Source organism: Gordonia bronchialis DSM 43247 (genome assembly GCF_000024785.1).
Taxonomy (GTDB): Bacteria; Actinomycetota; Actinomycetes; order Mycobacteriales; family Mycobacteriaceae; genus Gordonia; species Gordonia bronchialis.
Window position 1 is genome coordinate 2,457,214 of sequence record NC_013441.1, and the last position, 57,671, is coordinate 2,514,884.

Genomic DNA, 57,671 nt, shown 5'->3' on the forward strand with positions numbered 1-57,671 from the left:
ATCGCGCGGTGCTATCGCGACGAGGACTTCCGCGCCGACCGGCAACCCGAGTTCACCCAGCTCGACATCGAGATGAGCTTCGTCGACCAGGACGACGTGATCGCGCTCGCCGAAGAGGTGGTCGCCGCCCTGTGGAAGCTGATCGGCGTGGAGATCACCACCCCGATCCCGCGGATGACCTACGCCGACGCGATGCGTCGATTCGGTTCGGACAAGCCGGATCTGCGGTTCGGCATCGAACTGGTGGAATGCACCGAATTCTTCGCCGACACCCCGTTCCGCGTGTTCCAGGCGCCCTACGTGGGTGCCGTCGTCATGCCGGGTGGTGCGTCGCAGCCGCGTCGCCAGCTCGACGCCTGGCAGGAATGGGCCAAGCAGCGCGGCGCCAAGGGACTCGCATACGTGCTCGTCGGCGAGGACGGCACGCTGGGTGGACCGGTCGCCAAGAACCTCTCCGACGCCGAACGCGACGGGCTCGTGGCGCATGTCGGTGCGCAGCCCGGTGACTGCGTCTTCTTCGCGGCCGGGCCGGTCAAGGCCCAGCGCGCCCTGCTGGGCGCGGCGCGCGGTGAGATCGCGTCCCGGCTGGGCCTGATAAAGGATGATGAGTGGGCGTTCACCTGGGTGGTGGACGCGCCGCTGTTCGAACCGGCCGACGACGCCACCGCATCCGGTGACGTGGCGCTCGGAACCGGTGCCTGGACGGCGGTGCATCACGCGTTCACCGCACCCAAACCCGAGTCGGTGGACACCCTCGAGAGTGATCCGGGTGCCGCGCTGGCCTACGCCTACGACATCGTGTGCAACGGCAACGAGATCGGCGGCGGGTCGATCCGTATCCATCGCCGGGAGATCCAGGAACGCGTCTTCGAGATCATGGGCATCGGCCACGACGAGGCCCAGGAGAAGTTCGGGTTCCTCCTCGACGCCTTCGCCTTCGGGGCACCGCCGCACGGCGGCATCGCCTTCGGCTGGGATCGCATCGTCTCGCTGCTGGCCGGTGAACCGTCGATCCGTGAGGTGATCGCGTTCCCGAAGTCCGGTGGTGGTGTCGACCCGCTGACCGACGCGCCGGCGCCGATCACCCCCGAGCAGCGCAAGGAATCGGGCATCGACGCCAAGCCGGTGGTGCGCGAGAAGAAGAGTGAGCCGACGCCGGAACCGGCGGGCTAGGTCTTACGGGTAGGCCGGATCGCGCGGTGAGCGCGCCAGGGCGGGACGGGTGACGAACGTCGCCCGCCCGGCTCGCCGCCCATCCGGCACTGCCGGGCCATCTGTGATGAGATTTCTGACCATGGGTGCACGGTTGCGTGCCGGACTTCGGGAGGACGTCTCGTGACGATCAAGGTTGCACTGGAACACCGCACGAGCTACGCCTTCGACCGCCCGACGAAGATCTATCCGCACGTCGTCCGGCTGCGTCCGGCGCCGCACTCGCGGACGCCCATCGAGGCGTACTCGCTGCGCGTGGAGCCGGGCGAACACTTCCTGAACTGGCAGCAGGACGCCTTCAGCAACTATCTTGCGCGACTGGTGTTCCCGGAGCCCTCGACGTCGTTGTCGATCACGGTGAGCCTGGTGGCCGATCTCACCTCGATCAACCCGTTCGACTTCTTCATCGAGGAGTGGGCCGAACACTACGGCTTCACCTACCCCGACGAATTGCGCGGGGATCTCGAGATCTTCCTCCGGCCGGTGGGCGTGGCCGAGGGCGAGTTCGCCGGGGCGCCGGTGCATCCGTCGATCGCGGCGTTCGCGGCCGAGCACCGCCCGGTCGGCAAGGTGCGCATCATCGACTTCCTGGTCGCGCTCAACCAGGCGGTCCGTGATGCCGTCGGATACACCGTGCGCCTCGAATCCGGGGTCCAGACACCGGAATTCACGTTGTCGAGTGCGATCGGGTCCTGCCGGGACTCGGCGTGGCTGCTGGTGGCGCTGCTGCGCGAACTCGGCCTGGCCGCGAGATTCGTCTCCGGCTACCTGGTGCAGCTGGCCTCGGACGTGAAATCGCTCGACGGCCCGTCCGGGCCGGACGCCGACTTCACCGATCTGCACGCCTGGACCGAGGTGTACCTGCCCGGCGCCGGCTGGGTCGGCATGGATCCCACCTCCGGGCTGTTCGCCGGCGAGGGGCACATCCCGCTCGCCGCCACCCCGAATCCCGTTGGCGCAGCACCGATCACCGGTTCGACCGGACCGTGCCACGCCACCCTGGACTTCGCCAACACGGTCACCCGGTTCCACGAGGACCCCCGCGTCACACTGCCGTACACGCCGGATCAATGGGATCGCGTGGTCGCGCTCGGCGCCAAGGTGGACGGGCTGATGGAACGCCGGGACGTGCGTCTGACCATGGGTGGCGAACCCACTTTCGTGTCCATCGACAACCAGACCGACGCCGAATGGACCACCGCCGCCGACGGCCCGCACAAACGTCTGCTCGCCTCGCGGCTCGCCGAACGCCTGCGCCGGTCATATGCGCCCACCGGTCTGGTGCAGCGCAGCCAGGGCAAGTGGTATCCGGGGGAACCATTGCCGCGCTGGCAGATTGCGCTGTTCTGGCGTGCCGACGGGGAGCCGATCTGGCGTCGGCCCGAGTTGCTGGCCGATCCGTGGGAGAGTGCCGAGGACTGCGAAGCAGGTATCGAGCTTGAGACCTCGGGCCCGGACCCCGCCGAGACCGGTGACCCCGCGCCCGCGCAGAAACTGCTCACGTCCTTCGCCGAATCCCTCGGGTTGCCCGTCGGCCAGGTGATGGCGGCCTATGAGGATCCGCTGGTGCGGATGGGGGAGCTGGCCGCATTGCCGCCGGGCGGGCCGTCGGCGGACCCGACGGTGCAGACCGCCCGCGCCGCGGCGCTGGCGGCCGTGGCCGCCGAGGCCGGTGACGACGAGGATCTCGACCTGCCCGCCGATTCGAGCGCGGCACGTGAGGCATTGCTGGCCCGACTGGACGCAGCGGTCACCGAACCCACCGCCTACGTTCTGCCCCTGAGCCGCTCCGAAGACGGCACCGCCTGGCAGAGCGCCCGATGGACGATGCGGCGCGGACGGCTGGTGCTGACGCCGGGGACTTCGCCGGCCGGTCTGCGGCTGCCGCTGAACTCGCTGTCGTGGGGGCCGGCGCCGACGTTCTTCGAGGCGGATCCCTCGGCCCGCCCGGACGACCTGCCGGCCGACCCGGCGCTTGCCCTCGGGCATCGCGTGGTGCCGGCCGACGCGGAGGAGTTCCTGCCGCGCACGGCGCTGGTCGCCGAGGTGCGTGGCGGCCGGTTGCACGTGTTCATGCCGCCCACCTCCGAACTCGAGGAGTTCCTGGCGATGGTCGGTCTCGTGGAGGACGCCGCGGCTGCCATCGACACGCCGGTCGTCGTGGAGGGCTACGGACCACCCGCCGATGGTCGCATCACCAGCCTCACGGTGACCCCGGACCCGGGCGTCATCGAGGTGAACATCCAGCCGACGAGCAGCTTCGCCGAGCAGTCGGAACTCCTCGAATCCCTCTACGACCACGCCCGGCACGTCCGGTTGGGGACCGAGAGCTTCGACCTCGACGGCAGTCATGGCGGAACCGGCGGCGGCAACCACATCACGCTGGGCGGGACCACACCCGCCGACTCGCCGATGCTGCGCCGTCCGGACCTGCTGGTGTCGATGCTCACCTACTGGCAGCGGCATCCGTCGCTGTCGTACCTGTTCTCCGGGAAGTTCGTCGGCACCACCTCACAGGCGCCGCGGGCCGACGAGGGTCGCGAGTCGGCCCTCTACGAGATGGAGATCGCCTTCGCCGAGATCGACCGGCTCTCGGCGAAGGGCGAGTTCGGCGGGACGGCGGAGGCACCCCCGAACCCGTGGGTCACCGACCGCGCACTGCGTCATCTGCTGACCGACATCACCGGCAACACCCACCGCGCCGAATTCTGCATCGACAAGCTCTACAGCCCGGAATCCGCGCGCGGCCGGCTCGGTCTGCTGGAACTGCGCGCCTTCGAGATGCCGCCGCACCACCGGATGGCCATGGTGCAGTCGCTGCTGGTGCGTTGCCTGGTGTCGTGGTTCTGGGAGAACCCGTACCGGGCCAGGCTGATCCGCCACGGTGCCGACCTGCACGGCAAGCATCTGTTGCCGCACTACGTGATCGCCGACATCGCCGCCGTCGCCGAGGAACTGCGTGAGGCGGGGTATCCCTTCGACACCGCTTGGCTCGATCCGTTCACCGAGTTCCGGTTCCCGCGACTGGGCACGGTGCAGATCCGCGACCAGGAGGTGGAACTGCGCGGCGCCATCGAGCCGTGGAACACCCTCGGTGAGGAGTCCACCGGCACCGGCACAGCGCGCTACGTCGACTCGTCGATCGAACGTGTGCAGGTGCGGGTGCTCGGTGGTGAGGACGACCGGTACCTGCTCACCTGCAACGGGCACCCCATCCCGTTGCGCGCCACCGGGCGGACCGGGGAGCGGGTCGCCGGAATCCGGTTCCGCGCGTGGCAGCCGCCGAGTGCGCTGCATCCGACGATCTCCATCGACACCCCACTCACCTTCGACCTGGTGGACACCGTCAACAGCCGGTCCGTGGGCGGCGCCACCTATCACGTGGTGCACCCGGGTGGCCGCGCCTATGACCGGCCGCCGGTGAACGCCGTGGAGGCCGAGTCCCGCCGCAACGGACGGTTCGAGTCGACCGGTCACACGTCGGGCTTCGTCGACGTCGGCCTGCTCCGCGAACGGCAGGCGCGGCTGGCCACCGACTACGGGGTCCCCGGCATCCTGGATCTGCGACGGGCACGTACAGTTCTCCGGTGACTGTTTCGTCGGGTGAGACTCCCGGGGTGTTCGATCGGTACCGCGCCGACGGCTACACCCTCTTCGACGTCGAACAGTTCGCCGGTGGCGGCGCGGCGCGTACGAATCCCGGTGTTACAGCGCTCAATCCCGGTGGGCACTACGACGAGATGCTCGACGCGCACGGTTCGGTACGACCCGCCTGGGAGGAACTGGCCGCCGGATACCGGCTGCGTGGTGACGCCCGGCTGCGGGTGGCCGCCGACCGTCTCGCGACCGCCGTCAGCGACGACGGGGTCATCTACAACCACTTCGACGGCACCCGGACGGTGGCCCGCGACTGGCAGATCGACGCCGTCCCGCTGATCGTCGACGGGGTGCAGTGGGCGGCCCTGGAGAAGGCGCTGGCCCAGCGGTCGATGCTCCTCGACCTGCTGCTGCGCGATCTCTACCGTGATCAGCGCACCATCAGTGCCGGGCTGATCGCGCCGGAGATGGTGTTCGGCCATCCCGGATACATCCGTAAGGCCGCGCGCCTCGAGGTGTCCGGCCCGCACGCCCTGTTCCTGCACGCCGCCGACATCGCCCGGACCCCGGACGGACGCTTCGTCGTCTACGCCGACCGCACCCAGGCTCCCTCGGGCATCGGTTTCGCCATCGCGGATCGCCGTCTTCTGTCACGTACCTATCCGCAGTTGCTCCGGTCATGTGCGCCGCGTCCGATGGCCACCTTCGCCCAGACACTGCGCCTGGCGCTGTTCGACTACGCGCCGGCCGGCGTCGACGATCCGACGGTCGCCGTGCTGAGTCCCGGCAGCATGTCGGAGACCGCGTTCGACCAGGCCTACCTCGCATCGGTCCTCGGCTTTCCGCTGGTGGAGGGCGCCGACCTGACGGTCCGCGACGGTGCGGTCTACATGCGGTCGCTGGGCCGGTTCAAGCGTGTGGACGTGCTGCTGCGCCGGGTCGACGCCGCCTACGCGGACCCGCTGGACCTGCGCACCGACTCCCGGCTGGGCGTGGCGGGCCTCGTGGAGGCCATCTCGCGCGGCAATGTCACCGTGGTCAACACCCTGGGCAGCGGCGTGCTGGAGAACCCGGCGCTGCACACGGTGCTCGAGCGGGTGGCCCCCGCCCTGCTCGACGAGGAACTCGCACTCGGTTCGGTCGCCACCTACTGGGCCGGTGACGATCTGCAGCGCTCGCACATGGTCGCGGATCTGACCGGCCTGGTGCTCACCAACATACGCACCGGTGAGGAACACATCGGCGGTCTCGCCGACGCCGCCACCCGCGACACGCTGGTGCGTCGCCTGCACGCCGAGACGTGGCAGTGGGTGGGCCGCTCGCTGGAGAAGTTCTCGGTGGCGCCGACGATGACCCCCGGCGTGCTGCCCGCGCGGCCGGGGTCGGCGGTCCGCGCGGCGCCGGTCTCGTTGCGTGCGTTCAGCGTCGCGCAGGGGCCGACCTACGCGGTGATGCCCGGCGGACTCGGATCGGTGCTGGCCGACGGACTCGAAGGCGCGGCGCTGCACGCCGTCGCCGCCAAGGACGTGTGGGTGACCAGCGCCGAGGGCGGCCACGTCTCGCGTCGGTCGGAGACCAGGACCGAGCCGGCGCAGGAGGTCGCCGTCATCCGGACCGGACGGCCGGCGGGTCGCGGCTACTCCGATGTGGCGGCCGCAGCGAGTCCGCGCGTACTCGCCGACCTGTTCTGGTTCGGCCGGTACGGCGAGCGCACCGAGTTGGTGACCCGGATGGCCAAGGTGGCCCGGGAGCGCTACCAGGATTTCCAGTACCGCCCGTGGATGAGCGGGACGGCGGCGGTGCCGTTGCTGCTGCACGCCGTGGCCACCGTCACCGGGACCGCACGCTATCTGGCGACGGCCGATCTGCTCGACGGTCTGCAGTCCGCCGGCCAGGTCGACGAGGGCATCGTGAAGATCACCGACCTCACCGTCGCCCGAACCGTGCCCGGCACCGTGGCGCATTCGGTGGACCGGCTGGTCACCACGGTGCGCGCGGTGCGTGACCAGATGTCGACGAGCACCTGGATGGTGCTGACCCCGGTGGAGCGCGCGGTGGAGTCGTTGACGCGCCAGGTGAGCCGGGCGCGAGCCGGATCCGCGCAGCCGGGGTCCGGGGACATCCTGGGCGACCCCGCCCTGGACCTCGGACCCGATCTCGGGCGCACCCACGAGGAGATCCTGCACGGTGTGCTGGCCCTGTCCGGTCTGCAATCGGAATCGATGGTGCACGATGCGGGCTGGATGTTCATGGACGTGGGCCGGCGCATCGAGCGGGTGATCACGCTGGCCGACCTGACCGTCGCGATGTTCGGGCAGTCGCGCGACATCGACGTCGAGCAGTCCCTGCTGGAGTCGTATCTGACGGCCAACGAGTCGTCGGTCATCTATCGGCGCCGCAACCGCGGTCTGTATCAGCTGGCCTCGGTTGCCGAACTACTGCTGTTCGACGAGACCAATCCCCGGTCGATGATCTTCCAGCTCGACCGGATCAGGTACGACCTGCAGTCCGTGCCGGAGACCCTGCGGTCGGCGGGATGCGAACGGGCCGTGGAGGAGATGATCGCCGAGTTGCGGCGCAGTGATCCCGCCGATCTGGTGCACGTCGACGCCCAGCACAACCGCTCCGATCTGCGCGAGCTGATGACCACGCTGCGCGACGCCGCGCGTGACCTGTCCGACCTGTTGACCCGCACCCGGTTCGCGCCGCCGCATCAGGCCCAGCCGATCTGGGGTGGAGGGGAGTCATGACCGCAGTCGCCGACGTACCGGCCGGTGGGTCCGTGCGCCGCTACCGGGTGGTGCACCGCACCTGTTACATCTACGACGACGAGGTGTCGTCGTCCTATGGCCGCTGCTATTTGACTCCTCGCGACCTGCCGCAGCAGCGGGTGCACAGCTCGGAGGTGAGGATCGACCCGGAACCCGATGACCGTTCCACCGGGGTCGACGTGTACGGCAACAACGACACGTACTTCCACGTCCGGACCCCGCATCGGGCGCTCGAGGTGACCGCCGTGTCGGTGGTAGAGGTGGATCCCGTCGATACGCAGCTGCTGTTGAGTCCGGAGGCGCGGGCGCCGTGGGAACGGGCCCGCCCCGCGGAGTCGGGTGCGCTGGCGGCCGAGTTCGTCCTCGACCTCGACCCGCCGGAGATCACCGACGCGGTCGTCGACTACGCCGCGACCGTGTTCACGCCGGGCCGGCCGCTGATCGAGGCGGTGACCGACCTGACGACGCGAATCCACCACGACTTCACCTACCGCTCCGGGTCCACCGCGATCAGCACCCGGGTGGACACCGTGATGGAGCGCCGGGTGGGTGTGTGTCAGGATTTCGCGCGGGTCGCGATCGCCTGTCTGCGTTCGGTCGGCCTGGCCGCCCGCTACGAATCGGGGTACCTCGCCACCGACCCGCCGCCCGGCCGGGAACGGATCTTCGGCGCCGATGCCAGTCACGCGTGGGCGGCGGTGTGGATGCCGGGGGACCGCTGGCTGGCCTTCGACCCGACCAACGACAAGCTGGTCGACGAGCGTCACGTCACCGTGGCGTGGGGCCGGGACTACGACGACGTGCCGCCCCTGCGCGGGGTCATCTACACCGAGTCCAAGAAGAGCCGCATCGACGTGTCGGTGGATGTCAGCCCCCTCGGACCAGACGGTCCCGACGCGGGCGGCGAGGTGGCCGCGCGTTCTTGAGCGTCGTCGCGCAACTGCGCGGGTCGTCTGTTTGACGGACGCGATCGTCCTTGTGCGCCTACGGGTTTCCGCAGGAACGGGTCTTTGCCACCGAAAACCATACTGCAGTTGGGACAAGAGCGGTGACGTTCGTCAGAGCGATTGGGTAGGTTGGTTGACAACATGACGGTACTAACAGAAAGCCGCATCATGAGCGTGGTGCGGGCGGCAGAGGCCCTGCTGTCACATCGCGCCGGATCTGCGGTCGTGCTCGATGATCCCGAGGATCTCGGCGGGAGCGGACGTACCACGGTGGTGCGGGTCCGTGTCGCCGCGAACCCGCTCTCCCTCGACCGGTCGCTGGTGATCAAGGCACTCCCCGAACACGAGGATCCGCACGCCTTCCACCGCGAGATCGCGTCGTACAAGTACGCGACCGCGCTGCCGAGCGAATCACGGCCGGGCCCACAGCTGATTGCGTCGGACCCCGACATCCGGCTCATGGTGCTCTCCGACCTCGGGCACGGCCGATCGATGACCGATCTGCTGTCCGGGGTGGATCCGGTCGAGACGTCGCGGGCGGTGAGTGCGTGGGGTCAGGCACTGGGCCGGATGCATGCGGCGACCGTCGGAGGCGAGGGCGACTTCCTGGCTCTGGTGCGGCGCGGACCGTCGGGCACCGAGGGTGGCGACAGCATGCGCGACGCGGCCCGCCGTGCCGTGGACTCCCTGGCCCGCGACGCCGAGTTGCTCGAGGTGACGGTGCCGGAGTCGGTGGCCGACGCCCTGGAGACGGCGTCGACCCTGTTCGACGACGGCGATCACCGCGCGTTCAGTCCGTCTGACGTCGGCCCGGAGAACATCCTCCTCAACGAGGACGGCGTCCAGTTCATGGACTACGAGTGGGGCGGTTTCCGCGACGCCACGCTCGACATCGCGTATGCGCTGGTCACCTTCACCAGCCAGCTCGCCCCGAGCGGCGTCGCCCGGGCGACCGACCTCGAGGTCTCGATGGTAGATGCCTGGCGTTCGGAGGTCATGGGCATCTGGCCCGCGCTGGGCCACGAGCGCGAGATGCAGCACAAGGTGCTCATCGCGCGGCTGCTCTGGGTCTGGCTGTCGACGGTGTGGATGCTGCCCGGCGAGGTGCCGGTGAGCCCCGATGACGTGTCCGACGGTGACGGATACGCCCACGACTGGGCGTTGCACACCAACGACCCGCGAGTGATCGTGGCGCGATGGACCGATCTCGCCGCGGCCGCCGGCCGGGGCGGGCACCGCGACATCGAGACGTTCTCGGCCGCTGTCGGGCTGGCCCTGCAGCGGGCGTGGCTGGCCTGATCCGAGCATGGATGGATTGTTCGACCCGCCCGGTACGCCGGCGGTGAGTGGCCTCGGCGCGGGTCCACATGGCACGCGACCGGATGCCCCGCTGGCGGTCCGGATGCGGCCGCAGTCGTTGGACGAGATCGTCGGCCAGCAGCATCTGCTCGGCGCCGGGTCGCCACTGCGCCGCCTGATCAGCGGTTCCGGTGCGGCGTCGGTGCTGCTCTACGGTCCGCCCGGGACGGGCAAGACGACGATGGCCTCGCTCATCTCGCGGGCCACCGGTGGGCGTTTCGAGGCGCTGTCGGCGTTGTCGGCGGGGGTCAAAGAGGTCCGCGCCGTCATCGACATCGCCCGGCGACGACTCGTCGAGGGTCAGCAGACGGTGTTGTTCATCGACGAGGTCCACCGGTTCTCCAAGACGCAGCAGGACGCCCTGCTCGACGCGGTGGAGAACCGGATCGTGCTGCTGGTGGCGGCGACCACGGAGAATCCGTCGTTCTCGGTGGTGGCACCGCTGCTGTCCCGGTCGCTGGTGTTACAGCTGCGGTCCCTGTCTGATGACGACATCCTCGAGGTGCTCGGGCGTGCGGTCGCCGACCCGCGCGGGCTCGACGGCCGCGTCGAGATCACCGACGCCGCCCTCGATCACCTCGTCGCGGTGTCCGGGGGTGATGCCCGCCGGGCGCTGACCGCGCTGGAGGCGAGTGCCGACGCCGCGCTGCGCGAGTCGGCCGACGACGCCGGCGAACCGGGGGGGTCGGTCATCGACCTGCCCGACGTGGAGGCGGCGATCGACCGGGCGGCCGTGCGCTATGACCGCGACGGTGACCAGCACTACGACGTGACGAGCGCCTTCATCAAATCCATCCGCGGTTCCGACGTCGACGCCGCACTGCACTACCTGGCGCGGATGATCGCCGCGGGTGAGGACCCGCGGTTCATCTCGCGCCGACTGATGATCCACGCCAGCGAGGACATCGGGATGGCCGATCCCACCGCGCTGCAGACCGCCGTGGCAGCCGCGCAGGTGGTGGCGCTCGTCGGCATGCCGGAGGCGAAGCTCGCCCTCGCGCAGGCCACGATCCACCTGGCGACCGCACCGAAATCCGGTGGTGTCGTCGCCGCGATCGGGGCGGCGATCGCCGATGTGGAGGCGGGTAAGGCGGGCGCGGTGCCCGCGCACCTGCGGGACGCCCATTACGCGGGTGCCAAGAAGATGGGTAGCGGCAAGGGGTACCGGTACCCGCACGACGACCCCGACGGTGTGCTGGCCCAGCAGTACCCGCCCGACGATCTCGTCGGCGTCGACTACTACACGCCCACCGACCACGGTTTCGAGCGCGAACTCGGTCCCAGGCTGGCGAAGTTGCGCTCGATCGTGCGCCGCGTGTCGCGACGCTGAGGATGCCGTTGAGCCCGACGCGACGGGCGTGTCGTGGGTCGGATGTGGCGATGACGGTAGGCTGGTGAGTCGCGGTTCCCGGCCACCTGGATGTTCCACATCAGGAATTCAAGCTGGTGAACCGGCCGCGACACGAGACCACACGCACCAGACCGATCGAGGATGACACCCCAGTGCAGACGCATGACATCCGGAAGCGATTCCTGGATCACTTCATCAAGGCCGGGCACACCGAGGTGCCCAGCGCATCGCTGCTCCTCGACGATCCGAACCTGCTGTTCGTCAACGCGGGCATGGTGCCGTTCAAGCCGTACTTCCTCGGCGAGCAGACCCCGCCGTTCGATCGCGCGACGAGTGTGCAGAAATGTGTCCGCACCCTCGACATCGACGAGGTCGGCATCACCACCCGGCACAACACGTTCTTCCAGATGGCCGGGAACTTCTCCTTCGGCGACTACTTCAAGCGTGAGGCCATCACCTTCGCCTGGACCCTGCTGACCGGGAGCGTCGAGAACGGTGGGTACGGGATCAGCCCGGACAAGCTGTGGCCGACGGTCTACCTCGACGACGACGAGGCCGAGGCGATCTGGCGTGACGAGATCGGTGTCCCCGCGCAGCGCATCCAGCGTCGCGGGATGAAGGACAACTACTGGTCGATGGGCGTGCCCGGACCGTGCGGCCCGTGTTCGGAGATCTTCTACGATCGCGGACCCGAGTACGGCGTCGAAGGTGGCCCCGAAGCCGACGAGGACCGCTACATCGAGATCTGGAACCTCGTGTTCATGCAGAACGAACGCGGGGCCGGTGGTGCCAAGGACGATTACGAGATCCTCGGCCCGCTGCCGAAAAAGAACATCGACACCGGGATGGGGATCGAGCGTGTCGCCTGCCTGCTGCAGGGCGTCGACAACGTCTACGAGACCGATCTGCTCAAACCGATCATCGACCTCGCCGCCGAGGTGACCGGTCGTGCCTACGGCGCCGGAAACCACGATGATCGCGGCTCTGCCGCCCACGAGGACGACGTGAAGTTCCGGGTGATCGCCGATCACACCCGCACCTCGGCAATGCTCATCGGCGACGGTGTGCTGCCCGGCAACGACGGGCGCGGTTACGTCCTGCGGCGGCTGCTGCGGCGCGTCGTGCGCTCGGCCCGGCTGCTCGGCGCCGAGGAACCCACGATGGGGGCGTTCATCGGCAGGGCCATCGACCTGATGTCGCCGTCCTATCCAGAACTCGCCGAGCAGCGCGACCACATCGTGTCGGTCGCGGTGGGGGAGGAGACCTCCTTCAGCAAGACGCTCGCCGCCGGTTCCAAACTGTTCGCCGACGCCGCTGCGGCCACCAAGGCCGCCCACCGGTCGACGATCAGCGGCAGCGACGCCTTCACCCTGCACGACACCTACGGATTCCCGATCGACCTGACCCTCGAGATGGCCGCCGAGGCCGGACTCGAGGTGGATCAGGCCGGTTTCACCGGGCTGATGGCCGAGCAGAAGCAGCGCGCGAAAGCCGACGCCACCGCCCGCAAGACCGGTCATGCCGACGTCGCCGTGTACCGCGAGTTCCTCGACCGAGGGCCCACCGAGTTCACCGGCTTCGACGAACTCGTCTCGGAGGCAAAGGTTCTCGGGCTCGTCGCCGACGGCGCACGGGTGCCGGCCGCGACCCCGGGTACCGAACTGACCGTCATCCTCGACCGCACCCCGCTCTACGCCGAGTCCGGTGGACAGATCGCCGACGTCGGGACCATCACCACCGGCTCCGGGGTTCGGCTGCGTGTCACCGACGTCCAGAAGCTCGGCAAGTCGGTGTGGCTGCACAAGGTCGTCGTCGACGAGGGGGAGATCGCCGAGGGCGACGAGGTGCTCGCCGCCGTCGACGCCGGATGGCGTCACGGTGCCACCCAGGGACATTCGGGTACGCACATGGTGCACGCGGCACTGCGCGAGGTGCTCGGGCCCGGTGCCACACAGGCGGGTTCGCTCAACCGGCCCGGTTACCTGCGCTTCGATTTCCATCAGGGCTCACCGCTCACCGACAGCCAGAAGCGGCAGATCGAGGAGATCTCCAACTCCGCCGTCGAGGCCAACTATCCCGTGCACACGTTCGAAACGGGTCTCGCCGAGGCGAAGTCGATGGGTGCGCTGGCCCTCTTCGGGGAGAACTACGGTGACGTGGTGCGGGTCGTCGAGATCGGCGGACCGTTCTCGATGGAGCTGTGCGGCGGCACGCATGTGGCCGCCTCCTCCCAGATCGGCCCGGTGACCCTGATCGGCGAATCATCGGTCGGATCGGGCGTCCGGCGCGTCGAGGCCTACGTCGGCATGGACTCCTTCCGGTTCCTGTCCAAGGAACGCGCACTGCTCGCCGGTCTCGCGTCGTCACTCAAGGTTCCCTCCGAAGAAGTCCCCGGCCGCGTCGAGCAACTCGTCACCCGGCTGCGGGATGCGGAGAAGCAACTCGAGAAGGTACGCGCCGACGCGGCACGCTCGGCGGCCGCCGGTCTGGTGGAGACCGCCGAACCCGTCGGCTCGACCCTCCTGGTGGGCGGTCGGCTGCCGGATGGCCTCGACGCCAACGGTTTACGGACGATCGCCACCGATCTGCGCGGGCGGGTCGCCGACCGCGCCGCGGTCATCGTGCTCTTCTCGGTGACCGATGCGGGGGACGGCACCACCAAGGTGCCCTTCGCCGTCGCCACCACCGCGGCCGCCCGCGATGCGGGAATCAAGGCCGGCGATCTGGTCCGGGAAACCGCCCCGCTCCTCGGCGGGCGCGGCGGCGGAAAACCCGATCTGGCGCAGGGTTCGGGCACCGACGCGACCGGTATCGAGACCGCGATCGCCCGCGTGCGGGAGCTCATCGCCCGATGAGCCTCACCCGGGGACGCCGGCTGGGCGTCGATGTGGGCAGCGTCCGCATCGGCGTCGCGGTCTGTGATCCCGACGGCATCCTGGCGACCCCGGTGGAGACGGTGGCCCGTACCCCACACAACGACGACGACATCGAGCGGATCGCGACGCTCGTCGACGAGTACGACGCCGCCGAGGTCATCGTCGGGCTGCCGAAGACGCTCCGCAACGAGGCCGGTGCGGCCGCCGAGGCGGCACGCGACTTCGGCGACCGACTGGCGGCGCGTATCGCGCCCGTCGGGGTGAGCTATCACGACGAGCGGCTCACCACGGTGACCGCGCACCAGGCGATGCGCGCGAGCGGACGCAACGCGAAGTCCTCTCGCGCGGTCATTGATCAGGCGGCGGCGGTCGCTATTCTGCAGGGGTGGTTGGATGCGCGACGGTGAAAATCGCGACGGGGAAAATCGCGACGGGGAGAATCGCGGTGGCAATTATCGCGACGACAGCAATCAGGGGAGGGACCGATCGGTGACTGAGGAGCGGCGTCGGAGCCGGCACCGCGAGCATGCCGACCACGAGGGCGTCGACCTCGAACGGTTGCGCTACTTCACCCAACCCGCCGACGGCGCATCGCACACCCGTCACCGTCGGCGCCGAAACCCGGCGACCGGTCCCATCCCTGCGCAGCGGTCCGCCGAACGCGCGATGCCGCAGCGGATCCCGCCCCGCCCGGCGCCGTCGGCACCCCGCCCGCCCGAACCGGAGCCCGCCGCCGCTGACGTCACCGCGCGCGTACCGCAGGCGCCCGCCGAGCCCCCCGTCTCCGCGCCGGCGCCCGCCCGCGACGACAGGTGGGTGACCGACGACCACGCCTGGGATGACGATCAGTGGTCCGGACACCATCGGACCGAAACGCACTGGGACGACGCACAGTACGACGACGCGACAGGCTCGGCACCGGTCACCGCGCCCGCCCCGGCAGGTGGTTTCGCCGACATCCTCGACCATGAGACCGCTCCGGTCGATCACGATCTGTCCCGCCACCGTCCCGCCGACCACCGCGCCGACGACGAGTACCGCGACCTCGACCACGGCGACTTCGACCATCCCGACCTCGACCATCCCGACCTAGACCATCCCGACCTCGACCATCCCGACCTAGACCATCCCGACCTAGACCATGCCGACACCGTGGCGGCCGCACCCCCACGTCGCCGACGGGGAACGCGCAAACGGCGGCGGCTGGTCCTGGCACTCGTGCTGGTGTGTCTGCTCGCCCTGATCGGTGGCGTCGGATACGTCGGTCTGCGCGCGTTCGGCGTGCTCGACTCGCGCAAGGACTACACCAACGCGGCCGGCACCGGCGACGTGCTGGTGGACATCCCGGACAATTCGACCCTGCAGGACTTCGGTCGCATCCTGGTGGACGCCGACGTCGTGGGCAGCGTCAAGGCGTTCACGAATGCTGCTGACGGACAAGCCATCTCGGGTGGTATCTACCAGATGCGCACCGAGATCCCGGCGTCGACGGCGGTGGCGATGCTGACCGATGGCACAAGCCACCGGGTCGGACGGGTCGTGGTGCCGGCCGGACGTCAGCTCGACACCAAGAAACGCGCCGACGGTGTCGTCACCCCCGGCATCTTCCAGATGATCGCGACCGCAACGGGTGTGACCATCAACGGGCAGCGCAAGGGAGTGACCGTCGAGCAACTCGAGCAGACGGCCGCCACCGCCACCCCCGAACAACTCGGAGTGCCGGACTGGGCCCGCACCGAGGTCAACGCCCTCACCGGCGACCACCGACGGATCGAGGGGCTCATCGTCCCGATCACCTGGGAGCGCATCGACCCGTCGCATTCGGCGCTGCAGATCCTGCACGACTTGATCACCCAGAGCACCCGGCAACTCGCCCAATGGGGCCTGCCGTCGAACAACCGGTCTGGACTCGAGCCGTACCAGACGCTGGTGGCCGCGTCGCTGGTGCAGGGTGAGGTCAATCTGGCCGACGACTACCCCAAGGTCGCCCGGGTCATCCTCAACCGGCTCGACAAGGGGCAGCGTCTGCAGTTCGACTCCACCGCCAACTACGCCGCCGACGTCACCGACCTCAACGTGCACAGCGATGTGCTGCGCGGTGACACCCCGTGGAACACCTACGTGCACAAGGGTCTTCCGCCGACACCGATCGGCGCCGTCGACGAGCAGGCGCTCGAGGCGATGGAGAGTCCCGCCGCCGGTGACTGGCTCTACTTCGTCACCATCGATTCCAGCGGCACGACCCTGTTCACCGCCGATTTCAACCAGCACCGACGCAACATCGGACGTGCCTGCGCGAACGGTTTCATCACGTGCAACTGAGCACGGAAACACCCCGATGAGTGGCGAGAACGCGCTCGAGCTCGGGCCACCCGAGGTGGTTGCGCCCATAGGCGGACGCGCCGCGCGCAGGGCGGCGGTCCTCGGGTCGCCGGTGTCGCATTCGCGCTCACCCGACCTGCATCTGGCCGCCTACCGCGCGCTCGGACTCGACGACTGGACCTACGAGCGGATCGAGTGCACGGCCGATCAGCTGCCGTCGCTCGTCGACGGACTCGGCCCCGAGTTCATCGGATTGTCGGTGACGATGCCCGGCAAACTCGCCGCACTCGGCCACGCCGACCTGAGCACCGAGCGGGCTCGCCTGGTCGGGTCGGCCAACACCCTGGTGCGCACCGCCGACGGATGGCGCGCCGACTGCACCGACATCGACGGCATGCTCGGCGCACTGGCCGACCTCGGGGTGCGACCGCAGGCGGACGCGGGCGGCCGCGCCGTGCTGATCGGGGCCGGTGGCACTGCGCTGCCCACCGTCGCGGCGCTGGCGCAGCGGGGATTCCGGGAGGTCGCGGTGGTCGCCCGCGATGCCGGGCGGGCGCGCTCGGTCATCGCGCTCTGTGAGCGGCTCGGGATCGACACCACGATCGTCGCCTTCGAACCGGGCGCCGACCTCGCCGACCGCTGCCGGGACGCGCACGTGGTCGTGTCCACCGTGCCGGCCGCCGGCGCGGCCACCCTGGCAGAGTCGGTGGCCGGTGCTGCGCGCGTCGTCGACGTCATCTACGACCCGTGGCCGACGCCGCTGGCCGCCGCCGTCACCGCCGCCGGTGGCAGCGTCGTCGGCGGCCTGGTCATGCTGCTCAATCAGGCGTTCTCACAGGTCGAGCAGTTCACCGGATTACCCGCGCCCCGCGCGGCGATGGCGGCGGCGCTGTCCGCCCCCGCCCAGCACTGAAGTGCCGCATCCGGCTGGGGATCATCCGCGCCGGAAGGCCGCGGCTGTGGACAACTGCCGCCGGTGAGCGGCCGGCCGACGTCGGGTCGTCCACGGTTACCCGATGGCGACCCTCGCGATCCTGCTCTGGCTGGCGGCTATCGCGCACTCCGACCTGCGCAGCCTGCGAATCCCGAATGTCCTTGTCTGGCCGGGTGTCTGCGCCGTCGTCGTCCTCGGCGGTGCGCATCCGCCGGTTCTGCTCGCGGCGCTGGTGGCCGCGGTGCCCTACGCACTGTGCCGGATGGCGCGATGGTGCGGTGGTGGCGACGTCAAGCTCGCCCTGGTGTGCGGCGGTCTGCTGGCAGGCTGGGATGCGGCGCTGATGCTGGTGCTGTGTGCGGCGGTGGGAAACGCGGCGCTGTTCGCGCTGCTGCGCGGCCGATCGGCCCTGCCGCACGGGCCGGTACTCGTCGTGGTGACCGTCGTCCTCGGTGGTCTGCTGCACGCGTGACACCCGACGCGACAGCGATGACGGCGGATTTGGGTGTCCATGGAACAATTGACGACTGTGTTGCGCTGGATAACCGCCGGAGAGTCCCATGGACCGGCCCTTGTCGCCCTTGTCGAGGGGATGGTGGCCGGAGTCGAGGTCACCTCCTCCGAGATCGCCGAACAACTCGCCCGCCGTCGGCTGGGGTACGGCCGTGGTGCGCGGATGAAGTTCGAGGCCGACAAGGTGACCCTGATCGGCGGGTTGCGGCACGGCCGCACGATGGGCGGGCCGGTTGCCATCGAGATCGGCAACACCGAATGGCCCAAGTGGGAGACCGTGATGTCACCCGACCCGGTGGACCCCGGTGAACTCGAGGGCAGCGCCCGCAACGCGCCGCTGACCCGTCCCCGTCCCGGCCACGCCGACTACTCGGGGATGCTCAAATATGGCTTCGACGATGCCCGGCCCGTCCTCGAACGGGCCAGTGCGCGCGAGACCGCGGCCCGGGTGGCCGCCGGTACCGTGGCCCGCAACTTCCTGCGGCAGGTCCTCGGCATCGAGGTCCTCTCGCATGTGATCTCCATCGGCGACAGCGCTCCCTACGTGGGACCGCCACCGCGCTATGCCGACCTGACCGCCATCGACGCGAGCCCGGTGCGTGCCTTCGACGCCGACGCCGAGCGAGCGATGATCGACGAGATCGAGGCCGCCAAGAAAGACGGTGACACCCTCGGCGGCGTCGTCGAGATCGTCGCGACCGGCGTCCCGGTGGGATTGGGGTCGCATGTGAGCGGCGAGACCCGCCTCGACGCGCGGCTGGCCGCGGCCCTGATGGGGATTCAGGCCATCAAGGGCGTCGAGGTCGGTGACGGTTTCACCACCGCCCGCCGCCGGGGCAGCCAGGCGCACGACGAGATGGTGCCCGGACCCGACGGCGTGCTGCGTTCCACCAACCGGGCCGGCGGCCTCGAAGGCGGGATGACCAACGGCGAGGACGTGCGGGTCCGCATCGCGATGAAGCCCATCTCGACGGTGCCGCGCGCCCTGTCCACCGTGGACATGTCCACCGGCGAGACGGCCAGCGCCATCCACCAGCGGTCGGATGTGTGCGCCGTGCCGGCCGCCGGAGTGGTCGCCGAGTCGATGGTGGCGCTGGTGATCGCACAGGCCGCGCTGGAGAAGTTCGGCGGCGACTCGGCGACCGAGACCGCCGAGAACGCGGCCGGCTACCTCAAGCACATCCACTCCCGGCCACCGCGGGCATGAGGCCTCCGATGAGCATACCGAGTCCCGCGCGACCGGCCGGGAAGCGTCCGGCGGCCATCCTGGTCGGCTTCATGGGAGCCGGAAAGACCACGGTCGGAAGGATTCTCGCGGATCGTCTGGATGTCGACTTCATCGACACCGACGTGGAGATCGTGCGTCGGACCGGCCGTAGCATCCCGGACATCTTCACCGAGGACGGTCCCGACCGCTTTCGGCTGATCGAGCGCAACGTCGTCGCCGACGTTCTCGCCACCCACGCCGGTGTGGTCGCTCTCGGCGGTGGTGCGGTCACCACCCCGGCCGTTCGTGAGGCGCTCGCGGGCCACCGCGTGGTGCACCTGCGGATCGGTCCCGAAGCCGGCTACGCACGGGTGTCGGGCACCGACCGTCCGTTGCTCGCCTCCGAGGACCCCGCCGCACGCTACCGCGAGTTGCTGGCGGAGCGAGCCGATGTCTACGGGTCGGTGGCGACGATCGAGATCGATGCGCACGGCGACCCCGAAGTGGTGACCGACGCGCTCGTCGACGCACTCGCGAAAGAACTGATCCCGGAGAGGACCCGATGACCGACCCGATCTCGATCCGTGTGAACGCCGGGGCGCCCTACGACGTCATCATCGGCCGTGGCCTGCTCGGCGAACTCGCCGACGCGGCCGCCGGCGCCGACCGGGTGGCCATTCTCTATCAGCCGCCGCTGGCAAAGACGGCCGAGCAGATCCGGGAGTTCCTCGCGGACAGGGGATTCGACGCCCACCGCGTCGAGATCCCGGACGCCGAGGCCGGCAAGGATCTCTCGGTGGCCGCCTTCTGCTGGGAGGTTTTCGGACGGATCGGCCTCAAACGCAACGACAAGGTCGTCAGCCTGGGCGGGGGCGCCGCCACCGATCTCACCGGCTTCGTGGCGGCCACCTGGATGCGCGGCATCGGCGTGATCCACGTCCCGACGACCCTGCTGGCGATGGTCGACGCCGCGGTCGGCGGCAAGACCGGCATCAACACCGACGCCGGCAAGAACCTGGTGGGCTCGTTCCACGAACCCGACGCCGTGCTCATCGACACCGGAACCCTGGAGACGGTGCCGCGCAACGAGGTCGTCGCCGGGATGGCCGAGGTCATCAAGACGGGGTTCATCGCCGACCCGAGCATCCTCGACATCATCGAGGCCGACCCGCAGGCCGCGCTCGACCCGGCCGGCACGGTGCTCCCGGACCTGATCCGACGGTCGGTGCAGGTGAAGGCCGACGTGGTCTCAGCCGACCTGAAGGAATCCTCGCTGCGCGAGATCCTCAACTACGGCCACACTCTCGGTCACGCCATCGAGCGGCGCGAACGCTACCGCTGGCGGCACGGCGCCGCCGTGTCGGTGGGACTCGTCTTCGCCGCCGAACTGGCCCGTCTGGCCGGACGCCTCGACGACGCCACTGCCGACCGGCACCGCACGGTACTCGAGCTCGTCGGGCTGCCCACCACCTACGATCCCGATGCCCTCGGTGATCTCCTGGAGGGGATGGCCGGCGACAAGAAGAATCGGTCCGGCGTCCTGCGCTTCGTGGTGCTCGACGGCCTGGCCAAGCCGGGGCGCCTCGAAGGTCCCGACCCTGCTCTGATCGCCGCGGCCTACTCGGCGGTGGCGGGGGAGAGCGTGTCCAACGGAGCGACCCTGCTCTGAGCCGAGGCGCGCGAATCGTCGGCCGCCACAAGTGTTGTGCCAGCGAGCCCTTCGAGGCCCTCCGCTAACGCTGCGGGCACCGCCGGGAGCTCGGTGGGGCGTCGTTGCCGACACGCATCCATGGATTCGGGCTCAGGGAGCGTCGAGTCCGCAGGCCGATCTCAGCGCGTCGAGACCTCGACGGTGTCGGCGTCCTCGGCGCGGTCGGGGTGCACCGACCAGTCGTCGTCATCGTGGTTGGACCGGCGATTCTGTCGCCGCACCAGGAAACGGCCGACCGCAGCGCCGACGAAGGCGGGGACGAAGACCAGCAGGGCGGTGAACGATCCGCCGGCGATGAGTTCGATGAGGAAGCCGGACTGTCCGATCCCGGCCATCCAGAGCGTGCCGATCAGCCAGCAGACCGGGCCGGAGATGACGCCGGCGACGAGACCGGCCTGCAGCCAGCGGACGGTGAGGTCCTCGTAATCGTCGGGGTCCGGATTGGCGCGGGCGTCACGGATGCCGTCGAAACCGCCCCAGATCAGCGCGATCAGCACCACCGCGGCCACCGCGATCGTCTTCCACGTGGTGGAGTGCAACGGTGCGTGCACCACCGCGATACCGAGCAGGATGCGCGCGATGATGTGTACAGCGGCCATCACCAGGCCACGGGGCAACCACGAAGACATAGCGGACAGGGTACCGAGCGAGAACGTGTTCCGGTACCGCACCCACCCGATCGGTGGGATGACGGGAGACGAAGACGTCAGATACGAACCGACACCACCCCCGGGATCACCGGTGGGTGGTGTCGGTTGCTGCCGATGTCGCCGGCGCGGATGCCGGTTCAGGCGGCCACGGAGGCCGTCGGGTAACCGAGCTTCGGTGCCGGCTCCGAACGGGGGAGTCCGAGTTCGACGGTGGGCACGTCCTTGGTCTCGCGGGCCGTCAGCGCGGCTCCCGCGGCGATGAGGCAGACCACCGCGGTGAACAGGCTGATGACCACCCAGCCGCCCTCGCTGACCCCACCGAGTGCGGTGACGATCGACGGCGCGAAGCCGGCCATCAGGAAGCCGAGCTGGGTGCCGATCGCCATGCCGGAGAACCGGACCCGGGTGGAGAACATCTCGCCGTAGAACGACGGCCACACGGCGTTGGCGGCGGCGTACCCGAAGGAGAAGGTGGCAATCGCCAGCGCGAAGGTCAGCAGGTGATTGTCCTGGCTCATGGAGAGCATGTAGAAGGGCATCAGCACGGCCGAGGCCACGGCGCCGTAGATGAACACCGGCTTGCGGCCGATCCGGTCAGCGAGCTTGCCGAAGAAGGGCTGGGTGAACAACGCGCCGACGTTGGCCGCGACCACCAGCCACAGGGTGAGGTCGGCGTCGAGTCCCACCTCTTTGCCGTAGGCGAGGGCAAGGTTCGCGAAAACCGTTGACACAGCAGCGATGAACGCGCACAGGATGACGCGCACCACGTCACGCCAGTGATCGCGGAGCAGCGGGACCAGCGGCATCTTGGCGATCTCGCCGGCTTCCTTGGCCTCGGTGAACTGCGGCGTCTCGTGCAATTGACGGCGGATGAAGAAGGCGACGACCACGACCACGGCGGAGAACCAGAACGGCACGCGCCAGCCCCAGCTGTACTTGGCTTCGTCGGGCAGCGCCATGAACGGGATGAGGATCAGGGAGGCCAGGATCAATCCGCCCTGGGTACCGGTCAGTGTCCACGAGGTGAAGAAGGCGCGCTGATTGTCGGGGGAGTGTTCGAGGGTCAGCGAGCTGGCTCCGGCCTGCTCGCCGGCCGCCGAGAATCCCTGCATGAGTCGGCACACCACGAGCAGTGCGGGCGCCGCCCAGCCGATGGTCTCGAAGGTCGGCAAGCACCCGATGATGAAGGTCGACATTCCCATCAGGACCAGGGTGAACATCAGCACCCGCTGCCGGCCGATCCGATCGCCGAAGTGTCCCAGGATCACCGCACCGACGGGTCGGGCGATGTAGGCGAAGCCGAAGGTCGCGAACGACATGACCAGCGCGGCCTTGTTGTCCGACGGGAAGAACACGTGCGGGAGGATCAGCGCCGCGGCCGAGCCGAAGAGGAAGAAGTCGTAGTACTCGACGGCGCTGCCCATGAAGCTGGCGAGCGCCGCCCGTCGTGGTGTTCGACCCGAAGCATGCTCCGGGTGGCTGGTCGTGGCGGTCATCGGGACTCCTTGGTGGTGATTGCGCCGGGGATCGGTGGGCGTCAGGACGCGTTTGCGACCAGTTGACGGAAGTGACGGGACATGCGGGCGGCGTCGGGTGCGACGCCGGTGATCAGCTCGAAGGCGTCGACGGCCTGGGCCACGGCCATGTGCTGAACGAAGCGCAGGCACGCGATCAGCGTCCGCACGTGGCCGCCATCGGCCTCAGGTGCCGCAGGCCGCCGCCACGTCGGCCCGCGCTGCCGAACTGATGGGCCCGCCTACCGCCGCACCCTCGGGGACGAACAGGATTTCGGTTCGGCCGTCGCTCCCGACGGCACCGAGCTGTTCTGGGTCGATGACCCGACCGCGAGCGAACCCGCCTGGACCGGCGAGTTCCGCGACGGACGTCCCCGCACCGACAGCCCGGTGACCCGGATCGACCACGTCAACCTCACCCAGCCCTGGCAGACCGCCGAGGATACGGTGTTGTTCCTGCGCAGCGTCTTCGGGTTCGACGCCGACGCCCCCGCCGAGATGCCCGGTCCGCGTGGCCTGGTGCGCAGTCAGGTACTCCGGACCGCCGACGGCGCGGTGCGCATCCCGCTCAACGTCGCGCCCCAGGCACTCGACGACGACGCCCTGCCCCAACACGTCGCCTTCGCATGCTCGGATGTGCTGGCGCTCGCCCGCAGCGCCCGCGCCGCCGGCCTCGAATTCCTGTCCGTGCCCGACAACTACTACGACTATCTGCGCGGCCGGTTCGGACTCGACGGCGACTTCGTCGCCCGGCTCGCCGACCTCGATCTGCTCTACGACCAGGGGCCTTATCCGTCCGGGGGACACTTCGTGCACTTCTACACCCGGACCGTGGGGTCGGTGTTCTTCGAATTCGTCCAGCGCTTCGACGGCTACGACGGCTACGGCGTCGACAACGCCCCGGTGCGCCTTGCCGCGCAGCGGACCGGGCGTCACTGATCAGCGGTCGACACCCGAACGACGTCCTCGACCCCTTCGCCACCTTCGAGGTGGACCTGCCCACGCTGCAGAACCGCACGGGCCTTCGATTCCCGACGCTGGCGACCACCCGTCCCCGAGGCGGCGTTCGGGCCGGCTCTCCTCGAACACGTCACCGACATCGCCTGGTGATCCCGGCCGGGCCGGTGCCGGTCCGGTGCACCGGCGTCGTAGCGTGGTGGGGGTGACGATCCCGCATCCATCCTCCGGTGACACGGCGGCCCGACGACAGCGGCTGCGTGCGCGCCTCGCGACAGCGGCCACCCCGGTCGACGCCTTCGTGGTCTCCGACCTGATCAACGTCCGCTATCTCACCGGCTTCACCGGCTCCAACGCCGCGCTGCTCATCGACGTCGACGACCCGTCTCGCGACCGGATCTGCACCGACGGCCGCTACCGCACGCAGGTGGCCAATCAGGTTCCCGATCTCGAGGCGGTGATCGAGCGCAACTGTCCGCAGGCCCTGATCGAACGGGCACGGGACGGGGGTGCCACCCGCATCGGATTCGAATCCGACGCGATGACCGTCGCCGCGCACCGGTCGCTGACCAGGCGGTTCGACGACGCGGGTCTCGAACTGATCGGGTCCGACGGCCTCGTGCAGGAGTTGCGGATGGTCAAGGACCCGCACGAGATCGCCTTGCTGCGCGCGGCGTGTGCCATCGGCGACGCCGCGCTGGCGCAGATCATCGCCGATGGCGCGATCCGGGCCGGCGCCACCGAACGCGAGGTGGCACGGGCCCTGGAGTGGACGATGTACCGGCTCGGGGCCGACGGCATCGCCTTCGAGACCATCGTCGCGGCCGGGCCGAACTCGGCGGTCCCGCACCATCGGCCGACCGACGCGGTCCTCACCGACGGCGACCTGGTCAAGATCGACTTCGGTGCGGTCTACGCGGGCTATCACTCCGACATGACCCGAACCTTCGTGCTCACCCGGGCCGCGGACTGGCAGCAGGAGCTGTACGCCCTCGTCGCAACCGCCCAGGCAGCAGGCCGGGCGGCACTGACGCCCGGTGCCGAGCTCCGTGCGGTGGACGCCGCCGCCCGCGACGTCATCGACGAGGCCGGCCACGGCGACGACTATGTGCACGGCCTCGGACACGGCGTGGGGCTCGAGATCCACGAAGCACCCGGGATCGGCAAACTCGCGGCGGGTACACTGCCTTGCGGCGCAGCGGTGACCGTGGAGCCCGGTGTGTACCTTCCGGGACGCGGAGGCGTACGGATCGAGGACACCCTCGTCGTCACCGACGGCGAACCGGACCTGCTGACCGCCACCGACAAGACCTTCACCGTCATCTGACGGTCATCGCATTTCGACGTAGAGGAAGAGACAACCTATGGCGACCACCGCCGATTTCAAGAACGGCCTCGTGCTGCGCATGGACGACCAGCTGTGGCAGATCCTGGAGTTCCAGCACGTCAAGCCCGGCAAGGGCCCGGCGTTCGTGCGCACCAAGATCAAGAACGTGCTCAGCGGCAAGACCGTGGACAAGACCTTCAACGCCGGCGTGAAGGTGGAGACCGCGACCGTCGACCGCCGCGACATGCAGTACCTCTACAACGACGGCACCGACTACGTGTTCATGGACCAGCAGGACTACGAGCAGTTCGCCATCCCGCCGGCCATCGTCGGCGACGGCGCGCGGTTCCTGCTGGAGAACATGACCGTGCAGGTGTCGCTGAACGAGGGCAACCCGCTCTTCGTGGAACTGCCCGTCACCGTCGAGCTGGTGGTCGAGCACACCGACCCCGGCCTGCAGGGTGACCGCTCCACCGGCGGCACCAAGCCCGCCAAGCTGGAGACCGGCGCCGAGATCGCCGTGCCGCTGTTCATCAACACCGGCGACAAGCTGAAGGTCGACTCGCGCGACGGCAGCTACCTCGGCCGCGTCAACTCCTGACGAGGATCAGTGAAACAACCCGGAACCCGGCACAAGGCGCGCCGACGCGCGGTGGACATCCTGTTCGAGGCGGAGGCCAAGCAGGTCAGCCCTGCCCAGCTCGTCGCCGAGCGGCGTGAACTCGTCCGCAGCGACGAGAGCGTCGGCGCGATCCACGATTACACCGCGCGTGTCATCGAGGGTCTCGCCGACGACCAGGAGCAAATCGATTCGGTCATCAGCTCGCATCTGCGGGAGTGGACGCTGCCGCGGCTGCCCGCGGTCGACCGTGCGATCCTGCGGCTGGCCACCTGGGAGCTGTTCAACTCCGTCGATGTCGACACGGTCGTGATCGTCGACGAGGCGGTCGAGCTGGCCAAGGAGCTGTCCACCGACGACTCACCGGCCTTCGTCAACGGCGTCCTCGCCAAGATCGCCGACCTGGCCCCGCAGGTGCGGGCCGCCGCGGCCGCGGAGAGTCCCGCGACCGGCAACCCGGTCAACCGGCCGCCGTCGCAGTGACCCGCTACGTGTAGAGTGTCGCGAGGAAAGACATCCTTTAACGATCCGTCCAGCGAGGCGGAGAAGGAGGTCGGCTTTGGCCAGCCCACAGGGCAGGGTCCTGCTCGACGCTGCCGACGTGTCCCGGACGATCGCCCGGGTCGCGCATCAGGTGATCGAGAAGACCGCGCTCGACTCACCCGACGCGCCTCGCGTCGTCCTCATCGGAATCCCCACCCGCGGAACGAGTCTCGCGACCCGTCTGGGTGCGAAGATCAACGAGTTCGCCGGCACCGACATCCCGGTCGGCTACCTCGACATCACCCTCTACCGTGATGATCTGCGGGCCAAACCGCATCGCCCGCTCGAGCGCACCATGGTGCCGCGCGGTGGCGTCGACAACGCCATCGTCATCCTCGTCGACGACGTGCTCTACTCCGGGCGCACCGTCCGGGCGGCCCTCGACGCCCTGCGCGACCTCGGCCGGCCCGCTGCGGTGCAGCTGGCGGTCCTGGTCGACCGCGGCCATCGTGAACTGCCGCTGCGCGCCGACTACGTCGGGAAGAACATCCCCACCGCGCGTGATGAGAACGTCTCGGTGCACCTCGTCGAACACGACGACGTCGACGAGGTGGTGCTGACCCCGGCGGCACCGGCCACCAGCGACGGCACCGACGAGGCGGGTGCATGATGCGACGCCTGCTCTCCACCGCCGATCTGAGCCGCGACGAGGCCACCGAACTGCTCGACGAGGCGCAACGGTTCGAACAGGCACTGATGGGCCGCGAGGTCCGCAAACTGCCCACCCTGCGCGGCCGCACCGTGATGACTGTCTTCTACGAGAACTCCACCCGCACCCGGGTGTCCTTCGAGGTCGCCGGTAAGTGGATGAGCGCCGACGTCATCAACGTCAGCGCGTCGAGTTCGTCTGTGGGCAAAGGGGAATCGCTGCGCGACACCGCCAAGACCCTCCAGGCGGCCGGCGCAGATGCGCTCATCGTGCGCCATCCCGCCTCGGGTGCACCCGCCCAGATCGCCGACTGGACGACCGCCGCCGACGGCACCGGTCCCGCGGTGATCAACGCCGGCGACGGCACCCACGAACATCCCACCCAGGCGCTGCTCGATGCGCTCACGTTGCGGCAGCGACTCGGATCGCTCGACGGTCGTCGCATCGCGATCGTGGGTGACGTGGTGCACTCCCGGGTCGCCCGGTCCAACGCGCATCTGCTGGCCACCCTCGGCGCCGAGGTGGTGCTGGTGGCTCCGCCGACACTGCTGCCGGTGGGCGTCGAACAGTGGCCGGTCGCGGTCTCCGGCAACCTCGACGCCGAACTGGCCGGCGTCGACGCGGTGATGATGCTGCGCGTGCAGGCCGAGCGGATGAATGGGGGATTCTTCCCGAGCGCACGTGAGTACTCGCTGCGCTTCGGACTCAACGAACGCCGCCTCGGCCTGCTCGCCGACGACGCCGTGGTGCTGCATCCCGGACCGATGTTGCGCGGCATGGAGATCGGCTACTCCGTCGCCGACTCACCGCGCGCGGCCGTGCTCGACCAGGTGCGCAACGGCGTCCATGTCCGCATGGCGGTGCTCTTCCGACTGCTCGTCGGAACCGATTCGGCAGGAGCGCAATAGTGTCCACTCAGGCAACCGGAACCCTGCTCGTCACCGGTGTCCGTCCCTACGGCGAGGGTGACCCGGTGGACATCCTCGTCATCGACGGGGTGATCACCGAGATCGGCACCGGCCTCGAGGCGCCCGCGGAGGCCGAACGCGTCGACGGCGGCGGCGGGATCGTGCTGCCCGGCTTCGTTGACCTGCACACCCACCTGCGTGAACCGGGCCGCGAAGACACCGAGACCATCCGAAGTGGTTCGGCCGCAGCAGCTCTCGGTGGATACACGGCCGTCTTCGCGATGGCCAACACCAGCCCGGTGGCCGACAACTCGACGGTCACCGACAACGTCTGGCGAGCCGGCCGTGAGGTCGGACTCGTCGACGTGTACCCGGTGGGTGCGGTCACCGTCGGACTCGAGGGCACCCAGCTCGCCGAGATGGGCATGATGGCCGCGGGTGCCGCCGCGGTCCGGATGTTCAGCGACGACGGCAAGTGCGTGCATGATCCGCTGCTGATGCGGCGCGCACTCGAATACGCCAAGGGGCTCGACGTCCTGATCGCCCAGCATGCCGAGGAACCGCGGCTCACCGTCGGCGCCGTCGCCCACGAGGGGCCGACGGCCGCGCGGCTCGGACTGGCCGGGTGGCCGCGGGCTGCCGAGGAGGCCATCGTGGTGCGCGATGCGCTGCTCGCGCGGGATGCCGGTGCGCGCGTACACATCTGCCACGCCTCGACCGCCGGGACCGTCGAACTGCTGCGGTGGGCCAAGGATCAGGGCATCGCGATCACCGCCGAGGTCACCCCGCATCATCTGCTGCTCGACGACTCGCGATTGACCACCTACGACCCGATCAACAAGGTGAATCCGCCGCTGCGGGAGACGAGCGACAATCTTGCCCTGCGCCAGGCGCTCGCCGACGGGGTGGTGGACTGCGTCGCCACCGACCACGCACCCCATGCCGCGCAGGAGAAGTGCTGCGAGTTCGCCCAGGCCAAGCCCGGCATGCTGGGCCTGCAGACGGCCGTGGCGATCATCGTCGAGACGATGGTGACGCCGGGTCTCCTGGACTGGCGCGGGGTGGCCCGGGTGATGAGTGAACGGCCCGCCGAGATCGTCGGTCTCACCGATCAGGGACGCCCGATCGCGGTCGGCGAACCGGCCAACCTGGCCATCATCGACCCGGACACCTCCTGGGTGGTGCGCGGCCGTGAGCTGGCGAGCCTCTCGGACAACACGCCATACGAGGAGATGACGATGCCGACCACCGTGACCGCGACCGTACTGCGCGGTGTCCTCACCGCCCGTGACGGATCGGTGACCCGGTGAACTCGGCGACCTATGACATCGCGATCGTCGTCATCGTGGTGGTGGTGTGGGCTTCGCTCGTTGCCCTCGCCCTGCGCGGCTGGCGGAACCGGGGGCGTCGCCAGGCCGACTCGATCGGTGAATTACCCACCGCGCCCGACGATCTCGGGCAGCGGCAACTCGGCCCGTACACCGGCCTCTACGTCGGCAGCACGCTGGCGCCGAGTTGGCAGGACCGGGTGGCCGTCGGCGACTTCGGTGACCGCGCCTCGGCGACCATGAGCGCCTACGACGCCGGAATCCTGCTCGAACGCAAAGGGGCGAGCACCATCTGGATTCCGCGTGACTCCATCACCGCGGTGCGTACCGAGCGCGGCCTCGCCGGAAAGGTGATGACCGCCGACGGCCTGCTCGTCATCCGCTGGGTGCTGCCCACCGGCACCGAGATCGACTCCGGGCTGCGCGCCGACGACAAGACCATCTATCCCGACTGGGTACACGCCTTCGCCGAGAGCCCCGGCACATCCGGCGAGAACCCAACGGGCACACAGGAACAGGGGACTCAGGAATGAACACAGCGGTCTTGGTGCTGGAGAACGGGCAGGTCTTCACCGGTCGCCCGTTCGGTGCCGTCGGCGAAACCCTCGGGGAGGCGGTGTTCTGTACCGCGATGACCGGGTACCAGGAGACCCTGACCGATCCCAGCTATCACCGGCAGATCGTGGTGGCCACCGCGCCGCAGATCGGCAACACCGGCTGGAACACCGAGGACGACGAGAGCCACGGCGGCAAGATCTGGGTCGCCGGTTATGCAGTGCGCAATCCCACCCGGCGCGTGTCGAATTGGCGGGCCAGTACCTCGCTGGAGGACGAGCTGGTGCGGCAGGGGATCGTCGGCATCGCCGGCATCGACACGCGGGCCGCGGTCCGTACCCTGCGTGACCACGGTTCGATGCGGGCCGGGGTGTTCTCCGGGGAAGCGTTGTCCGACACCGACGAACTGCTCAGCCGGGTGCGCAGCCAGCCGTCGATGAAGGGGGCCGACCTCGCCGGTGAGGTCACCACCGACACCGGCTACACCGTGGAACCCGAAGGCGAGGTGCGCTTCACCGTCGCCGCCATCGACCTCGGCATCAAGACCAACACACCGCGGATGTTCGCGCAGCGCGGCGTGCGGGTCCACGTGCTGCCGGCCGTCGCCGATCTGGCCACCATCACCGCGCTGAACCCCGACGGGGTGTTCTTGTCCAACGGACCCGGCGATCCGGCCACCGCGGAGGCGCCGGTGAACCTGACGCGCGAGGTCCTCGGCGCCGATCTGCCGCTCTTCGGCATCTGCTTCGGCAATCAGATCCTGGGTCGCGCACTCGGCCGCGGCACCTACAAGATGACCTTCGGGCATCGCGGCATCAACATCCCCGTCATCGACGCGGCGACCGGCACCGTGTCCATCACCGCGCAGAATCACGGCTTCGCCCTCGAAGGTGAGGCCGGCGAGGAATTCGACACCGACTTCGGACGCGCCCGTGTCAGCCATGTGTGCGCCAACGACGGCACCGTCGAAGGCGTCGAATTGCTTTCCGGGCGAGCGTTTTCCGTCCAGTACCACCCGGAGGCGGCGGCCGGCCCGCACGATGCCGCCTACCTCTTCGACAAGTTCATCACCCTGTTGGAGGGTGACCGCGCGCAAGGAAGTAAGGCCTGATGCCACGTCGTACCGACCTCTCCCACGTCCTGGTCATCGGCTCCGGTCCGATCGTGATCGGACAGGCCTGCGAGTTCGACTACTCGGGCACCCAGGCCTGCCGCGTCCTGAAGGCCGAGGGCCTGCGCGTCAGCCTGGTGAATTCCAATCCGGCGACGATCATGACCGACCCGGAGTTCGCCGACGCCACCTACATCGAGCCGATCACCGCCGAATACGTGGAGAAGGTGATCGAGGCCGAACGCGACGCCGGTCACCCGATCGACGCGGTGCTGGCCACCCTGGGTGGCCAGACCGCTCTGAACACCGCTGTCGCCCTGCATGATCGGGGTTCGCTCGAGAAGTACGGCATCGAGCTGATCGGCGCCGACTTCGACGCCATCCAGCGCGGCGAGGACCGGCAGATGTTCAAGGACATCGTCGCGAAGGTCGGCGGCGAAAGCGCCCGCTCGCGGGTGTGCCACACCATGGACGAGGTGCGCGACACCGTCGCCGAACTCGGCTTCCCGGTGGTGGTCCGGCCGTCGTTCACCATGGGTGGCCTCGGCTCCGGAATGGCCTACGACGACGCCGATCTCGAGCGCATCGCCGGCGGGGGCCTGGCCGCGTCGCCGACCGCGAACGTGCTCATCGAGGAGTCGATCCTGGGCTGGAAGGAATACGAGCTCGAGCTGATGCGCGACAACCGCGACAACGTGGTGGTCGTCTGCTCCATCGAGAACGTCGACCCGGTGGGCGTGCACACCGGCGACTCGGTGACCGTCGCCCCGGCGATGACGCTGACCGACCGCGAATACCAGATCATGCGTGATCTCTCGATCGCCATCCTGCGCGAGGTCGGCGTGGACACCGGTGGCTGCAACATCCAGTTCGCACAGGATCCGCGCGACGGCCGGCTCGTCGTCATCGAGATGAATCCGCGCGTGTCGCGGTCGTCGGCATTGGCCTCCAAGGCAACGGGTTTCCCGATCGCCAAGATCGCCGCGAAACTCGCCATCGGCTACAGCCTCGACGAGATCGTCAACGACATCACGAAAGAGACGCCGGCCTGCTTCGAGCCGACGCTGGACTACGTCGTCGTCAAGGCACCGCGGTTCGCCTTCGAGAAGTTCCCCGGCGCCGACGACACGCTGACCACCACCATGAAGTCGGTGGGGGAGGCGATGAGCCTGGGCCGCAGCTTCGCCGAGGCGCTCGGCAAGGTGATGCGGTCACTAGAGACCAAGGCCGCCGGCTTCTGGACCGAACCGGGCCGGCCCGATCCGTCGTCGGTCGACCTGCCCGCGTTGATCGACGAGCTCCGCACGCCGCGCGACGGCCGGCTCTACGGCCTGATGCTCGCCCTCGAGGCCGGTGCCACCATCGAGCAGCTCTACGAGGCCACCGCGATCGACCCGTGGTTCCTCGCCGAGATCGGTGGGGTCGCCGCACTCGGTGCGCAGATCCGCGACGCCGACCGGCTCGACGAGTCGCTGCTGCGTGAAGCGAAGAGCACCGGGTTCTCCGACCGGCAGATCGCCGCGCTGCGAAGTGATTTCGACGACGAGGAGGCCGTCCGCGAGTTCCGGGTGGGCCTCGGGGTGCGCCCGGTCTACAAGACCGTGGACACCTGTGCCGCGGAGTTCGAGGCCCGCACGCCCTACCACTACTCGACCTACGAACTCGATCCCGCCGCGACCACCGAGGTGGCGCCGCAGACCGAACGGGAGAAGGTCCTGATCCTCGGGTCGGGCCCCAACCGCATCGGGCAGGGCATCGAATTCGACTACTCGTGTGTGCATGCCGCCCTGACACTCTCCGACGCCGGTTACGAGACGGTGATGGTCAACTGCAACCCGGAGACCGTCTCCACCGACTACGACACCGCCGACCGGCTGTACTTCGAGCCGCTCACCTTCGAGGACGTGCTCGAGGTGTACTACGCCGAATCGCGGTCGGGCCGGGTCGCCGGCGTGATCGTCCAACTCGGCGGCCAGACGCCGCTCGGCCTGGCGCATCGGCTGCAGTCGGCGGGCGTGCCGATCGTCGGTACCTCGCCCGCGGCCATCGACCTGGCCGAGGACCGCGGCGAGTTCGGCAAGGTGCTCACCGCCGCCGGACTCCCCGCACCGGCCTTCGGCACCGCCACCAGCTTCGACGAGGCGCGCGACACCGCCGCCCGGATCGGCTACCCGGTGCTGGTGCGACCCTCCTACGTCCTCGGCGGACGCGGCATGGAGATCGTCTACGACGAGGACTCGCTGGCCGATTACATCTCGCGCGCAACCGAACTCACCCCGGATCATCCGGTGCTGGTGGACCGGTTCCTCGAGGACGCGGTCGAGATCGACGTGGATGCCCTGTGCGACGGTGACGAGGTCTACATCGGCGGCGTGATGGAACACATCGAGGAGGCCGGTATCCACTCCGGTGACTCCGCGTGCGCACTGCCGCCGGTGACGCTGGGCCGGGCGGATCTGGCGATGGTGCGCGAGTCCACCGAGGCACTGGCCAAGGGGATCGGCGTGCGCGGACTGCTGAACGTGCAGTACGCACTCAAGGACGACATCCTCTACGTCCTCGAGGCCAATCCGCGCGCGAGCCGCACCGTGCCGTTCGTGTCCAAGGCGACCGCGGTGCAGCTGGCGAAGGCGTGTGCCCGGGTGATGCTCGGTGAGTCGATCGCCGACCTGCGGGCCACCGGGTTGTTGCCGGCGCAGGGGGACGGCGGGGAGGCACCGGCGCACGCGCCGATCTCGGTCAAGGAGGCGGTCCTGCCGTTCAACCGGTTCCGCCGTCACGACGGCACCGGCGTTGACTCGTTGCTCTCCCCGGAGATGAAATCGACCGGTGAGGTGATGGGCATAGACGCCGACTTCGGCCGGGCGTTCGCCAAGTCGCAGACCGGCGCCTACGGGTCGCTGCCCACCTCGGGAGCGATCTTCGTCAGCGTCGCCAACAAGGACAAGCGGGCGCTGCTGTTCCCGGTCAAGCATCTCGCCGACCTCGGATTCACCATCCTGGCCACCGAGGGGACCGCGGATGTGTTGCGGCGCAACGGTATCGATGCCACCACGGTGCGCAAACACTTCGAGTCCGGGCCGGGGGAGACCAACATTGTGGACACCATCCGGGCCGGCGAGGTCGGCATGGTGATCAACACGCCCTATGGCAACTCCGGCCCTCGCGTGGACGGATACGAGATCCGCAGCGCCGCAGTGTCGGTGGGCATCCCGTGCATCACCACGGTGCAGGGTGCGAGTGCCGCGGTGCAGGGCATCGAGGCCGCCATCCGCGGCCAGATGGGTGTGTCCTCGCTGCAGGAACGTCACCGGGCCCTGGTCGGCGGATGAGCGCAGGCTTCGCCGAACGCTACCGCCGCGCCGTGGACACCCGGGGCCGGCTGTGCGCGGGTATCGATCCCCACGCCGCCCTGCTGGAGGCGTGGGGACTGCCGGTGTCCGTCGACGGTCTGCGGCGATTCGCCGAGACCTGCACCGAGGCACTGGGTCCGGTGGCTGCGGTGATCAAACCGCAGGTCGCTTTCTTCGAGGCGTTCGGTTCGGCGGGGCTCGCCGTGCTCGAGGACACCATCGCCGGATGTCGGGACGCCGGTGCACTCGTTCTCGCCGACGCGAAACGCGGTGACATCGGTTCCACCATGGCGGCCTACACCCGGGCCTGGCTCGACGACGCGTCGCCGCTGTGCGCGGATGCGGTGACCGCGTCGCCCTATCTCGGCTTCGAGTCGCTGCGGCCCGCCTACGACGTCGCCCACCGCACCGGCCGGGCGGTGTTCGTCCTGGCCCGGACATCGAATCCGGAAGGGGCACAACTCCAGACGGCGACCACCGGTGCGGGTCGCTCGGTGGCGCAGATGATCGTCGACGCGGCCGCGGCCGAGAACGCCGACGGCGCCGCGACCGCGGGTGTGGTGGTGGGCGCCACGCGCGAGCACGGACTCGACCTCGCTGCGCTCAACGGACCGATCCTCGCGCCGGGGCTCGGCGCCCAGGGGGCAACGGCCGACGCGCTGCCGGCCGTCTTCGCCGACGCGGACCCCCGGTGGCTGCTGCCGGCGAGTTCCCGCGGCGTGTTGCGCGCCGGGCCGGACGCGGCGGCGTTGCGCGCGGCCTGCGAACAGACCATCGCCGAGGTCGAGTCGGCACTCCAATCCTGAACGCGCAACGGCCCATCGGTGCCGGGCGCCGGGGATAGACTCGGCGGGTGGCGAACCCCCTGGTGACCGTCGTCGTCGACGACCACCCGTTCTTCCGCGACGGGATCGCGCGCGGACTCACGCTCAGCGGCCGGGTGTCGGTGATCGGGGAGGCCGGCGACGGCCGCGCGGCGCTGGACCTGATCCGCGAGGTCACTCCCGACGTTGCCGTCGTCGACTATCAGATGCCGCAGATGACCGGCGCCGATGTGGCCCACGCCGTCACCCGCGACGGCCTGTCCACGCGGGTGCTGCTGCTGTCGGCCGTCACCGATGCGCCGATCGTCTTCGAAGCCCTGCAACGGGGCGCGAGCGGGTATCTGTCCAAGGACGCCGACCGCGACACCATCGTCGGCGCGGTGCTGCGGGTCGCCAAGGGAGACACGGTGGTGCCGCCCGAACTGGCGGGCGGTCTGGTCGATCAGATCCGGGCACACACCACCACGGGTTCACCGGCGCTGAGTGAACGCGAACACCAGGTTCTGGTCGGTTTCGCGCAGGGACGCTCGATCCCGCAGCTGGCCGCGGAGCTGTTCATCGGGGCATCGACGGTCAAAACCCATACGCAGCGGCTGTACGAGAAGCTCGGCGTCTCGGATCGGGCGGCGGCGGTCGCCGAGGGTATCCGGCGCGGACTGATCGACTGATCGGATGCCTGGCGATGGGCGGTCCGGTCACCTCGGGGCGGACTCGGCGACGGAACTGCGGGAGATCACGGCACCGGGTCCGGTGCGATCGATCCTCGTCGATCACGCCCTGCGCGGGTTGCGCATCCAGGTGTTGCTGCGGGTGATCCTGGCCGCCTTCGTGGCCGCCGTCGTCGCGTTCGACCCGCCCGCGGGCTACCTGACCGCCACCTGGATCGTGACCGGCGCCTATCTCGCCTGGTCGGCGCTCACCGTGGTTCTCGCGGTGCGGGGCGACGAGACCACCGTCCGCCTGCTGTGGCTGGCCGCGTTCGGTGACCTCGTCGCGCTCACCGCCGTTGCGATACTCGCGAGCCGTTCCGACGCGATCAGCTGGACCTCGGACGTGCTGCTCACCGGCTTCGCCGTGATTCCGATGATCGCCGCGACGCAGCTGCGGCCGTGGGTCTGCGCGGTGATCGCGGTACCGACGGTGATCGTCTTCTTCCTGGCGAGTGCCGCGGCCCGCCCGCAAACGGGGAGCCCTGGTCGTCGGTGGTGCTGCACACCGGGGTGATCGCGACACTCGGTCTCGGTAGCGTGCTGCTCTCGCGTCTACAGCGCTCCCGGGTGGCCACCATCGGGTCGCTGGCCGCCGACCGGTCGCGTCTGCTCGCCGAGACGCTGCGGATCGAGGATCGGGAGCGGCGCGACCTCGCCGAATCCCTGCACGACGGCGCGATGCAGTATGTGCTCGCCGCCCGCCACGCGCTTGCCGACGTGCGCCGCGGCGACGATCCGGAGGCTCTCGCGCGTCTCGATGCGGCGCTGACCGAATCCGGCCGGATGCTGCGCTCCACGCTCACCACCCTCAATCCCGCCGTCCTCGATCACCACGGCCTCGGGGTGGCCCTGACAGAACTCGGGGCATCGGCCGTCGGGCAACACGGACCGCGGGTGGCCGTCGACACCGCGGGCTGGGTGGGGGACACACCGACGCCGGTGGACGCGTTGCTGTACGCAACCGCACGCGAACTCCTCGCCAACGTGCTCAAACACGCACACGCCGAGCGAGTGGAGATGACCGCCGAATACACCGGCGGTCAGGCGCGGCTGGTGGTGCTCGACGAAGGCACCGGCTTCACCGAGGACGATGCGCTGCGCATCCCCGAACGGCTGGCACAGGGCCATCTGGGGCTGGCCTCACGACGGGTCCGACTGGAGGCGGCGGGCGGTTCGCTGACCGTCGGAGCCCGGCCGGGCGGCGGCACGGTGGCCGTCGCGACCGTGCCGTTACGGCTCGACGCGGCCGGTTGACCTGCGCACGAGACCGCGCGGCCGGCGAGCCCACCGGCGGTTTGGCGGGCCGCGACACACCGACGCACCGGGATGAGTCTGGGAAAGAATGCCCACAGCTCCTCCGTCACTCGCGTCACACACGTGTCGGGCGCCAGGTGTCGCGCAATGACCAGGAAATACCCCGTGAGCTGCACAGATCGTGGTCCGAGGAGGATCTGCCCCAGACACGGCGAGGTGGCAACGTACAGCATGGGAATCGCGCACCCGAGCAGGGGTCGTACTCGAATTGCCTGCTCACGTTGGGTACGGTCGACCACGCGTCCGCGATTTACCGCGGCCAAGCGGGTCACATGTTCGTGTGGCCCAGCAGACTGATCGAAGAACGAAATACGGAGGAACCGTGGCCCTTCCCCAGTTGACAGACGAGCAGCGCGCCGCCGCCTTGGAGAAGGCTGCTGCCGCTCGGCGGGCCCGCGCCGAGCTCAAGGAGCGCCTCAAGCGCGGTGGCACCGACCTGAAGCAGGTGCTCAAGGATGCCGAGAACGACGAGATCCTGGGCAAGATGAAGGTCTCCGCACTGCTGGAAGCCCTGCCGAAGGTCGGCAAGGTGAAGGCGCAGGAGATCATGACCGAGCTGGAGATCGCCCCGACCCGCCGTCTGCGCGGCCTGGGCGACCGTCAGCGCAAGGCGCTGCTCGAGAAGTTCAGCTCCTGAACGAGCAGCACCAGGCGTCCGCCGCGAGCGGGCGCACCAGCACCGAACGTCCGAGGAGCCGACTGATCGTCTTGGTCGGCCCCTCGGCCGTCGGTAAATCCACCGTGGTGGCCCGGGTACGAGACCGCTTGCCGCAGTTGTACTTCAGTGTCTCGGCCACCACCCGCGCACCGCGGCCCGGCGAGGTCGACGGCCGCGACTACCACTTCGTCGACGCCGCCGAATTCGACCGGATGATCGCCGACGACGAGCTTCTCGAATGGGCCGAGATCCATGGCGGACTGCAGCGGTCGGGGACACCCGCCCGCCCGGTCCTCGACGCCCTCGCCGCCGGTGTGCCTGTCCTCGTCGAGGTCGATCTGGTGGGGGCGCGCAACGTCGTCGCCCGGCTACCGGAGGCGATCACGGTGTTCCTGGCCCCGCCGAGCTGGGACGAGCTCGTCAACCGTCTCACCGGTCGCGGTACCGAGAGTCCCGAGGCAGTGGAGCGGCGACTGGCAACCGCGCGGACCGAGATGGCCGCGCAGAACGAGTTCCACCACGTCGTCGTGAACAGCGAAGTCGACCAGGCGGCCGATGAGTTGGTATCCTTGCTGGTCGGACCTTCTCAGCCCGCCTCGCCCACCCGGCAGGATGCCGCGGGCACCCGCTGAGCCGGCCGTACCGTGGTCCGCACGGGACCATCCACACGCACGTCACACGTCACGCAGCAGGAGATCGAGTGAGCACCCAGACCAACTTCGAGATGACCGAGATCGCTGATGCGCCGGCCTACGACACCCCCCTCGGCATCACCAACCCGCCGATCGACGACCTGCTCGAGCGCGCCTCCTCCAAGTACGCGCTGGTGATCTACGCGGCCAAGCGTGCCCGTCAGATCAACGACTACTACAACCAACTCGGCGACGGCATCCTCGAGTACGTCGGCCCGCTGGTGGAGCCGGGTCTGCAGGAGAAGCCGCTGTCCATCGCGATGCGCGAGATCCACTCGGACCTGCTCGAGCACACCGAAGGCGAGTAGAGCCACCGCGTCGCGATGAGCAATTCGGCCAGACCACGTCGGCGCATCCTCGTCGGAGTCGGCGGCGGTATCGCCGCCTACAAGGTGTGCTCGGTCATCCGGCATTTCACCGAGGCCGGACACGAGGTGCGTGTGGTACCCACCGAGGCCGCGCTGAGATTCGTCGGCGCCGCGACCTTCGAGGCACTGTCCGGTCATCCGGTCAGCACCGACGTCTTCGACGACGTCGACCAGGTCGCGCATGTGAGGCTCGGTCAGGGAGCCGATCTGGTGGTCGTCGCCCCGGCCACCGCCGATCTGATGGCCCGCGCCGCCTCCGGTCGCGCCGACGACCTGCTCACCGCGTCTCTGCTGACCGTGCGATGTCCGGTCCTGTTCGTGCCGGCGATGCACACCGAGATGTGGGATCACCCGGCCACCGCGGCCAACGTCGCGACCCTGCGTGCCCACGGCGCCACCGTGATGACGCCGGCCTCGGGCCGGCTCACCGGAACCGACTCGGGACCGGGCCGGCTACCCGATCCGCAGGAGATCTCGCTGATCGGTGAACTCCTCCTCGAACGCCCCGATGCCCTGCCGTATGACCTCGCGGGTGTGCGTGTCGTCATCAGTGCGGGCGGAACCCGCGAACCACTCGACCCGGTGCGGTTCCTGGGCAATCACAGTTCCGGCAAGCAGGGCTTCGCGCTCGCGCGGGCCGCGGCCCAGCGCGGAGCCACGGTCACGGTGGTGGCCGGTTCCACCGCCGATCCCGGCGATCCCGCCGGTGTGGAGATCGTGCGGGTGGCCACCGCCGAACAGCTCGCGGTGGAGATGACCAAACGCTCCGCGGAATCCGATGTGGTGATCATGGCCGCGGCGGTCGCCGATTTCCGGCCGGTCGCGGTCGCCGACGCCAAGATCAAGAAGGGCCAGGACGGGCCCGCTCCGATCGAGCTCACCACCAACCCGGACATCCTGCGCGGACTGGTCGAGAGCCGGATGGCCGGCCAGATCCCGGCGGAGACGGTGATCGTGGGCTTTGCCGCCGAGACCGGCGACGAGACCGGCGGGGTCCTCGACCACGGACGCGCCAAACTCGCCCGCAAGGGCTGCGACCTGCTGGTGGTGAACGCCGTCGGCGACGGCAAGGCCTTCGGTACCGAAGACAACACGGGTTGGCTGTTGTCCGCCAACGGCGCCGAGACCGCGTTGCCGCTGGGTTCCAAAACCCTCATGTCGAGCCGAATACTTGACGAAGTGCGTGCCCTGGTGCCTGATGGTCGGGGTGCGTGACCCGCACCGCACGCCCCGTCGTCGGGTGTGTGTAGTTTGGAACGCACTCACGTCGGCATCCCCGGGGGACGAGCGGTCACTGCCGGACACAGACGTGTCCAGCTGACCCTCCCGCCGACCGACACCGTCACGACTTGTCTTGAGAGGACCAGATGACCACCTCCGCGTCACGTCTGTTCACCAGCGAATCCGTCACCGAGGGACACCCCGACAAGATCTGTGACGCGATCAGCGACTCGGTGCTCGATGCGATCCTGACCGAGGACCCCAAGGCACGCGTCGCGGTGGAGACTCTCGTCACCACCGGCCAGGTACACGTCGCCGGTGAGGTGACCACGACGGCCTATGTCGACATCCCGGGCATCGTCCGGCAGAAGATCCTCGAGATCGGCTACGACTCGTCGACCAAGGGATTCGACGGCGCGTCCTGCGGCGTGAACGTCGCGATCGGCGCGCAGTCGCCCGACATCGCCGGGGGCGTGTTCAACTCGCACGAGAGCCGCAGTGGGATCTCCGAGGACGAGATCGACAGCCAGGGTGCCGGTGACCAGGGCCTGATGTTCGGTTTCGCGACCAACGAGACCCCGGAACTGATGCCACTGCCGATCGCGCTCGCACATCGCCTGTCGCGCAAGCTGACCGAGGTCCGCAAGTCCGGCGTCCTGCCGTACCTGCGGCCGGACGGCAAGACCCAGGTGACCATCGAATACGACGGTGACAAGCCGGTGCGCCTGGACACCGTGGTCCTCTCGACGCAGCATGCCGCCGACATCGACCTGGAGAACATGCTGACCCCGGACATCCGCACCGAGGTCGTCGAGGCGGTGCTCGCCGATCTCGAGGTGGCGACCCTGGACACCTCCGGCTACCGGCTGCTGGTGAACCCGACCGGCAAGTTCGTGCTGGGCGGACCGATGGGCGATGCCGGGCTGACCGGTCGCAAGATCATCGTCGACACCTACGGCGGCATGGCCCGCCACGGTGGCGGCGCCTTCTCCGGCAAGGATCCGTCGAAGGTGGACCGGTCGGCGGCGTATGCGATGCGCTGGGTGGCCAAGAACGCCGTCGCCGCAGGTCTCGCCGACCGCATCGAGGTGCAGGTGGCCTACGCGATCGGTAAGGCCGCCCCGGTCGGCCTGTTCGTCGAGACCTTCGGCACCGAGAAGGTCGACCCGGCTGTTATCGAACGCGTCATCTCGGAGAACTTCGATCTGCGTCCGCTCGCGATCATCCGCGATCTGGACCTGCTGCGCCCGATCTACGCACCGACTGCCGCCTACGGTCACTTCGGCCGCACCGACATCGATCTGCCGTGGGAGCGTACGGACCGCGCCGAGAAGTTGCGCGCCGCAGCGGGCCTCTGACCGACACCACGCCGTCGCCGGCGGGGTCCACCTCGCGGGCCCCGAAGACGGTCGGCCGCAAGGGTTCCCGTGTTCCGGCCACCTCGCGGCCGGTGGCGCAGGTGCTGCCGCTGCTCGGACTGACCCACCTCGATCGACCCTTCGACTACCTCGTCGACACCGAGCAGGATGCGACGGCACTGCCGGGTGTGCGGGTGCGCGTCCGCTTCGCCGGACGCCTCGTCGACGGAATCCTGCTCGACCGCATCGACGAGAGTGAGCATCCGGGCAAACTCGGCTGGCTCGATCGCGTGGTCTCCGCCGAACCCGTCCTCGGTCCCGAACTGGCCGCGTTGTGCCGGGCGGTCGCCGACCGGTATGCGGGCACCATGGGCGACGTCATCCGCCTCGCGGTCCCGCCTCGCCACGCCCGCACCGAGAAAGAGGAGACCCCGGCGCCGACGAGCGTCGTCGTCGCGCCCGACCGGGCCGGCTGGCGCACGTATCGGTCGGCCGACGGTTTCCTGGACTCCCTGAGCGCCGCCCATCCCCGCGCCGCCTGGCAGGCGGTACCCGGTGAGGACTGGCCGCGCCGCCTTGCCGAGCTGGCTGCGACGGTGGTGGCCGCGGGCCGGGGCGCGATCATCGTCGTACCCGATCAACGGGACCTCGATCGGGTGTCGGCGGCGTGTGAACCGCTCCTCGGTGACCGGTGTGTGACGCTGTCCGCCGGGCTGGGTCCCACGGCGCGCTACCGGCGGTGGCTCGCCGTGCGTCGGGGCGCCGCGACGGTGGTCCTGGGCACCCGCAGTGCGATCTTTGCCCCCGTCGCCGAGTTGGGGCTGGTCGTGGTCTGGGACGACGGTGACGACAGTCTCGCCGAACCCCGTGCGCCCTACCCGCATCCCCGTGAGGTCGGCGTGCTGCGCGCACATCAGGAGCAGTGCGCCCTGGTGATCGGTGGTTTCGCCCGCACGGCGGAGGCGCAGGCACTGGTGGCCGCGGGCTGGGCGCACGATCTCGTCGCCGACCGGCAGGTGGTCCGGACGCGCAGCCCTCACGTGCAGGCCATCACCGACGACGACGCTCAGGTCGCCCGGGATCCGCAGGCCCGCTCGGCACGGATCCCCGCCGTCGCGTTCGACGCCGCCCGGGCCGCGCTCGCCGCGGACACACCGGTGATCTTCAGCGTGCCCCGGCGCGGCTACATCCCGTCGCTGGCCTGCACCCGCTGCCGTGAGCATGTGCGGTGCCGGGCCTGCCATGGCCCGCTCCAGCTCGACGGCAGCCACCTGAGCTGCCGGTGGTGTGGCCGCGCCGAACCCTCGTTCCGCTGTCCGGCTTGCGGCGGGACCGCGGTCCGGGCGCTGGTGACCGGTGCGCGGCGCACCGCGGAAGAACTCGGCCGCGCTTTCGCCGGGGTGCCGGTGGTGACCAGCGGCGGGTCGACCATCATCGACGACATCCCGGCCGGTGCACGGGTGGTGGTCGCGACGCCGGGTGCCGAGCCGGTGGCCCCCGACGGATACGGGGCTGCGGTCATCCTCGACACCTGGGCACAGCTCGACCGTGCCGACCTGCGGGCCGGTGAGTACGCGGTACGCCGGTGGATGGCGATCGGCGGTCAGGTCCGCCCCCACGGTGACGGCGGCCGGCTCGTCATCGTCGCCGACTCGTCGTTGCCGCCGGTGCAGGCGCTGATCCGGTGGGACCCGGTCGGCTTCGCCGAGACCGAACTCGCCGAACGCGCCGAACTGGGTTTCCCGCCCGCGGTGACGATGGCCTCGGTGGACGGCGATCGGCAACTCATCACCGAGTTCGCCGAGCACCTCGACCTGCCGCCCGAGGGCGACGTACTGGGCCCGGTGCCGCTGCCGCCGGGGGTCCGGCCGCCCGCCGGCTCCGACCGCGAGGACCTCGACGCCGAGGTGGACCGTCTGCTGGTGCGGGTTCCGCGACGGGACGGCCGGCTGCTGGCCGATGCGCTCGTCACCGCTCAGGCACGCCGCAACACCCGTCACGAGACCGGGCCGATCCGGGTACAGATCGATCCGCCTACGATCGGATGATCGGTGGCCGCGCATTCCGCGGCACCCGACCCCCGCTCTGTGAGAACTGTTGTCCGGATAGGAGAGGAACCGACTCGTGCGCATCGTCTTCGCGGGTACTCCCGACGTCGCCGTCGCGTCGCTGCAGGCACTGATCGACTCACCGGCACACGAGGTCGTCGGGGTGATCACCCGGCCGGATGCGGTGTCCGGGCGCGGACGCACCGTGTCGCGTTCGCCGGTCGGTCTGCTCGCCGACGAGTACGGACTGTCGGTCATCACGCCGCGTCGACTCGCCGAACCCGATGTCGCCGACACGCTGCGCGCCTGGGCGCCGGACTGCGGCGCGGTGGTGGCCTACGGCGGGCTGGTACCACCCGCACTGCTCGATCTGCCCGAGCACGGCTGGATCAACCTGCACTTCTCGGTGTTGCCGGCCTGGCGCGGTGCCGCTCCGGTGCAGGCCGCCATCGCAGCCGGCGACGAGGTCACCGGCGCCAGCACCTTCCGGCTGGAGAAGGGCCTGGACACCGGGCCGGTGTACGGGGTGCTCACCGAGACCATCGCACCCGCCGACACGAGCGGGGCACTGCTCGAGCGGCTGTCGGTCGCCGGCGCCGGACTGCTGGTGCGCACCCTCGACGGCATCGCCGACGGTGAGCTGACACCCACCCCGCAACCCCCGGACGGCATCAGTCACGCACCCAAGATCGAGGTCGACGACGCCCGGGTGCGCTGGGAGCTGCCCGCGCACATCGTCGAACGACTCATCCGCGCCTACACCCCGGCGCCCGGGGCGTGGACCAGCCTGGGGGACAACCGGATCAAGCTCGGCCCGGTGACCGTCGCCGACGACGACCCGAACGCACCCGACGCCCTGGACCCGGGCGCGGTGGCGGTCACCAAGAAGGCGGTCTACGTCGGTACCGGTTCGGTACCGGTGCGACTCGGCACCACGCAGCCACCCGGGAAGAAACCCATGCCGGCCGCCGACTGGGCACGGGGCGCGCGGCTGTCCGACGGCACGACCCTGAAATGAGACCACAGCGATGAGACCACAGCGATGAGCGCAGACCGGCCCGACGACCGCAGACTTCGACGCAAAGACCTCGACCCCGCCCGGGTCGCCGCCCGCGACACGTTACGTGCGGTCCGGGAACGAGACGCCTACGCCAACCTCGTTCTGCCGAAGATGTTGCGCGAGCGCCACATCACCGGCCGTGATGCCGCGCTGGCCACCGAGCTGACCTACGGGACCGCACGCGCGCAGGGCATTATCGACGCGATCATCGCGGCGGCCGCGGGTCGCCCGGTCGCCGAGATCGACGGTCAACTCCTCGACGTGCTGCGCCTGGGCGCCTATCAGCTGTTGCGCACACGCATCGGATCGCATGCGGCGGTGTCCACCTCGGTCGATCTCGTCCGCGCAGAGAACGGCATGGGGCCGGCCGGTTTCGTGAATGCGGTGTTGCGCAAGATATCCCAGCGCGACGAGGACATCTGGGTGGATGAGCTCGCACCGTCGGTCGCCGACGACATCGTCGGGCATCTGGCGTTCCGGTACGCGCATCCGCGCTGGATCGCCGAGGTCTTCTTCTCGGCACTGGGAGGTTCGGCCGGCCTGCTGCAGGCCGCACTGGCCGCCGACGACGAGCGCCCGCCGGTGCACCTCGTGGCCCGGCCCGGTTTCATCACCGCCGAGGAGCTCGCCCTGGCCAGTGGCGGAGAGGTCGGTGACCACTCGCCCTACTGTGTGTACCTGCCCGGCGGCGATCCCGGCGAACTCGACGCCGTCCGTGAGGGTTTCGCGGGTGTGCAGGATGAGGGCAGCCAGCTTGTCGCACGCGCGGTCGCGGTGGCGCCCGTCGTCGGGGAGGACGGCGGACGGTGGCTGGACATGTGCGCCGGACCCGGCGGCAAGGCCGCGCTGCTCGGTGCGCTCGCCGACATCAACGGCGCCCATGTCGATGCCGTCGAGGTGTCCGAGCATCGGGCCGAGCTGATCCGCAAGACGGTGCGTGACCTGCCGGTTCACGTGCAGGTCGCCGACGCCCGCGCGGCCGGCCTCGACCCCGGTTTCGATCGCATCCTGCTCGATGCGCCATGCTCGGGTCTCGGTTCGCTGCGCCGCCGGCCCGAGGCGCGATGGCGCCGGCAACCCGCCGACGTCGACGAGCTCGTCGTGCTCCAGCGCGAATTGCTCACCGAGGCAGTGCGTCTGGTCCGTCCGGGTGGGTTGGTCGTCTACTCGACGTGTTCGCCGCATCCGGCGGAGACCGTCGAGGTGGTGTCGTCGGTGCTCGCCGAGCATCCTGACGTCGAGCAGATCGACGCCCGGCCGCTCGTCCCCGCCGATCAGCTCGGCGATGGTCCGCACGTGCAGCTCTGGCCGCATCTGCACGGTACCGACGCCATGTTTCTGGCGGTGCTGCGCCGCATGGAGTGAAGCGCCGGGGCCGCAACCGAGACTCCCTGACGGCTTCGAGCGGGCGAACCATACAATCTCAGATATGTGTGACGCCGGCGCAACGCCCATGATCGCCCCTTCGATTCTGTCCGCGGACTTCGCCAACCTGGCGGCCGAGGCGGCCGCCGTCGAGGGGTCCGACTGGCTGCATGTCGACGTGATGGACGCCCACTTCGTCCCGAACCTGACACTGGGCCTGCCGGTGGTGGAAAGCCTGCTCAAGGCCACCGACATCCCCATCGACTGCCACCTGATGATCGAGAACCCCGAGCGCTGGGCACCGCCGTACGCCGAGGCGGGCGCCCACAACGTCACCTTCCACGCCGAAGCCACCGACGACCCGATCCCGGTGGCCCGCGACATCCGGGCCGCAGGTGCCAAGGCCGGCCTGTCGATCAAACCCGGCACGCCACTCGAGCCCTACCTGGAGATCCTCACGAGCTTCGACACCCTGCTCATCATGAGCGTCGAACCGGGGTTCGGCGGACAGAAGTTCATCCCCGACGTGCTCGAGAAGGCCCGGACCATTCGCAAGATCATCGACGCCGAGGACCTGCAGTTGCTGGTCGAGATCGACGGGGGCATCAACGCCGACACCATCGAGCAGGCCGCCGAGGCGGGAATCGACTGCTTCGTCGCCGGATCGGCGGTCTACGGTGCCGCGGATCCCGGTGTGGCCGTGGCGAAGCTGCGTGAGCAGGCGGCGCAGGCCCGTAACGCCGGCACGAACTGACCGACGTGGACATACCCGCCCTGATGCGGCAGGCGATCACCGAATCGGCTGCGGCACAGGGGGTCAGTACCCCCAACCCACCGGTGGGCGCGGTCATCGTCGACCGTGCCGGAACGATCGTCGGTGTCGGGCACACGGCACCGCCGGGCGGCCCGCATGCCGAGATCGTCGCGCTCACCCAGGCCGGTGCGGCCGCACGCGGCGCAACCGCGGTGGTCACACTCGAGCCGTGCAACCACACCGGGCGCACCGGACCGTGTTCGCAGGCACTCATCGCGGCGGGCGTGGCGCACGTGTGTTTCGGTGTGGCCGACCCTAATCCGACGGCGGCCGGCGGAGCCGACACGTTGCGCGCGGCGGGTGTGAGCGTCGATGCCGGCGTACTCGCGGACGAGGTCGCCGCCGGCCCGCTGCAGCCGTGGCTGCACCGGCAGACGACGGGACGACCGTTCGTCACGGTGAAACTCGCGACCTCGATCGACGGCCGTGTCGCTGCGTCCGACGGCACCAGTCAGTGGGTCACCGGTCCGGCGGCACGTGCCCACGCCCATGAGCGGCGCTCCCGGATCGACGCGATCGTCGTGGGAACCGGAACGGCGCTCGCCGATGACCCGTCGCTTACCGCGCGTCGGCCCGACGGCACGCGGTACCCGCATCAACCGACCCGTGTCGTCGTGGGCCACCGCGACCTGCCCGCCGACGCCAATCTGCGTGACGACGCGGCGCCCCTGCTCCGGGTGGCAACCCGCGAACCGGCCGAGGTCCTCGACGCCCTCGACGACGCGCTGTGGGTGTTGGTCGAGGGCGGCCCGACGCTTGCCGGCGCTTTCGTCGCGGCCGGGCTGGTCGATTCGGTCGAGGCGTATGTGGCGCCGGTCCTGCTGGGTGCCGGCCGCAACGCCGTCGACGTCCCGACGATCACCACATTGGCCGATGCGGTTCGCTTCACCACCCGCGAGGTCGTCGGTCTGGCCGGTGGCGATGTCTTCGTTCGCATGTCGCGGTGAGCGATTCCCGGGCGGGATGGTTCCGTTTGGTCGGGGTTCTGCTCAGCGGGAGCACAAGGCGACCCCTCTTTCGCAGCGTGCTAGCGTCGAAGGCACCAGTTCTCGGGGCGGGGTGAAACTCCCCACCGGCGGTGATGATGCTGCGAGGTCATGCTCGCGACATCGAGCCCGCGAGCGCCTGCCCAGGCAGGGACAGCAGATTCCGGTGCGAATCCGGAGCCGACGGTCACAGTCCGGATGTGAGAGAACAGGCGACACGAGGCCGTCTGCGTCTGCTCCGAGCAAGCAGGAGGAGCACGTGTTCACCGGAATCGTGGAGGAGCTCGGCGAGATCGCCGCCCGCGAAGACCTTCCCGACGCTGCCCGCATCACCGTCCGCGGGCCGGTCGTCACCTCCGACGCCGGATACGGCGATTCGATCGCCGTCAACGGTGTCTGTCTCACCGTCGTGGAGAAGCGCGACGACAGCTTCACCGTCGACGTCATGGCCGAAACACTGCGGCGCAGTTCGCTGTCCGGGCTCGGACCGGGCAGCCGCGTCAACCTCGAACGTGCCATGCCCGCCGGCGGCCGGTTCGGTGGCCACATCGTCCAGGGGCATGTGGACGGGACCGGTGAGGTGATGTCGGTGTCGCCGTCGGAACACTGGACGGTGGTCCGCATCGCGATGCCCGGGCAGCTGAGCCGCTACCTCGTCGAGAAGGGGTCGATCACCGTCGACGGTGTCTCGCTGACGGTGGCCGCCCTCGGTGAGACCGACCAGACACCCTGGTTCGAAATTTCCCTGATCCCCACCACGTTGTCCGAGACGAATCTCGGGTCCGCCGCACCCGGCACCGTGGTCAACCTCGAAGTCGACGTGATCGCCAAGTACGTCGAACGGTTGCATCCGGGGGTCGCGAACGCGGCAGCGGAGACGGTGCGTACAACGGTGGAGGACAAGTGAGCACGATGAGCGAGAGCCTGATGAGTGACATCCCCGAGCAGCCCACCCCCGCCGAGGCGGGCACCCGATTCGACACCATCGAACGGGCGATCGCCGACATCGCGGCCGGCAAAGCCGTCGTCGTGGTCGACGACGAGGACCGGGAGAACGAGGGCGACCTCATCTTCGCAGCGGAGAAGGCCACTCCCGAACTCGTCGCGTTCATGGTCCGCTACACCTCCGGCTACCTGTGTGCGCCCCTCGACGGCGACACCTGCGACCGTCTCGGTCTGCCGCCGATGTACTCGATGAACCAGGACAAACACGGCACCGCCTACACCGTCACGGTCGATGCGCGGGAGGGGATCGGGACCGGTATCAGCGCGTCCGACCGGGCCACCACCATGCGCCTGCTGGCCGACCCGGCGAGTTCGGCCGCCGACTTCACCCGACCGGGGCACGTGGTCCCGTTGCGGGCCAAGGACGGTGGCGTTCTCCGCCGTCCCGGCCACACCGAGGCCGCCGTCGACCTCGCGCGGCTGGCCGGCCTCACACCGGCCGGCGTGATCTGCGAGATCGTCAGCCAGAAGGACGTCGGGTCGATGGCCCAGACCGACGAACTCCGCGTTTTCGCCGACGAACACGAGCTCGCACTGATCTCGATCGCGGACCTGATCGCCTGGCGGCGTCGGCACGAGAAGCATGTCGTCCGGGTCGCCGATGCCCGGATCCCCACCCGGCACGGCGACTTCCGGGCCGTCGGCTATTCCAGCGTGTACGACGAGGTGGAGCATGTGGCGCTGGTGATGGGTGACATCGCCGCCGGTGATGGCCACGACGTGCTGGTGCGGGTCCACTCGGAGTGCCTCACCGGTGACGTCTTCGGCTCCCTGCGATGCGATTGCGGCCCGCAGCTCGACGCCGCGATGGAGATGGTCGCCGCCGAGGGGCGCGGCATCGTGCTCTACATGCGTGGGCATGAGGGGCGGGGCATCGGGCTGCTGCACAAGCTGCAGGCCTATCAGTTGCAGGACGCCGGCTCGGACACAGTCGACGCCAACCTGCAGCTCGGTCTGCCCGCGGATTCCCGCGACTACGGCCTGGGCGCGCAGATCCTCGTCGACCTCGGTGTGTCGTCGATGCGGTTGCTGACCAACAACCCCGCCAAGCGGGTGGGTCTGGACGGGTACGGGCTGCAGATCGTGGAGCGGGTGCCGATGCCGGTGCGCGCCAATGAGGAGAATCTGCGCTACCTACGTACCAAACGCGACCGGATGGGACACGACCTGGTGGGACTGGATCCCGACTTACCGGCCGACGCGGTTTCCCCGGCCGGAGAGGCGGATCCGGCATGAGTGGCACGGGCGAACCACAGTTGCACCTGGCCGACGCGGGCAAGCTGCGCCTGGCGATCGTGTCCTCACAATGGCACGAGACCATCTGCACGGCCCTGCTCGACGGTGCGCGCCGGGCCGCCGCCGAGAACGGCGTCACCGACCCCACCATCATCCAGGTTGCCGGGGCGATCGAACTGCCGGTGATCGTGCAGGCACTGGCCCGCACCCACGACGCGGTGGTGGCGCTCGGCGTCGTGATCAAGGGCGAGACCCCGCATTTCGACTACGTGTGTGACGCCGTGACCGCCGGTCTGACCAGGGTGTCGCTCGACGAGTCCACGCCCGTGGGCAACGGTGTGCTGACCGTGCTCACCGAAGAACAGGCCATCGCGCGTGCCGGGCTACCGGGGTCGTCGGAGGACAAGGGAGCGCAGGCGACCGTCGCGGCGCTGGCGTCGGCGCTGACGCTGCGTGCGTTGCAGCGTGGCGAGGAACTCCCGTCTGTCGGTGCCCCGTCTGTCGCCGCGGACGCGTGAACGCACCCGGTCCGGCGTCGGGTGACGAGGTCTGGGATCTGGTCTACCGGCCCCACCGCATGCCGATGTACGCCGTGGCCGCCGCCGTGGTGGTGCTCATCATCCACATCGTCTTCGGCGTGCTGCTGACCATCTCGGACACCGGTCCGCGCAACATCGGCACCTCCGATCAGGCCGCGATCGTGATCATCGGGGTGGTGATCTGCGGTGCCATCCTGCTGTTCACCCGTCCGCGGTTGCGTGTCGGCCCGGCCGGGGTGGCGGTGCGCAACCTGGCCACCGAGCGGGTCTTCGACTGGGACACCGTGGTCGGACTGACCTATCCCGACCGCGGCTTCGGCGCGCAACTCGAACTTCCCGCCGACGAGCACGTCCCGGTGCTCGCGGTCCAGGCCGGCGACGGCGACCGGGCGGTCGAGGCGATGAATCGCTACCGAGAACTCGAGGAGCGGTATCGCGCGGCACGAGGTTCGGCGGCATGATCGACCTCGACGAGGTGGGACGGACCGCGCTGGGCGTCGCATACCTGCGCGCCTATGAATCACGGCGTCCCAACGCGGTTTTCGTCGATCCGCTCGCGTTGGGACTGTACGGATCGGCGGTCGTCGACGACGCGGGGCACCTGCGTGAACTCCCGCCGGCCGACGACGAGGCGGGTCGCGAACGGCGCGCGATGTACCACTCGATCGTCGGGCGCACCCTGTTTCTCGACGAGGTGTTCACGACCGGTGCCGCCGACGGTGTCCGGCAGTTCGTCATTCTCGGCGCCGGACTGGACGCGCGGGCCTTCCGCCTCGATCTCGGGCCGGATGCGGTGTTCTACGAACTCGATCGTCCCGCGGTGACCGAGGTGAAGGAACAACTCGTCGCCGAGCATTCGCTCGTCGCGCACGGGCAGCGGCGGGTGGTGTCGGCCGATCTCGCGGGGGACTGGCTCACCGAGCTGCGGACCGCCGGATTCCGTCCCGGCGAACCGACCTGCTGGCTCGCCGAAGGCCTGCTGGTGTACCTCGACACCGACGTGGTGTGGCAGGCGATCGGTGCGATCACCTCGGCGTCGGCAGCCGGGTCGCGCATCGGCCTCACCGTGCGACTGCCCGGTGCCCGCCCGCCGGAGGATCCGTTCGCCTCGGTCGCGTCGATGTGGAAACCCGACCCCGGCATCGTCGACCGATTGGTCGCGAGCGGCTGGGAATGTCGTTCCACCGACGCGCGGACGGTCCTCACCGCACACGGACGCGAGATCCTGACGCCGACGGGCCTGCAGGCCACATCAGGTGCGACATCGCGTGCCCTGCTGGTCTCCGGAGTGCACCCCGGCGGTGGGGAACTGGCTGTCGGACCGGACGACTAACCTGGAAGAGTGGCCGACCCGACGACGTACCGTCCCGCTCCCGGGACGATCCCGACCGAACCGGGGGTCTACCGCTTCCGCGACGCACACGGCCGGGTCATCTATGTCGGCAAGGCCAAGAGCCTCCGCTCACGTCTGACGTCGTATTTCGCCGACATCGCATCGCTGCATCCGCGCACCCGCCAGATGGTGACCACCGCGGCGTCGGTGGAGTGGACGGTGGTCGGCACCGAGGTCGAGGCGCTTCAGCTCGAGTACAACTGGATCAAGGAATTCGATCCGCGATTCAACGTGCGGTACCGCGACGACAAGAGCTATCCGATGCTCGCGGTCACCCTCAACGAGGAGTATCCGCGCCTGTTCGTCTACCGGGGTCCGCGCCGGCGCGGGGTGCGCTACTTCGGCCCGTACTCGCACGCCTGGGCGATCCGCGAGACGGTCGATCTGCTGACCCGGGTGTTTCCGGCCCGAACGTGTTCGGCCGGGGTGTTCAAACGGCACCGCCAGATCGACCGGCCGTGCCTGCTCGGCTACATCGACAAGTGCGCCGCCCCCTGCGTGGGCCGGGTCAGTGCCGAGCAGCACCGCGAGATCGTCGACGACTTCTGCGACTTCCTGGCCGGCCGCACCGATCAGATGATTCGCCGGATGGAACGCGAGATGTCAGCGGCGGCAACCGAACTCGATTTCGAGAGGGCCGCCCGGCTGCGTGACGACATCGGTGCGATGCGGCGTGCGATGGAAAAGCAGGCCGTGGTGCTCGGCGACGGCACCGACGCCGATGTGGTCGCCTTTGCCGGTGACGATCTCGAGGTGTCCGTGCAGATCTTCCACGTGCGTGACGGCCGCGTGCGGGGTCAGCGCGGGTGGGTGGTGGAGCGATCCGACAACGGATCCGTCGGTGACCTCGTCGGCGACTTCCTCACCCAGTTCTACGGACAGCAGGTCGATCTCGATGCCACCGTCGAGATCGGTGCCGGCCGGGCTCGTGGTGATGCGGTACCCCGCGAGGTCATGGTCCCCGAATTGCCCTCGGACGCAGCCGAACTCGAGGACTGGCTGTCGGAGCTGCGCGGGAGCCGGGTACGGCTTCGGGTGCCGCAGCGCGGTGACAAGAAGGCACTGTTCGACACGGTGGGCCGCAACGCATCCGAGGCGCTGGCCCAGCACAAGCTCCGGCGCGCGGGCGATCTCACCACTCGATCGGCGGCGCTGACCGAACTGCAGGAATCACTCGGGCTCGACCAGGCGCCGCTGCGCATCGAATGCGTCGACATCTCCCATGTGCAGGGCACCGATGTGGTGGCCTCCCTCGTGGTCTTCGAAGACGGACTCCCGCGCAAATCCGACTATCGGCACTACTCCATCCGGCACGCCGCCGGCGACGGCCACTCCGACGACGTCGCGTCGATCGCGGAGGTCACCCGGCGCCGGTTCCTGCGGCACCGCGCCGATCAGCTGCCCGCACCGCCGCCGATGGAGTCCGGCCCGGCCCCGACCGGCACGCCGGAGGCCGATGTCGCGCCGCCGGTCCCCAAGAAGTTCGCCTACCCGCCCAACCTCTTCGTCGTCGACGGTGGTGCACCGCAGGTGCACGCGGCCGCCGCGGTTCTCGACGAACTCGGCATCACCGATGTGTCGGTGATCGGACTCGCCAAGCGGCTCGAGGAGGTCTGGACGCCCGGCGACGACGAGCCGATCATCCTTCCGCGCGCCGGCGAGGCCCTGTTCCTGTTGCAACGGGTCCGCGACGAGGCCCACCGCTTCGCGATCACGTTCCACCGCAACAAACGCAGCAAACGGATGACCGAATCGGTGCTCGACGGCGTCCCCGGCCTGGGGCGGACCCGAAAGACGGCGCTGGTGACGCACTTCGGCTCGGTGGCCCGGTTGCGTGAGGCATCCTTGGAGGACATCTCGGGCGTTCCCGGTATCGGGATGGCCACCGCGCGCGCGGTGCAGGCCGCGTTGGGGGAGGATGGCCGTGACGATGCGGCAGATGTCTCAGGAGGCGATGGTGACTGACCCCGGACCGGCAGATGACCTCGCGACCGGCGGTGGATCGCCCGAGGACCTGACGGTGCTGTTCGTGACCGGCATGTCCGGGGCCGGCCGCTCCACGGCCGCCAACGTCCTCGAGGACGACGGCTGGTATGTCGCCGACAATGTCCCACCGTCGCTGATCTCGAAGATGGTGCAGATGGTCCGTGAGGGCGACCCCGCGATCACCCGGCTCGCGCTGGTGCTGCGGGCGTCGGACCCCGGGCTGGCCACCGAACTGGAGACCCTGCGCACCTCGCTGGAGAACGACGGAATCCGCACCAAACTGCTCTACCTCGACGCCAGCGACCATGCCCTGGTCCGCCGATTCGAGCAGGTGCGCCGCCGGCATCCGTTGCAGGGCAGGGAAACCCTCACCGAGGGCATCGCTCGCGAACGCGCGATCCTGGCGCCCATCAAGAACGTCGCCGACCTCGTCGTGGAGACCTCGGCCCTGACCGTGGCCAAGTTGCGCGAGGTGGTCGAAGACGCCTACCCGCAGGCGGACTCGCGGCTGTCGGTCGCGGTGCAGTCCTTCGGTTTCAAGTACGGTTTGCCCATCGATTCCGATCTCGTCGTCGACGTCCGCTTTCTGCCGAATCCCTACTGGGTTGACGAGTTACGCGATCACAACGGACTGCAGGAGCCGGTGCGTGACTACGTCCTCGGTCACCCCGACGTGCCGGGTTTCCTCGATCTCTACACCGAGCTGGTGGGCATCGTCGGGCGCGGCTACCTCCGAGAAGGCAAGCGCTACATGACGATCAGCGTCGGATGCACCGGCGGGAAACATCGCAGCGTCGCTCTGGCCGAGGAACTCGCGCGACGACTCGGCGAGCGTATCGACGATGCCGGCGCGGCCCACTACGACGTTCGCGTGCTGCACCGGGATCTGGGGCGCGAATGACCGACTCGCCCATGCGGATCGTGGCCCTCGGCGGCGGACACGGCCTCTACGCCACGCTCACCGCGATGCGCTACCTGAGCCCGGACGTCAGTGCCGTGGTCACCGTCGCCGACGACGGCGGTTCCTCCGGCCGACTGCGCGCCGAACTGGGCGTCATCCCGCCAGGTGACCTGCGAATGGCGTTGGTGGCGTTGATGAGTGCGCCGGCCGCACTCGACGAGCTGGCCGGCGGTGCCGACGCTGCCAACGACGACGTGCAGCGGCATGCGCGGTGGGCGGAGGCATTCCAGCATCGCTTCGGCGGTCGGGGCGCACTCGCCGGACACCCCATCGGCAACCTCCTGCTCGCCGGCCTCACCGAGATCCTCGGCGACACCGAGGCGGCACTCGACGAGCTGCGCAGCGTCTTCGGGATCGACGGCCGGGTACTGCCGATGTCGACGGTTCCGCTCGAGATCGAGGCCGACGTGTCCGGCCTGGAATCCGATCCGCGCATCAGCCGCTGCATCCGCGGACAGGTCGCCGTCGCGACCACACCGGGGAAGGTGCGGCGGGTTCGGCTGCTGCCCTCGGATCCGCCGGCCAGCGCGTCGGCGATCGCGGCGATCGAAAACGCCGATCTGGTGGTGCTCGGTCCGGGGTCGTGGTTTTCCAGCGTGATCCCGCACGTGCTGGTGCCCGAGCAACGTAAAGCGTTGCAGCGCACCGCCGCCCGCAAGATCCTGTTCGTCAACCTGGCCCCGGAACCGGGGGAGACGCCGGGGTTCTCGGTGGAGCGGCACCTGCATGTGCTGCACGCACACGCCGATCAGTTCCGCGTCGATCACGTGGTGGTCGACGCGGCGTCGGTGCCGGCCGGCCGGGAACGCGACCATCTGGTGCGCGCGGCGGCCAAGTTCGGTGCGGCGCTGGATGTGGGCGATGTGGCCACCGCGGGACAGCAGGTCCATGACCCCGCCAAAGTCGCAGCCCTGGTGAAGGAACTGTGCGAACGTGAACTGACCCGTTAGGCTTGCCGGGCGATGCGCGGCATGTGCGGTGGACGATTCTGGCGGTGAGGGGGCGAGCGGCCAGGTGACAGGAGGACAGGGACCGGTGGCGATGACCGCGGCGGTGAAGGACGAGCTGAGTCGACTGGGCGTCACCCAGGTGAGTTCTCGCAAGGCGGAAGTGTCGGCGCTGCTGCGCTTTGCCGGGGGACTGCACATCGTCGCCGGGCGCGTCGTGGTGGAGGCCGAGGTCGATATGGGCAACGTCGCGCGGCGGCTGCGCCGGGAGATCTTCGACCTCTACGGATACAACCCCGATGTCCACGTGCTGCGCGGTGGGGGATTGCGCCGCTCGGCTCGCTACATCGTGCGCGTCACCAAGGACGGGGAGAGCCTTGCCCGTCAGACCGGCCTGCTCGACCTGCGCGGCCGTCCGGTGCGTGGGCTGCCCGCCCAGGTGGTCGGCGGCAGCGTCGGCGACGCGGAAGCCGCCTGGCGCGGTGCCTTTCTCGCGCACGGTTCGCTCACCGAACCGGGCCGGTCGTCGGCGCTGGAGGTGTCCTGTCCGGGACCGGAGGCCGCGCTCGCGCTGGTGGGCGCCGCCCGTCGGCTCGGCGTCGCGGCCAAGGCGCGCGAGGTACGCGGAGCCGACCGCGTGGTCATCCGCGACGGGGAGGCCATCGGCGCGCTTCTCACGCGGATGGGCGCCCACGACACCCGGCTGGTCTGGGAGGAGCGTCGGATGCGGCGCGAGGTCCGGGCGACCGCGAACCGGCTCGCCAACTTCGACGACGCGAACCTGCGCCGTTCGGCGCGGGCCGCGGTGGCCGCGGCCGCCCGCGTCGAACGCGCGCTGGAGATTCTCGGCGACGAGGTGCCCGATCACCTGATGGCGGCCGGCCAACTGCGCATCACCCACCGGCAGGCATCCCTGGAGGAACTCGGCCAGCTCGCCGACCCGCCGATGACCAAGGATGCGGTGGCCGGCCGTATCCGGCGGCTGCTTTCGATGGCCGACAAGAAGGCCCGCGTCGAAGGTCTCGCGGACACCGAATCGGCGGTCACCTCGGATCTGCTCGACGAGGACTGACGCCGGATTGCCCCTTAGCGGTGCCTCCCCGAAGCCCTCCTACTAGGGTGGGGGTTGGCGTGTGCGCGGCGAGAACTCCTACCGGGGTCGTGACACGGCGCGAACGACCGCCATACGGCTTGACGATGAACACCTCAAAGGAGCACAGACAGTGACTGTTCGGGTAGGCGTAAACGGATTCGGCCGGATCGGCCGCAACTTCTTCCGTGCCATCGAAGCGCAAAAGGCTTTGGGCACCACCGACATCGAGATCGTCGCGGTCAACGACCTCACTGACAACGCGACTCTCGCGCACCTGCTGAAGTTCGACTCGATCCTGGGTCGTCTGCCCCAGGACGTCTCCCTCGACGGTGACTTCATCGTTGTCGGCGATCAGCGGATCAAGGCACTCGAGGTCAAGGAAGGCCCGTCGGCGTTGCCGTGGGGCGACCTCGGCGTGGACGTGGTGGTCGAATCCACCGGCATCTTCACCAATGCTGCCAAGGCCAAGGGACACCTCGAAGCGGGTGCCAAGAAGGTCATCATCTCCGCACCGGCCACCGACGAGGACATCACCATCGTCATGGGTGTCAACGATGACAAGTACGACGGCAGCCAGAACATCATCTCCAACGCCTCGTGCACCACGAACTGCCTCGGGCCGTTCGCCAAGGTGCTCAACGACGAGTTCGGCATCGTCTCCGGCCTGATGACCACCGTGCACGCCTACACCCAGGATCAGAACCTGCAGGACGGGCCGCACAAGGATCTGCGTCGCGCCCGCGCGGCCGCGATCAACGTGGTGCCCACCTCCACCGGTG

At 69.4% G+C, this 57,671-nt stretch carries 50 protein-coding genes and 1 riboswitch (2 of these 51 only partly in view); of the genes, 48 read left to right on the forward strand and 2 right to left on the reverse strand.

Going from position 1 to position 57,671, the window contains the following annotated elements:
• The 14 genes from aspS to aroB form a co-directional block, all read left to right on the forward strand.
• A protein-coding gene (aspS, locus tag GBRO_RS11510) for an aspartate--tRNA ligase (RefSeq protein ID WP_012834114.1) crosses the window boundary here: on the forward strand, window positions 1-1,173 show its 3' portion. It extends 630 nt beyond the left edge of the window; the window shows 1,173 of its 1,803 coding nt (coding positions 631-1,803); the start codon falls outside the window, past its left edge; the stop codon is at window positions 1,171-1,173.
• A 162-nt stretch (window positions 1,174-1,335) separates the two neighbouring features.
• Window positions 1,336-4,803 (forward strand): transglutaminase family protein, encoded by a 3,468-nt coding sequence (locus GBRO_RS11515; protein ID WP_012834115.1) that lies wholly within the window; start codon window positions 1,336-1,338, stop codon window positions 4,801-4,803.
• A 26-nt stretch (window positions 4,804-4,829) separates the two neighbouring features.
• Complete coding sequence (locus GBRO_RS11520) at window positions 4,830-7,559, forward strand: circularly permuted type 2 ATP-grasp protein (RefSeq protein ID WP_012834116.1); 2,730 nt, start codon at window positions 4,830-4,832, stop codon at window positions 7,557-7,559.
• Entirely contained in the window at window positions 7,556-8,506 is a 951-nt protein-coding gene (locus GBRO_RS11525; protein WP_012834117.1) for a transglutaminase family protein, read from the forward strand. Before GBRO_RS11520 ends, GBRO_RS11525 begins: the two co-directional genes overlap by 4 nt.
• A 162-nt stretch (window positions 8,507-8,668) precedes the next feature.
• Window positions 8,669-9,826: a protein kinase family protein gene (locus tag GBRO_RS11530; RefSeq protein ID WP_012834118.1), complete on the forward strand. Its 1,158-nt coding sequence runs from the start codon at window positions 8,669-8,671 to the stop codon at window positions 9,824-9,826.
• A gap of 7 nt (window positions 9,827-9,833) precedes the next feature.
• Window positions 9,834-11,216, forward strand: coding sequence for a replication-associated recombination protein A (locus GBRO_RS11535; RefSeq protein ID WP_012834119.1), 1,383 nt, complete (start codon window positions 9,834-9,836; stop codon window positions 11,214-11,216).
• 173 nt (window positions 11,217-11,389) lie between these two features.
• Window positions 11,390-14,092: an alanine--tRNA ligase gene (gene alaS / locus GBRO_RS11540; protein WP_012834120.1), complete on the forward strand. Its 2,703-nt coding sequence runs from the start codon at window positions 11,390-11,392 to the stop codon at window positions 14,090-14,092.
• On the forward strand, window positions 14,089-14,520 hold the full coding sequence (gene ruvX / locus GBRO_RS11545) for a Holliday junction resolvase RuvX (protein WP_012834121.1): 432 nt from the start codon (window positions 14,089-14,091) through the stop codon (window positions 14,518-14,520). The genes alaS and ruvX overlap by 4 nt, the downstream gene beginning before the upstream one ends.
• Before the next feature lie 82 nt (window positions 14,521-14,602).
• A complete protein-coding gene (gene mltG, locus GBRO_RS11550) occupies window positions 14,603-16,435 on the forward strand; it encodes an endolytic transglycosylase MltG (protein WP_052298396.1) in 1,833 nt (610 codons plus the stop codon).
• Between the two features lie 16 nt (window positions 16,436-16,451).
• The gene (locus GBRO_RS11555; RefSeq protein ID WP_012834123.1) at window positions 16,452-17,348 is read left to right on the forward strand and encodes a shikimate dehydrogenase; all 897 of its coding nucleotides are present in this window, start codon (window positions 16,452-16,454) and stop codon (window positions 17,346-17,348) included.
• Between the two features lie 103 nt (window positions 17,349-17,451).
• A complete protein-coding gene (locus GBRO_RS11560) occupies window positions 17,452-17,841 on the forward strand; it encodes an A24 family peptidase (protein ID WP_012834124.1) in 390 nt (129 codons plus the stop codon).
• 39 nt (window positions 17,842-17,880) lie between these two features.
• Window positions 17,881-19,089 (forward strand): chorismate synthase, encoded by a 1,209-nt coding sequence (gene aroC, locus GBRO_RS11565; protein WP_012834125.1) that lies wholly within the window; start codon window positions 17,881-17,883, stop codon window positions 19,087-19,089.
• Window positions 19,090-19,097: 8 nt separating this feature from the next.
• Complete coding sequence (locus tag GBRO_RS11570) at window positions 19,098-19,655, forward strand: shikimate kinase (RefSeq protein ID WP_012834126.1); 558 nt, start codon at window positions 19,098-19,100, stop codon at window positions 19,653-19,655.
• Window positions 19,652-20,758 (forward strand): 3-dehydroquinate synthase, encoded by a 1,107-nt coding sequence (gene aroB, locus GBRO_RS11575; protein ID WP_012834127.1) that lies wholly within the window; start codon window positions 19,652-19,654, stop codon window positions 20,756-20,758. The genes GBRO_RS11570 and aroB overlap by 4 nt, the downstream gene beginning before the upstream one ends.
• A gap of 161 nt (window positions 20,759-20,919) precedes the next feature.
• Here the strand turns inward: aroB and GBRO_RS11580 are convergent, their stop codons facing one another.
• Together GBRO_RS11580 and GBRO_RS11585 are read right to left on the reverse strand one after the other, a co-directional pair.
• Window positions 20,920-21,429 carry a B-4DMT family transporter gene (locus GBRO_RS11580; RefSeq protein WP_012834128.1) on the reverse strand — a complete coding sequence of 170 codons (510 nt, stop codon included), beginning with the start codon at window positions 21,427-21,429 and terminating at the stop codon, window positions 20,920-20,922.
• A 158-nt stretch (window positions 21,430-21,587) separates the two neighbouring features.
• Window positions 21,588-22,946: an MFS transporter gene (locus GBRO_RS11585; protein ID WP_012834129.1), complete on the reverse strand. Its 1,359-nt coding sequence runs from the start codon at window positions 22,944-22,946 to the stop codon at window positions 21,588-21,590.
• Window positions 22,947-23,354: 408 nt separating this feature from the next.
• Here GBRO_RS11585 and GBRO_RS26970 point away from each other — a divergent pair, with 408 nt between their 5' ends.
• The 34 genes from GBRO_RS26970 to gap all read left to right on the forward strand — a co-directional run.
• Window positions 23,355-23,903, forward strand: a complete 549-nt coding sequence (locus tag GBRO_RS26970; RefSeq protein ID WP_227892878.1) for a VOC family protein — start codon at window positions 23,355-23,357, stop codon at window positions 23,901-23,903.
• A gap of 214 nt (window positions 23,904-24,117) precedes the next feature.
• Window positions 24,118-25,248 (forward strand): M24 family metallopeptidase, encoded by a 1,131-nt coding sequence (locus tag GBRO_RS11595; RefSeq protein ID WP_012834130.1) that lies wholly within the window; start codon window positions 24,118-24,120, stop codon window positions 25,246-25,248.
• 37 nt (window positions 25,249-25,285) lie between these two features.
• Window positions 25,286-25,849, forward strand: a complete 564-nt coding sequence (efp, locus tag GBRO_RS11600; RefSeq protein WP_012834131.1) for an elongation factor P — start codon at window positions 25,286-25,288, stop codon at window positions 25,847-25,849.
• A 9-nt stretch (window positions 25,850-25,858) separates the two neighbouring features.
• Window positions 25,859-26,350, forward strand: coding sequence for a transcription antitermination factor NusB (gene nusB / locus GBRO_RS11605; RefSeq protein ID WP_012834132.1), 492 nt, complete (start codon window positions 25,859-25,861; stop codon window positions 26,348-26,350).
• Window positions 26,351-26,426: 76 nt separating this feature from the next.
• A complete protein-coding gene (pyrR, locus tag GBRO_RS11610; protein WP_012834133.1) occupies window positions 26,427-27,020 on the forward strand; it encodes a bifunctional pyr operon transcriptional regulator/uracil phosphoribosyltransferase PyrR in 594 nt (197 codons plus the stop codon).
• Window positions 27,020-27,967, forward strand: coding sequence for an aspartate carbamoyltransferase catalytic subunit (locus GBRO_RS11615; protein ID WP_041920448.1), 948 nt, complete (start codon window positions 27,020-27,022; stop codon window positions 27,965-27,967). Before pyrR ends, GBRO_RS11615 begins: the two co-directional genes overlap by 1 nt.
• Complete coding sequence (locus tag GBRO_RS11620) at window positions 27,967-29,277, forward strand: dihydroorotase (RefSeq protein ID WP_012834135.1); 1,311 nt, start codon at window positions 27,967-27,969, stop codon at window positions 29,275-29,277. The genes GBRO_RS11615 and GBRO_RS11620 overlap by 1 nt, the downstream gene beginning before the upstream one ends.
• Window positions 29,274-29,828: a PH-like domain-containing protein gene (locus GBRO_RS11625; protein ID WP_012834136.1), complete on the forward strand. Its 555-nt coding sequence runs from the start codon at window positions 29,274-29,276 to the stop codon at window positions 29,826-29,828. Before GBRO_RS11620 ends, GBRO_RS11625 begins: the two co-directional genes overlap by 4 nt.
• Complete coding sequence (gene carA, locus GBRO_RS11630) at window positions 29,825-30,961, forward strand: glutamine-hydrolyzing carbamoyl-phosphate synthase small subunit (RefSeq protein ID WP_012834137.1); 1,137 nt, start codon at window positions 29,825-29,827, stop codon at window positions 30,959-30,961. The genes GBRO_RS11625 and carA overlap by 4 nt, the downstream gene beginning before the upstream one ends.
• Window positions 30,961-34,293, forward strand: coding sequence for a carbamoyl-phosphate synthase large subunit (gene carB, locus GBRO_RS11635; protein ID WP_012834138.1), 3,333 nt, complete (start codon window positions 30,961-30,963; stop codon window positions 34,291-34,293). The genes carA and carB overlap by 1 nt, the downstream gene beginning before the upstream one ends.
• On the forward strand, window positions 34,290-35,120 hold the full coding sequence (pyrF, locus tag GBRO_RS11640; protein WP_012834139.1) for an orotidine-5'-phosphate decarboxylase: 831 nt from the start codon (window positions 34,290-34,292) through the stop codon (window positions 35,118-35,120). The genes carB and pyrF overlap by 4 nt, the downstream gene beginning before the upstream one ends.
• Before the next feature lie 47 nt (window positions 35,121-35,167).
• Window positions 35,168-35,806 carry a response regulator gene (locus GBRO_RS11645; protein ID WP_012834140.1) on the forward strand — a complete coding sequence of 213 codons (639 nt, stop codon included), beginning with the start codon at window positions 35,168-35,170 and terminating at the stop codon, window positions 35,804-35,806.
• Window positions 35,807-35,810: 4 nt separating this feature from the next.
• A complete protein-coding gene (locus GBRO_RS26975) occupies window positions 35,811-36,362 on the forward strand; it encodes a hypothetical protein (RefSeq protein WP_227892879.1) in 552 nt (183 codons plus the stop codon).
• Entirely contained in the window at window positions 36,341-37,102 is a 762-nt protein-coding gene (locus GBRO_RS26980; protein ID WP_227892880.1) for a sensor histidine kinase, read from the forward strand. The genes GBRO_RS26975 and GBRO_RS26980 overlap by 22 nt, the downstream gene beginning before the upstream one ends.
• 382 nt (window positions 37,103-37,484) lie before the next feature.
• Window positions 37,485-37,799, forward strand: a complete 315-nt coding sequence (gene mihF / locus GBRO_RS11655) for an integration host factor, actinobacterial type (protein ID WP_012834141.1) — start codon at window positions 37,485-37,487, stop codon at window positions 37,797-37,799.
• Between the two features lie 65 nt (window positions 37,800-37,864).
• The gene (gene gmk / locus GBRO_RS11660; RefSeq protein WP_085950364.1) at window positions 37,865-38,452 is read left to right on the forward strand and encodes a guanylate kinase; all 588 of its coding nucleotides are present in this window, start codon (window positions 37,865-37,867) and stop codon (window positions 38,450-38,452) included.
• 68 nt (window positions 38,453-38,520) lie between these two features.
• On the forward strand, window positions 38,521-38,820 hold the full coding sequence (gene rpoZ, locus GBRO_RS11665) for a DNA-directed RNA polymerase subunit omega (RefSeq protein WP_012834143.1): 300 nt from the start codon (window positions 38,521-38,523) through the stop codon (window positions 38,818-38,820).
• A 15-nt stretch (window positions 38,821-38,835) separates the two neighbouring features.
• A complete protein-coding gene (gene coaBC / locus GBRO_RS11670; protein WP_012834144.1) occupies window positions 38,836-40,095 on the forward strand; it encodes a bifunctional phosphopantothenoylcysteine decarboxylase/phosphopantothenate--cysteine ligase CoaBC in 1,260 nt (419 codons plus the stop codon).
• A gap of 152 nt (window positions 40,096-40,247) precedes the next feature.
• Window positions 40,248-41,459, forward strand: a complete 1,212-nt coding sequence (metK, locus tag GBRO_RS11675) for a methionine adenosyltransferase (protein ID WP_012834145.1) — start codon at window positions 40,248-40,250, stop codon at window positions 41,457-41,459.
• 92 nt (window positions 41,460-41,551) lie between these two features.
• The gene (locus GBRO_RS11680; RefSeq protein ID WP_041920449.1) at window positions 41,552-43,507 is read left to right on the forward strand and encodes a primosomal protein N'; all 1,956 of its coding nucleotides are present in this window, start codon (window positions 41,552-41,554) and stop codon (window positions 43,505-43,507) included.
• Window positions 43,508-43,583: 76 nt separating this feature from the next.
• Window positions 43,584-44,525 carry a methionyl-tRNA formyltransferase gene (gene fmt, locus GBRO_RS11685; RefSeq protein ID WP_012834147.1) on the forward strand — a complete coding sequence of 314 codons (942 nt, stop codon included), beginning with the start codon at window positions 43,584-43,586 and terminating at the stop codon, window positions 44,523-44,525.
• A gap of 24 nt (window positions 44,526-44,549) precedes the next feature.
• Window positions 44,550-45,932 carry an RsmB/NOP family class I SAM-dependent RNA methyltransferase gene (locus GBRO_RS11690; protein WP_012834148.1) on the forward strand — a complete coding sequence of 461 codons (1,383 nt, stop codon included), beginning with the start codon at window positions 44,550-44,552 and terminating at the stop codon, window positions 45,930-45,932.
• Window positions 45,933-45,996: 64 nt separating this feature from the next.
• A complete protein-coding gene (gene rpe, locus GBRO_RS11695; protein ID WP_012834149.1) occupies window positions 45,997-46,686 on the forward strand; it encodes a ribulose-phosphate 3-epimerase in 690 nt (229 codons plus the stop codon).
• A 5-nt stretch (window positions 46,687-46,691) separates the two neighbouring features.
• The gene (gene ribD / locus GBRO_RS11700; RefSeq protein ID WP_012834150.1) at window positions 46,692-47,693 is read left to right on the forward strand and encodes a bifunctional diaminohydroxyphosphoribosylaminopyrimidine deaminase/5-amino-6-(5-phosphoribosylamino)uracil reductase RibD; all 1,002 of its coding nucleotides are present in this window, start codon (window positions 46,692-46,694) and stop codon (window positions 47,691-47,693) included.
• 94 nt (window positions 47,694-47,787) lie between these two features.
• Window positions 47,788-47,946: riboswitch (FMN riboswitch) on the forward strand.
• A gap of 45 nt (window positions 47,947-47,991) precedes the next feature.
• Window positions 47,992-48,639: a riboflavin synthase gene (locus GBRO_RS11705; protein ID WP_012834151.1), complete on the forward strand. Its 648-nt coding sequence runs from the start codon at window positions 47,992-47,994 to the stop codon at window positions 48,637-48,639.
• A 20-nt stretch (window positions 48,640-48,659) separates the two neighbouring features.
• On the forward strand, window positions 48,660-49,973 hold the full coding sequence (locus GBRO_RS11710; RefSeq protein WP_052298261.1) for a bifunctional 3,4-dihydroxy-2-butanone-4-phosphate synthase/GTP cyclohydrolase II: 1,314 nt from the start codon (window positions 48,660-48,662) through the stop codon (window positions 49,971-49,973).
• Window positions 49,970-50,491 (forward strand): 6,7-dimethyl-8-ribityllumazine synthase, encoded by a 522-nt coding sequence (gene ribH / locus GBRO_RS11715; RefSeq protein ID WP_012834153.1) that lies wholly within the window; start codon window positions 49,970-49,972, stop codon window positions 50,489-50,491. Before GBRO_RS11710 ends, ribH begins: the two co-directional genes overlap by 4 nt.
• A gap of 59 nt (window positions 50,492-50,550) precedes the next feature.
• Complete coding sequence (locus GBRO_RS11720; RefSeq protein WP_083775689.1) at window positions 50,551-50,973, forward strand: PH domain-containing protein; 423 nt, start codon at window positions 50,551-50,553, stop codon at window positions 50,971-50,973.
• Window positions 50,970-51,845, forward strand: coding sequence for an SAM-dependent methyltransferase (locus GBRO_RS11725; protein WP_012834155.1), 876 nt, complete (start codon window positions 50,970-50,972; stop codon window positions 51,843-51,845). The genes GBRO_RS11720 and GBRO_RS11725 overlap by 4 nt, the downstream gene beginning before the upstream one ends.
• A gap of 9 nt (window positions 51,846-51,854) precedes the next feature.
• Complete coding sequence (gene uvrC, locus GBRO_RS11730) at window positions 51,855-53,870, forward strand: excinuclease ABC subunit UvrC (protein WP_012834156.1); 2,016 nt, start codon at window positions 51,855-51,857, stop codon at window positions 53,868-53,870.
• Window positions 53,860-54,792 (forward strand): RNase adapter RapZ, encoded by a 933-nt coding sequence (gene rapZ / locus GBRO_RS11735; protein ID WP_012834157.1) that lies wholly within the window; start codon window positions 53,860-53,862, stop codon window positions 54,790-54,792. The genes uvrC and rapZ overlap by 11 nt, the downstream gene beginning before the upstream one ends.
• The gene (locus GBRO_RS11740) at window positions 54,789-55,802 is read left to right on the forward strand and encodes a gluconeogenesis factor YvcK family protein (RefSeq protein WP_012834158.1); all 1,014 of its coding nucleotides are present in this window, start codon (window positions 54,789-54,791) and stop codon (window positions 55,800-55,802) included. The genes rapZ and GBRO_RS11740 overlap by 4 nt, the downstream gene beginning before the upstream one ends.
• Window positions 55,803-55,887: 85 nt before the next feature.
• Window positions 55,888-56,871 (forward strand): DNA-binding protein WhiA, encoded by a 984-nt coding sequence (gene whiA / locus GBRO_RS11745; RefSeq protein WP_012834159.1) that lies wholly within the window; start codon window positions 55,888-55,890, stop codon window positions 56,869-56,871.
• Between the two features lie 151 nt (window positions 56,872-57,022).
• Window positions 57,023-57,671: the 5' portion of a type I glyceraldehyde-3-phosphate dehydrogenase gene (gap, locus tag GBRO_RS11750; protein ID WP_012834160.1), read on the forward strand. Its footprint extends 368 nt past the window's final position; the window shows 649 of its 1,017 coding nt (coding positions 1-649); its start codon is at window positions 57,023-57,025; its stop codon lies off the right edge, out of view.

What these genes read in the sequence shown, in the direction of transcription:
- GBRO_RS11525 (WP_012834117.1), top strand. Translation starts at nt 7,556, where the DNA reads ATGACCGCAGTCGCCGACGTACCGGCCGGTGGGTCCGTGCGCCGCTAC.
- GBRO_RS11530 (WP_012834118.1), top strand. Translation starts at nt 8,669, where the DNA reads ATGACGGTACTAACAGAAAGCCGCATCATGAGCGTGGTGCGGGCGGCA.
- GBRO_RS11535 (WP_012834119.1), top strand. Translation starts at nt 9,834, where the DNA reads ATGGATGGATTGTTCGACCCGCCCGGTACGCCGGCGGTGAGTGGCCTC.
- ruvX (WP_012834121.1), top strand. Translation starts at nt 14,089, where the DNA reads ATGAGCCTCACCCGGGGACGCCGGCTGGGCGTCGATGTGGGCAGCGTC.
- GBRO_RS11555 (WP_012834123.1), top strand. Translation starts at nt 16,452, where the DNA reads ATGAGTGGCGAGAACGCGCTCGAGCTCGGGCCACCCGAGGTGGTTGCG.
- GBRO_RS11560 (WP_012834124.1), top strand. Translation starts at nt 17,452, where the DNA reads ATGGCGACCCTCGCGATCCTGCTCTGGCTGGCGGCTATCGCGCACTCC.
- aroC (WP_012834125.1), top strand. Translation starts at nt 17,881, where the DNA reads ATGGAACAATTGACGACTGTGTTGCGCTGGATAACCGCCGGAGAGTCC.
- GBRO_RS11570 (WP_012834126.1), top strand. Translation starts at nt 19,098, where the DNA reads ATGAGCATACCGAGTCCCGCGCGACCGGCCGGGAAGCGTCCGGCGGCC.
- aroB (WP_012834127.1), top strand. Translation starts at nt 19,652, where the DNA reads ATGACCGACCCGATCTCGATCCGTGTGAACGCCGGGGCGCCCTACGAC.
- GBRO_RS11580 (WP_012834128.1), bottom strand. Translation starts at nt 21,429, where the DNA reads ATGTCTTCGTGGTTGCCCCGTGGCCTGGTGATGGCCGCTGTACACATC.
- GBRO_RS11585 (WP_012834129.1), bottom strand. Translation starts at nt 22,946, where the DNA reads ATGACCGCCACGACCAGCCACCCGGAGCATGCTTCGGGTCGAACACCA.
- efp (WP_012834131.1), top strand. Translation starts at nt 25,286, where the DNA reads ATGGCGACCACCGCCGATTTCAAGAACGGCCTCGTGCTGCGCATGGAC.
- GBRO_RS11615 (WP_041920448.1), top strand. Translation starts at nt 27,020, where the DNA reads ATGCGACGCCTGCTCTCCACCGCCGATCTGAGCCGCGACGAGGCCACC.
- carA (WP_012834137.1), top strand. Translation starts at nt 29,825, where the DNA reads ATGAACACAGCGGTCTTGGTGCTGGAGAACGGGCAGGTCTTCACCGGT.
- carB (WP_012834138.1), top strand. Translation starts at nt 30,961, where the DNA reads ATGCCACGTCGTACCGACCTCTCCCACGTCCTGGTCATCGGCTCCGGT.
- pyrF (WP_012834139.1), top strand. Translation starts at nt 34,290, where the DNA reads ATGAGCGCAGGCTTCGCCGAACGCTACCGCCGCGCCGTGGACACCCGG.
- GBRO_RS26975 (WP_227892879.1), top strand. Translation starts at nt 35,811, where the DNA reads ATGCCTGGCGATGGGCGGTCCGGTCACCTCGGGGCGGACTCGGCGACG.
- coaBC (WP_012834144.1), top strand. Translation starts at nt 38,836, where the DNA reads ATGAGCAATTCGGCCAGACCACGTCGGCGCATCCTCGTCGGAGTCGGC.
- metK (WP_012834145.1), top strand. Translation starts at nt 40,248, where the DNA reads ATGACCACCTCCGCGTCACGTCTGTTCACCAGCGAATCCGTCACCGAG.
- GBRO_RS11690 (WP_012834148.1), top strand. Translation starts at nt 44,550, where the DNA reads ATGAGCGCAGACCGGCCCGACGACCGCAGACTTCGACGCAAAGACCTC.
- rpe (WP_012834149.1), top strand. Translation starts at nt 45,997, where the DNA reads ATGTGTGACGCCGGCGCAACGCCCATGATCGCCCCTTCGATTCTGTCC.
- GBRO_RS11710 (WP_052298261.1), top strand. Translation starts at nt 48,660, where the DNA reads ATGAGTGACATCCCCGAGCAGCCCACCCCCGCCGAGGCGGGCACCCGA.
- ribH (WP_012834153.1), top strand. Translation starts at nt 49,970, where the DNA reads ATGAGTGGCACGGGCGAACCACAGTTGCACCTGGCCGACGCGGGCAAG.
- GBRO_RS11720 (WP_083775689.1), top strand. Translation starts at nt 50,551, where the DNA reads ATGCCGATGTACGCCGTGGCCGCCGCCGTGGTGGTGCTCATCATCCAC.
- GBRO_RS11725 (WP_012834155.1), top strand. Translation starts at nt 50,970, where the DNA reads ATGATCGACCTCGACGAGGTGGGACGGACCGCGCTGGGCGTCGCATAC.
- rapZ (WP_012834157.1), top strand. Translation starts at nt 53,860, where the DNA reads ATGGTGACTGACCCCGGACCGGCAGATGACCTCGCGACCGGCGGTGGA.
- GBRO_RS11740 (WP_012834158.1), top strand. Translation starts at nt 54,789, where the DNA reads ATGACCGACTCGCCCATGCGGATCGTGGCCCTCGGCGGCGGACACGGC.